This is a genomic window from Erwinia sp. S43, assembly GCF_016624745.1.
In the GTDB taxonomy this organism is placed as follows: Bacteria; Pseudomonadota; Gammaproteobacteria; order Enterobacterales; family Enterobacteriaceae; genus Erwinia; species Erwinia coffeiphila.
In genome coordinates, this window is record NZ_JACVTX010000036.1 from 1 (window position 1) to 41,863 (window position 41,863).

At 47.0% G+C, this 41,863-nt stretch carries 37 protein-coding genes and 6 pseudogenes; 16 read left to right on the plus strand and 27 right to left on the minus strand.

Annotated elements, in window-relative coordinates; all coding sequences use genetic code 11:
- Positions 1 to 46: 46 nt before the first annotated feature.
- Entirely contained in the window at positions 47 to 1,141 is a 1,095-nt protein-coding gene (locus IBT47_RS24790; RefSeq protein WP_234472094.1) for an amidohydrolase family protein, read from the minus strand.
- Positions 1,142 to 1,401: 260 nt separating this feature from the next.
- Positions 1,402 to 2,436, minus strand: coding sequence for an FAD-binding oxidoreductase (locus tag IBT47_RS24795; RefSeq protein WP_200563735.1), 1,035 nt, complete (start codon positions 2,434 to 2,436; stop codon positions 1,402 to 1,404).
- Positions 2,437 to 2,805: 369 nt separating this feature from the next.
- On the opposite strand from IBT47_RS24795, the gene IBT47_RS24800 reads away from it, so the two are divergent.
- Positions 2,806 to 3,363: a GNAT family N-acetyltransferase gene (locus tag IBT47_RS24800; RefSeq protein ID WP_200563737.1), complete on the plus strand. Its 558-nt coding sequence runs from the start codon at positions 2,806 to 2,808 to the stop codon at positions 3,361 to 3,363.
- A gap of 117 nt (positions 3,364 to 3,480) precedes the next feature.
- On the opposite strand, the gene IBT47_RS24805 is transcribed toward IBT47_RS24800, so the two are convergent.
- From IBT47_RS24805 to IBT47_RS24840, 8 genes and pseudogenes are all read right to left on the minus strand, one after another.
- The gene (locus IBT47_RS24805; protein ID WP_200563738.1) at positions 3,481 to 4,008 is read right to left on the minus strand and encodes a rhodanese family protein; all 528 of its coding nucleotides are present in this window, start codon (positions 4,006 to 4,008) and stop codon (positions 3,481 to 3,483) included.
- A complete protein-coding gene (locus IBT47_RS24810) occupies positions 4,005 to 4,322 on the minus strand; it encodes a helix-turn-helix transcriptional regulator (protein ID WP_013512837.1) in 318 nt (105 codons plus the stop codon). Before IBT47_RS24810 ends, IBT47_RS24805 begins: the two co-directional genes overlap by 4 nt.
- A gap of 263 nt (positions 4,323 to 4,585) precedes the next feature.
- Positions 4,586 to 5,095, minus strand: a complete 510-nt coding sequence (locus IBT47_RS24815; protein ID WP_200563740.1) for a hypothetical protein — start codon at positions 5,093 to 5,095, stop codon at positions 4,586 to 4,588.
- 3 nt (positions 5,096 to 5,098) lie between these two features.
- Positions 5,099 to 8,203, minus strand: a complete 3,105-nt coding sequence (locus tag IBT47_RS24820; protein WP_200563743.1) for an AAA family ATPase — start codon at positions 8,201 to 8,203, stop codon at positions 5,099 to 5,101.
- Positions 8,154 to 9,146, minus strand: coding sequence for a conjugal transfer protein TraG N-terminal domain-containing protein (locus IBT47_RS24825; protein WP_200563745.1), 993 nt, complete (start codon positions 9,144 to 9,146; stop codon positions 8,154 to 8,156). The genes IBT47_RS24820 and IBT47_RS24825 overlap by 50 nt, the downstream gene beginning before the upstream one ends.
- Complete coding sequence (locus IBT47_RS24830) at positions 9,146 to 9,382, minus strand: conjugal transfer protein TraH (RefSeq protein WP_200563747.1); 237 nt, start codon at positions 9,380 to 9,382, stop codon at positions 9,146 to 9,148. Before IBT47_RS24830 ends, IBT47_RS24825 begins: the two co-directional genes overlap by 1 nt.
- A pseudogene (locus IBT47_RS24835) lies at positions 9,363 to 9,848 on the minus strand (TraU family protein); the annotation flags it as partial. The gene IBT47_RS24830 and the pseudogene IBT47_RS24835, both read right to left, overlap by 20 nt.
- A gap of 1 nt (position 9,849) precedes the next feature.
- Complete coding sequence (locus tag IBT47_RS24840; RefSeq protein WP_200563749.1) at positions 9,850 to 10,044, minus strand: hypothetical protein; 195 nt, start codon at positions 10,042 to 10,044, stop codon at positions 9,850 to 9,852.
- A 93-nt stretch (positions 10,045 to 10,137) separates the two neighbouring features.
- On the opposite strand from IBT47_RS24840, the gene IBT47_RS24845 reads away from it, so the two are divergent.
- A complete protein-coding gene (locus tag IBT47_RS24845; RefSeq protein WP_200563751.1) occupies positions 10,138 to 11,184 on the plus strand; it encodes a hypothetical protein in 1,047 nt (348 codons plus the stop codon).
- A gap of 47 nt (positions 11,185 to 11,231) precedes the next feature.
- Here IBT47_RS24845 and IBT47_RS24850 read toward each other — a convergent pair whose 3' ends face one another.
- Positions 11,232 to 11,633 carry a hypothetical protein gene (locus IBT47_RS24850; RefSeq protein WP_200563753.1) on the minus strand — a complete coding sequence of 134 codons (402 nt, stop codon included), beginning with the start codon at positions 11,631 to 11,633 and terminating at the stop codon, positions 11,232 to 11,234.
- Positions 11,634 to 12,089: 456 nt separating this feature from the next.
- Here IBT47_RS24850 and IBT47_RS24855 point away from each other — a divergent pair, with 456 nt between their 5' ends.
- On the plus strand, positions 12,090 to 12,593 hold the full coding sequence (locus IBT47_RS24855) for a lytic transglycosylase domain-containing protein (protein ID WP_200563755.1): 504 nt from the start codon (positions 12,090 to 12,092) through the stop codon (positions 12,591 to 12,593).
- Between the two features lie 125 nt (positions 12,594 to 12,718).
- Here IBT47_RS24855 and IBT47_RS24860 read toward each other — a convergent pair whose 3' ends face one another.
- The 6 genes from IBT47_RS24860 to IBT47_RS24885 all read right to left on the minus strand — a co-directional run bounded on the left by IBT47_RS24860 (position 12,719) and on the right by IBT47_RS24885 (position 16,420).
- A complete protein-coding gene (locus IBT47_RS24860) occupies positions 12,719 to 13,570 on the minus strand; it encodes an LPD29 domain-containing protein (protein ID WP_200563757.1) in 852 nt (283 codons plus the stop codon).
- 54 nt (positions 13,571 to 13,624) lie between these two features.
- Positions 13,625 to 14,224: a hypothetical protein gene (locus IBT47_RS24865; protein WP_200563759.1), complete on the minus strand. Its 600-nt coding sequence runs from the start codon at positions 14,222 to 14,224 to the stop codon at positions 13,625 to 13,627.
- A gap of 599 nt (positions 14,225 to 14,823) precedes the next feature.
- Positions 14,824 to 15,132: a HigA family addiction module antitoxin gene (locus IBT47_RS24870; RefSeq protein WP_200563761.1), complete on the minus strand. Its 309-nt coding sequence runs from the start codon at positions 15,130 to 15,132 to the stop codon at positions 14,824 to 14,826.
- Entirely contained in the window at positions 15,132 to 15,413 is a 282-nt protein-coding gene (locus IBT47_RS24875; protein WP_200563763.1) for a type II toxin-antitoxin system RelE/ParE family toxin, read from the minus strand. Before IBT47_RS24875 ends, IBT47_RS24870 begins: the two co-directional genes overlap by 1 nt.
- Before the next feature lie 267 nt (positions 15,414 to 15,680).
- The gene (locus tag IBT47_RS24880) at positions 15,681 to 15,920 is read right to left on the minus strand and encodes a hypothetical protein (RefSeq protein ID WP_200563766.1); all 240 of its coding nucleotides are present in this window, start codon (positions 15,918 to 15,920) and stop codon (positions 15,681 to 15,683) included.
- Positions 15,921 to 16,048: 128 nt separating this feature from the next.
- Entirely contained in the window at positions 16,049 to 16,420 is a 372-nt protein-coding gene (locus tag IBT47_RS24885) for a helix-turn-helix domain-containing protein (RefSeq protein WP_200563768.1), read from the minus strand.
- Between the two features lie 83 nt (positions 16,421 to 16,503).
- On the opposite strand from IBT47_RS24885, the gene IBT47_RS24890 reads away from it, so the two are divergent.
- Positions 16,504 to 17,283 carry an NAD(P)H-dependent oxidoreductase gene (locus tag IBT47_RS24890; RefSeq protein ID WP_200563770.1) on the plus strand — a complete coding sequence of 260 codons (780 nt, stop codon included), beginning with the start codon at positions 16,504 to 16,506 and terminating at the stop codon, positions 17,281 to 17,283.
- 93 nt (positions 17,284 to 17,376) lie between these two features.
- Here the strand turns inward: IBT47_RS24890 and IBT47_RS24895 are convergent, their stop codons facing one another.
- The 4 genes and pseudogenes from IBT47_RS24895 to tnpA form a co-directional block, all read right to left on the minus strand.
- The gene (locus IBT47_RS24895; protein WP_370569950.1) at positions 17,377 to 18,312 is read right to left on the minus strand and encodes an ornithine carbamoyltransferase; all 936 of its coding nucleotides are present in this window, start codon (positions 18,310 to 18,312) and stop codon (positions 17,377 to 17,379) included.
- A 27-nt stretch (positions 18,313 to 18,339) separates the two neighbouring features.
- Positions 18,340 to 19,264, minus strand: a pseudogene (locus IBT47_RS24900) (IS66 family transposase); the annotation flags it as partial.
- Positions 19,265 to 19,308: 44 nt separating this feature from the next.
- Positions 19,309 to 19,539: pseudogene (tnpB, locus tag IBT47_RS24905) on the minus strand (IS66 family insertion sequence element accessory protein TnpB); the annotation flags it as partial.
- On the minus strand, positions 19,536 to 20,150 hold the full coding sequence (gene tnpA, locus IBT47_RS24910; protein ID WP_234472097.1) for an IS66-like element accessory protein TnpA: 615 nt from the start codon (positions 20,148 to 20,150) through the stop codon (positions 19,536 to 19,538). The gene tnpA and the pseudogene tnpB, both read right to left, overlap by 4 nt.
- Before the next feature lie 923 nt (positions 20,151 to 21,073).
- Between tnpA and IBT47_RS24915 the strand changes: the two genes are divergently transcribed.
- Positions 21,074 to 22,282: an AAA family ATPase gene (locus tag IBT47_RS24915; protein WP_200563776.1), complete on the plus strand. Its 1,209-nt coding sequence runs from the start codon at positions 21,074 to 21,076 to the stop codon at positions 22,280 to 22,282.
- Entirely contained in the window at positions 22,282 to 23,256 is a 975-nt protein-coding gene (locus IBT47_RS24920) for a ParB family protein (protein WP_200563777.1), read from the plus strand. Before IBT47_RS24915 ends, IBT47_RS24920 begins: the two co-directional genes overlap by 1 nt.
- Positions 23,257 to 23,930: 674 nt before the next feature.
- Here IBT47_RS24920 and IBT47_RS24925 read toward each other — a convergent pair.
- Both IBT47_RS24925 and IBT47_RS24930 read right to left on the minus strand, forming a co-directional pair.
- Positions 23,931 to 24,185, minus strand: a complete 255-nt coding sequence (locus IBT47_RS24925; RefSeq protein ID WP_200563779.1) for a hypothetical protein — start codon at positions 24,183 to 24,185, stop codon at positions 23,931 to 23,933.
- Positions 24,186 to 24,847: 662 nt separating this feature from the next.
- A pseudogene (locus IBT47_RS24930) lies at positions 24,848 to 25,249 on the minus strand (VOC family protein).
- 589 nt (positions 25,250 to 25,838) lie between these two features.
- Between IBT47_RS24930 and IBT47_RS24935 the strand changes: the two are divergent.
- Positions 25,839 to 26,267, plus strand: a complete 429-nt coding sequence (locus tag IBT47_RS24935; protein WP_200563781.1) for a GFA family protein — start codon at positions 25,839 to 25,841, stop codon at positions 26,265 to 26,267.
- Positions 26,268 to 26,367: 100 nt separating this feature from the next.
- On the opposite strand, the pseudogene IBT47_RS24940 reads toward IBT47_RS24935, so the two are convergent.
- A pseudogene (locus IBT47_RS24940) lies at positions 26,368 to 27,371 on the minus strand (IS3 family transposase).
- Positions 27,372 to 28,057: 686 nt separating this feature from the next.
- On the opposite strand from IBT47_RS24940, the gene IBT47_RS24945 reads away from it, so the two are divergent.
- The 4 genes from IBT47_RS24945 to IBT47_RS24960 all read left to right on the plus strand — a co-directional run bounded on the left by IBT47_RS24945 (position 28,058) and on the right by IBT47_RS24960 (position 34,409).
- On the plus strand, positions 28,058 to 29,269 hold the full coding sequence (locus IBT47_RS24945) for a diguanylate phosphodiesterase (RefSeq protein WP_200563783.1): 1,212 nt from the start codon (positions 28,058 to 28,060) through the stop codon (positions 29,267 to 29,269).
- A gap of 1,389 nt (positions 29,270 to 30,658) precedes the next feature.
- Entirely contained in the window at positions 30,659 to 31,642 is a 984-nt protein-coding gene (locus IBT47_RS24950; protein WP_370569951.1) for a RepB family plasmid replication initiator protein, read from the plus strand.
- Between the two features lie 1,676 nt (positions 31,643 to 33,318).
- The gene (locus tag IBT47_RS24955; RefSeq protein WP_105594530.1) at positions 33,319 to 33,765 is read left to right on the plus strand and encodes a DUF3290 domain-containing protein; all 447 of its coding nucleotides are present in this window, start codon (positions 33,319 to 33,321) and stop codon (positions 33,763 to 33,765) included.
- Between the two features lie 8 nt (positions 33,766 to 33,773).
- Positions 33,774 to 34,409, plus strand: coding sequence for a DUF421 domain-containing protein (locus tag IBT47_RS24960; protein ID WP_200563787.1), 636 nt, complete (start codon positions 33,774 to 33,776; stop codon positions 34,407 to 34,409).
- Between the two features lie 689 nt (positions 34,410 to 35,098).
- On the opposite strand, the gene IBT47_RS24965 is transcribed toward IBT47_RS24960, so the two are convergent.
- Positions 35,099 to 35,953, minus strand: coding sequence for a tyrosine-type recombinase/integrase (locus IBT47_RS24965; RefSeq protein ID WP_105594532.1), 855 nt, complete (start codon positions 35,951 to 35,953; stop codon positions 35,099 to 35,101).
- 1,852 nt (positions 35,954 to 37,805) lie between these two features.
- On the opposite strand from IBT47_RS24965, the gene yjbE reads away from it, so the two are divergent.
- Together yjbE and IBT47_RS24975 are read left to right on the plus strand one after the other, a co-directional pair.
- Positions 37,806 to 38,045, plus strand: coding sequence for an exopolysaccharide production protein YjbE (yjbE, locus tag IBT47_RS24970; RefSeq protein WP_105594534.1), 240 nt, complete (start codon positions 37,806 to 37,808; stop codon positions 38,043 to 38,045).
- A 569-nt stretch (positions 38,046 to 38,614) separates the two neighbouring features.
- Positions 38,615 to 38,926, plus strand: a complete 312-nt coding sequence (locus IBT47_RS24975) for a hypothetical protein (protein ID WP_200547666.1) — start codon at positions 38,615 to 38,617, stop codon at positions 38,924 to 38,926.
- Positions 38,927 to 38,998: 72 nt separating this feature from the next.
- Here IBT47_RS24975 and IBT47_RS24980 read toward each other — a convergent pair whose 3' ends face one another.
- Entirely contained in the window at positions 38,999 to 39,205 is a 207-nt protein-coding gene (locus IBT47_RS24980) for a hypothetical protein (protein ID WP_105594536.1), read from the minus strand.
- Positions 39,206 to 39,476: 271 nt separating this feature from the next.
- Here IBT47_RS24980 and ycgZ point away from each other — a divergent pair, with 271 nt between their 5' ends.
- The 3 genes from ycgZ (at position 39,477) to IBT47_RS24995 (ending at position 40,417) form a co-directional block, all read left to right on the plus strand.
- Entirely contained in the window at positions 39,477 to 39,725 is a 249-nt protein-coding gene (ycgZ, locus tag IBT47_RS24985) for a regulatory protein YcgZ (RefSeq protein WP_105594537.1), read from the plus strand.
- A gap of 88 nt (positions 39,726 to 39,813) precedes the next feature.
- Positions 39,814 to 40,092: a hypothetical protein gene (locus IBT47_RS24990; protein WP_105594538.1), complete on the plus strand. Its 279-nt coding sequence runs from the start codon at positions 39,814 to 39,816 to the stop codon at positions 40,090 to 40,092.
- Positions 40,093 to 40,165: 73 nt separating this feature from the next.
- The gene (locus IBT47_RS24995) at positions 40,166 to 40,417 is read left to right on the plus strand and encodes a biofilm development regulator YmgB/AriR family protein (protein WP_200547664.1); all 252 of its coding nucleotides are present in this window, start codon (positions 40,166 to 40,168) and stop codon (positions 40,415 to 40,417) included.
- 423 nt (positions 40,418 to 40,840) lie between these two features.
- Here the strand turns inward: IBT47_RS24995 and IBT47_RS27405 are convergent.
- Positions 40,841 to 41,704, minus strand: a pseudogene (locus IBT47_RS27405) (integrase core domain-containing protein); the annotation flags it as partial.
- Positions 41,705 to 41,863 lie beyond the last annotated feature (159 nt).

A 41,863-nucleotide genomic window follows, 5' to 3' on the forward strand; every position in this document is an offset into this window, starting at 1 on the left:
AGAAACCGGAAATCTCAAAAAGTGTGTGGAACTAAAACGGGTGTACTTACACCCCCAGCCCTATCGATTCAGCAGAGCGACGCGTTGCTAACGTCAGAAGCTGGCGCGCGTCTGGAAGCGTTTCATCCTTTGCTTTACCACTTTCAGTAAGCGCGGCTGTGCGAAGCGTTTCAAACATGTTAGCCCCGCCAGACAATGCATTACCATCTATGCCCAGCCCCTGTCTTTCAACAACCTCAAAGTGATTAAGCATGGTCAGTCCATAACCAACGCGTTGCTCACTGACCGGTGTTAATACCAGCCCGCCACCCGATTTCTGCAGAGCATTTAACTGCTGCGGGAGCGCATCGCTTGCGTGTATCACCGTCAGCGATGGCGATAAATATTGACGGTCTATAAGTGCATCGAACATTGCACGGGCATCGCCGCTGACATGCACCTGAATCGGCAAATTGTGCTGAACAGCAAACCTGTATTCTTTATCCCGCATTACCCAGTTCTGCTGGCTGGATAAATCCCTAGGGATTCGCCAGCCCAGCCCGAGTTGAACACGACCGGTTGACTGCTTTTTGAGTTCAGCCAGGTGCTTTAAATCAATCATGTTTTTCGTGGTTTTATCAGGACCACCGTAATACATGATGGCGCGAATGCCGCTTTTTTCCAGCGCCCTGAAGCCAGCATCGCCCCAGGCAGGACCACGAATATTATCAAAGAAGTCGCCAGTCGTAGTGACGCCTGACTGTAACAGTTCGAGCGAACCAGAATATATTGCCTGCCAGATGTCATCCGGCTGCATCCCCTTTGCTAACTTGTTACTGACAGGGAAAAACTTTCCCTGTTTATTTCTGAACTGGCCACGCATGGTGGTGACCCATAAATGATTATGCGCATCGACGAACCCCGGCATTACATATTTACCCCGGGCGTCAATTATCTTTGCGTCGGCGGCGACAAGATTTTTGCCGATCTGTACTATCTGGTTATTGCGGATGAGGATGTCGGTCGAGGGTTGATCCTGTCCTTTATCTGTCATGGGTAACAGATAACCCTGACGGATGAGTAGAGTATTCTGAGGCGCGGCGCTAACTGAAGCAGAGAAACAACAGGCGGTAAATAGTACTGCTCGAAGTTTACAGGACATACCTACTCCTCCGTAAATCAATAGGGTTAACTCAGAGTATACACATTGTCATTGCGCTGATAAGACAGCTGTTGACCTGCTCCCCTTTAATTCACACGGAATGCTGTTGGCAACGTCCGAAGATCGCTCAAAGCAGCCTGTCACGCCTGCTTTAAAAACAGACTTAATGTGTTGAATTGGCTCCCAATTTAAATCCCAGAGGTTAATTAAAATATTGTAGAAGATTGATTTACAGATGTTTTTTATAAAATGAAAAATATTCATATGAAACGAGATGGGCGGTAATGTTGAGAGATTTCATCGTTCTGCCCGTCGCGTAATTCTTCCGAAACGAGCCTGCCAATTGTCGCGGCACAAGTAACCGCAGGGTGCATAGATGCAACGTAAATGCACTTGCTCTCATCAGTAAAACCAAGAACTGGATAACCATCCTGCGGGACAGGGCGTTCTCCTACTGAGTACTTGATGATAACGGCCGACTCTGCACCCGCGAGCCTGCTACTTACCGCGAGTTGTGCAGAAACCGCCGTTTCTCTTACGTTTCCACCTGCAGGGTAATCTTCTGCGGCTAACAAATCCCCGTTGCTTGCATGCCGAACCTCAATATCATCACCCGAGATTAGCGTCCTGACCACGCGCTGGGGGACGGCAAAGCGTAGTAATATTGCCGGTGATGGCAAAATCGGAACTGGAGAACCTGTACGCTCAGTCAGGGCTGGAATCCCGGTACCACAGGTCAGTACAACACAATCTGCATCCAGTTTACCCCGAGAAGTCAGGACTCCCGTCACCTTACCTTTAGTCATGCAAAAACCCGAAACGGTTGTTTGGGTCTGCAGCACAGCGCCTTTCTCACAGGCTTTGTCCACTAAGATACGTGTCGCCTCAGGAGCATCGATAGCGCCGTCTTTTACAGCATAGCGGGCTTGTTTGGGGGGATTGACTAACGCAGGCTCAAGTTGAGCTATTTCAGCATTATGAAGGAGGCTTTCATCCTTCATGAAGAACCCGTATGCCTCGCCGTACTTCAACGAACCACTCCAGTTAATCTGAAGTTCCGGTATTTTTTCTTCCAGCCTGTGCCAGTCTGCAATTGCGGCGCGCCGTAGAAGCACATCAGGCGCATCATCTTTCACCACACCGGTCAGCCAGCCAAACGCACTACCGGTGGCACCTGAAGCAGGCATATCTTGTTCAACAATGGTGACCTCAAATTCAAGGTGGGCAAGATGCCATGCGATTGATGCGCCAGTAATCCCGGCACCGACAACGACGATCCTTTTTTTTCGGCTCACTGTGCCAACTCCTTTTGGGAAACATGTTCATAACATGATGCAAAAGTAAGCGCTTAAAGACAACTTCTTAGAATTACAAAATTCGTTGCCACAACTCTTTATGACACCAGCTTTAGAGGATTGTATAACGCTCTAGGCTGGCTGTCAGAGTGTGACACGCAGTCACTGAGTAACAGACCGCTTCGTGCCAGGAGCGGACCTTGTTAAACACCCATGGATTAACGTTTTAAGTAATACTTTTAGCTGTGCATTGCTCCCATTGGTCATTGTGTAATCCATTTTTTAAGGGCATGAGCTATATAAAATGGATGCATTTTTTTTCGGTGTGTGTTAATTAAATAAAAAGTCTATATAGATGGAACAATAAAGATGCGCATTGATGAAATTCCTGCTTGTTTATTGCAACACGTCCGTTTTTATCTGACGACTCCAGACCTGAGTCGCTCAGAAGAAATGCAACGTAAACTCAATGAATTTAGTCCGTTTCATCATGAATTTTTGCTCTGGTCTCCAGGCTTTCATTCTCTTTCTTCAGTCAGGAATAATATACTGGATGCAGCAGACAATTTCCTAAATGACAAAGAAGAGTATAAGCTTTTAATTATTGACAGTACGTCAGAGGAACTACTGGGTTGTATTAGCTTATTCATAAGGAATCGGGCTATTCCTTATTTCGAGATCGGTTACTGGCTTGCCACGGATGCGATGGGAAAAGGCATAATGACTGAAGCATGCAAGATGGCTACAAAAATAGCCTCGGAATTTTTTAACGCTAAAAGAATCGAAATTCGTACTGCAAGACGTAACGTGCGCAGTCAGTCTGTTGCATTAAAGTGTGGGTTCAAACTAGAAGCCATATTAGCTTCTGATCGACTGGACAGCGCTGGAGTGATTGACGATACCTTTATTTATAAATACAGCAGCTGAGCGTACCGTGCCCTGAAGCTACAACGTGCGCTTTTTGATACAGTCCGATATTGGACAATAACGGCCCGCTCCGTGCCAGGCGCGGACATAGCTGCTATCAAAAAATTCAATTTACATCTACTTATCAGGTCTGTTCCATGGCATTTTTAACAATACACTTGCCATCCCACATAAACCGCTTACTCCTGCGAAGAGTAAGCCTGCTCCTACAAAGCCTGGCAGTAAAAAGAACCAGCTATCCGTGGTGTATCCTAATACAACGCCGACAAGAATCAGTGTGCCCGCAACAATTTGAACTTGTCTCATGGTCGGCAACGGTTGTTTCCTGTCTTCAATAGTCGGGAGGTTGGCGCTCTTCCAGGCGTTAATGCCGCCAGTCATCAGTAATACCGGCAAAGGGCTTGCTGCTTTCATGAGCTCGTTGGCATTTTGAGCCGTGCGCATGCCTGACAGACAATGGAAAATGACAGGCAAGCGATCTGTACCTTCCAACTTTTTACCTGCCCTAATATCGGTAAGAGGTAGTGAGTGCGCGTTCGGTATGTGCTCACGCAAGTATTCAGTGCAGTCTCTTATATCAACAAGAACAGCACCTTGATCAATAAGCCTTTTTGCTTCTTGTGGTGATACTGATTCTAAAGTCATTTGAAATCCTCGGGACAATAAATGTCTTTTAGCGTGGATATAACCTTTTTCACCGCGTCGTTTTTGATGAAATACTTCACTTTTTGCGCCACCCTTTCAGACTCAATTAAACCGTCTTCTTTCATTTTTGCTAAGTGCTGGGAGGTTGCTGAAGGAGTTAAGCCGGTCAAATGCCCCAAATCACCTGAAGAGGTGCCAGGTTTGTCGATCAGAATACAGAGGATCAACAGTCGATTGCTGTTGCTCATCGACTTAAGAAGCGTTGTTGCCAGCAAAGCGCTTTGCTGTAACTGAAACAGATGAGTCTCGTTCATTTTTTACTTTAGCATTTTCTAAATTTAGTAAAATCTAAATTAAATTTTACTCACACGCAATCAAGCAATTTTAAGGGCAGCAGTATGTCGGCAGTTCGCTCATAGCTGCCTGTGATGCTCATAGGTAACTCCTGAGTTGTTTGAGGGTATAACAAACTGCTGCTGTCGGAACGGCGCTGATGGCCAGCGCCGCCCTCAGAGTTTCAGCATTCAGGGAAAAACATTGAGATGGGGTAATCTTCGTGCTGGCAGAAAGTGTTTTCTCAGTCACCTTTTCCCGTTAAAAGCAGATTCAAGAGGCTGGTATCCGACATGCACTGCCTGACCAGATTTGCTCCGGCTGCGAAAGCAGCAATATTAATGACAGACCCCAGCCACATCACCGGGTGCTCCACTGCCATCCCGGTGACTGGCGGGAATATCAGCGCGATCGTTACCAGCGCACCGATAAGCATGTTCTGCCTGCCGCTCCTGACAAACCGCCGCCCTTCCCGCCGTACCAGATACGGATGCAGGAGCAACGTCACCGGCATCATGGCCGGTCGGGTACGCATATTCTGCAGCAGCCTGGACTCGCTTTCCGTTAACCCGTGTTCGCGGATAAATCGCGAAAGGTGTTCCGTTGTGATGCTGTCAGTCACATTCCCGGCCGCGCCGGAGGTGTCGCGGCTCCAGCGCCTGAGAAGGCAGCCTCTGCCACTCAGCTCAGGCAGCATGACGTAGAGAACCAGCAGGGCCACCGCTGAGGTGACAATAACGAGAAATCCGCTCATCGATTACTCCAGTGTTTTCTGTGGTGCAGGTTTAGGCTCCGGCTCGGTGTGAACTCGTTCGTGTCGCACGATATTCACTTCATCGCTGCGGAAATCACGGTCATGCAGAACGTCATCCGTTTTATCCTGCCCGTACCGTGCCAGCAGGCTGTCTTCCAGCTCACGCTCCGCGTTGTCTGCCAGTCCGTGGCGGTCTTTCTCCCCACCGTTGCTGTCCTTCAGCCCGGTGTATTCTTCGGCACCTCGCTGTTCACCCTGCTCCTCTTTTTCTTCTGTACCCAGGGTATTGCGGATAGCCCTCTCCAGCGCTTCTTCATCCTTCACCTGCAGCTCCTCGCCCGCGGATGCGCCTGCTGTCTCTGGCGAACGGGTTTCGCTCTCCTCTGTGCGACCGGCGGACAGGATCACCGGGCTGTCGGGATTTTTATCCATCAGCGTCAGCGCCTGCCTGATATCTTCGGCCTGCAGTATTTCACCGTGTTTTTCACCGCGCTGCAGTACGATCCGGTTACCGTCTCCGGCTCCCTCATAATGCGCCTGACTGAAGTCAACCTGTCCGGTTGCCGGCGATACCGGGACATGCCAGTTACCGCGCTGTCTGCCATTTTCGTTAATGACTGGCCAGATGATTTCCGGCGTCTTCCCAGACAGAAACCGTGCGTCCGCCATCAGGTCACTGTCGGTGCGCTGCGCCAGCCGGGTGTCCGCCACCGGCTGGCTTTTATCCCACAGCCTGACTTCGCGTTCAGCGAGGTTATCTTCCGCCCGCATCACCACGTCATGCCCCGTTTCCCGTTTCCCGCTGTTACTCTCAACCTGCTTTGTCCATCTCTGCAGATTTTGCGCGTAAACCTGCACGTGTTCTTTCGTCCTCGACAGCTGCACATAGGCGTTGTCCAGTGTCGCCATCCTGCCGGTTGACGCCAGTGCAATGACATAGTCCACAGAGGCACCCTGGGAGCTGTAGTTCGTGACCGCGTAGCCATAGTCCATATGCTGATCCGCGAGTGACCGGTTGGGATTGAGGGTAAGCGTCCGGCCGCCGGTATCGAGGGTTATCTGTCCGTCCTTTGTCACCCCCGTGACGGTGCCCTTATCACTCGACATAATTCCCCGCTCACGGTCAGTGGCCGTCAGACGTATTTTTTCACCGGTGCTTATCTCTGCGGTCCTGGACGTGTACACGGCCACGCTCTCTTTACGCAGTTCCGGAGGGGAAAGCCAGCGGTCATCAGCACCTTCCAGACCGTGCATGCGGACAATACCGCTGTCCTGGTCAGACTCTCCCACTTTGTAATACTTTTCCCCGATCCTGACCGTGTTATCCCGGTTAGTCGTCCAGAATGAACGGCGCCCGAGATCGGCATTGCTGTTACCCACCCGGATAAGCTGATTCACCACAGTGCTTTCGTCCCTGTCCAGCACGCGCTGTTCAATCAGCTTTTCATGTACCTTCTCATTCAGCCTCTGGCGGTCACTGTTCAGCGGCGTGATTATCAGTGTGTTATCCCGCGCTTCCGGTGTCCTGCCGGCATAGTCATCAGCGACAAGGGAGTAAATGTCGATGCGGGGAACATCGATCTCTTTTTCCGACAGCCCCATTTTCGCGCCTTCTTCGATCGCCTGTTTTTCAGCGGCAACCTGAAGTGCATGCACGTCAACAACACTGCTTTCAGGGACAACCGCCTCACGCTGCCTAGCCACCACCTCCGGGCTGACATGCTCTGCCACGGAAAGGGCTTCTTTGACATTACCGGCGATGATCGCTTCAACAGCCGGTCTCAGTGCCGGCGTCTGACGCACAATCTCTTTCATGACGGCCACATCTGCCGCGCTGCGATCCAGTGTCAGCGCGAACGGTGCACCGGACTCCAGCGATTTGAGCTGATCCTTGTCGCCACTCAGTACCGCCCGGCCTCCTCCTTCCGCGATAACCGTCAGCAGAGAGGCCATCTGTGCGTTGCCGTTCATGGAAGATTCATCGATAACAAACAGCGTGTTGCTGTAATCGCGTGCTTCCCCTGCCTCCTGCCACTGGCTGTTTTCACTGAGGAAGCTGGCAATGGTCTGCGCCGGGATACCGGCACCGTTCAGTTCACTCACCGCCCGGTGAGTGGGTGCCAGACCGGCAATAACCGGCGGATTGTCCATTTCGCTGACCGCAGTGGCCACCGTTCGGAACTGTGTGGTTTTCCCCACACCGGCGTAGCCCTGAATGCCGATGATCCGGTCACGGGAGGTGAGAATAAGATCGGCGGCCTGACGCTGACCGTCGGTCAGCCTGCCTGACTGCTCTGCGGTCAGGCCACCGGCGATAAGCGGGCTGACCGCATTTTTCCCTTCCGCCACATGCCGCAGGATGGTCAGCTCATTGTCGAAATTGTCGCGTGAAATAAACAAACCGGCCGCACCCTGTTCCGGACTCAGCGGGATGATTTCTCCCCGCTTCTGCAGCAGACTCATATGCAGCGAAAGGTTCTCCGCCAGAATCACGTTATCAGTGGCAATCTCCGCCCGGACGGCCGTTTCACTGAAGGTCACGCTGGTGCCTGTCACCTTCTCAATGGCCAGCCGGACCTCACGTTCATTGAGTGACATTTTCCGCGCGCCCAGTGCCCGCAGCGCATCCGTCAGGTCGTTCTGGCCGCTCAGGGATTTCAGACTGCCGGTGATGGTCACCAGTGGTTTGTTTTCCTCCAGACGTTTTGTCAGGGAGTGTTCATCAAGACTGGTGAAAGCAGTGACGTTGTCACCACTTCGCTTCAGCATGTTGATGGTGGCGTCACTGACATCCCGCCCGCTCAGCACGGCGATGACACTCCCCTCCTCGCGGCGTGTTGCCCCGAATGATTCTGTGTACCCGTAGTCGGCATACAGCGGCGCGTCAGGATTTACATGTACCTTCTCTCCGCGACTGTTGCTCATGACCAGCTTGTCCTTAAACAGCCATTTCCCCTGCTTCAGACCGGTGACCGTCAGCATTTCGCCAGCACCGGCCCTGACGTGGATACCGGCTGAGGCCCGCAGCTGCTCCCCTTCACGCAGTTCCAGCGTTTTTTCACGGTAAAGCCGGTAATGGCTGTCGATGGCGCTGATTTTCAGTCCCACGGTCTGGCCTTTTTCGTTTGTCAGCGTTATCCACCATCGAGGCGGTGTCGTTCATTCCCTTAACGTAGCTGTTCATCCCTCTCCTCAGTCCGGCTACTGCGATGTTCTGCAGCATGATGGACTGCGCGGATTTACTGCTGTCAAAAAAGTAATTATAGGAACCGGCCAGCTGGTCTGCATAGACGGTCTGAGGCGCGGTACTGCCGGGCAGCATTTTTGCCGCATGAGTCAGGAACGTTCTGCCGGTGGCATTACTCTGTGCCTGCAGCAGCGTTTTCAGTCTTGGTGCCGCATCACGGCAGTACATGAAGTTAGCGCCTGAAGTATCTCGCCACATTATTCCGCGCAGCGGGCTGGGTTTACTGAAAATAACCGACTGGACGTCAGCAGATTCCATTACGTCCTGATAGGTGTATTTCTGGTTCAGCATGATATCGGGAACCACACATTGTTTCGTGTATTCCACCAGGTTATAGGACAGAACCGGATCGCGGCTTTCGATGGTAAAGCTGTCCTGCATCAGTTTGGAGGCGAACAGCATCCCGGTTTTGGTGTAGGCCCGCTCGTCCGGGAAATGGAACGTATCTTCATACAACGTGGCCAGCGTGTAGCCGGTCCCGGTGACCAGATACAACGGTATGGCGAGTCCAATCGGCACGTTATCGACCCGACCAATCGTCTGCGGCGCGGTCAGGTCATTAACCACCACGGTCGTTTTGGGCGTCAGCAGCAGCGTGGTGACCAGCACAAACGTCAGCCCCCACATGAACATCACTTTCAGATCGTGGGTTTTAAGCCAGGTCAGGATACAGAAGATGATGCCCAGCAGTTCCGCTATCCACACCAGCGTTTTCCAGCCGTCATTCTGCATGACGGTAGCCACTGCGTTCAGCCCCATTGTGATCATGCCGCCACCGCTGGCGACCCACATTTCAAGCGCCATTAGTTACCCCCGAACTGGTAGTTGGACAGGATATTGTCAGACACGGAGGAAGAGAGCTGCTGGCGTGTTTCGGCCAGACTGCGATCGTATTCCGCCAGTCCACTCTGCTGCACCTGAATGCGGGCCACGCGCGCGCTCAGTTCATTGCGGACCTGCCGCAGGTTTTCACGAAAATGTTTGTTCTCTTCATCGGTATCGAGTGAACCGGCGGCACTGGTAACCGATATCGTACTCACCGCCCTGCATGCACATCGTGGATGTGATGATGTTGAGCCAGGAGATAAGCGGGTATTTGTACCAGTGAACGTTGTAGAACGTGCCCGGGTGTTCATTCGCGGTTTTGGTCCCTGTTCCGGTCGGCGCGCCGGGGATCGGGATGGTGAAACCGCCCATATTGACCATGCAGCCCGGCGCCCGGGTGACATCGGTCATGGCGAACGGCTCCCAGAAGCCAATCGCAATACCCGGCCGTTCAAATACCGGTGGCGGCACAGGACAGAACTGGATCGGCGATGACGGATTCGGTGTGTCCGGCAGTTTACCTGACGAGACTTTCACGTTACCGATACTCATGGGAAACAGACATTCCCAGCACACATCGGTAATGGGATTCACCCAGCGGCCATCACAGGTGGGGTCTTTCGCCTGGGCCGGAAGGCTGAACCACAGGACCATGATCAGACTGACTGCGCGCCACCCCATATCAGTTCCCCCTGGCTTTGTCGTACGCCGCCTGCAGGGTACTCAGCTCAGCGGCTCCGCCGATAAACGAGACATTACCGGCATTTGCTCCCTGCACCGGCATGACGATAAAGGCCGGTGTACCCTGGATTTGCAGGCGTTTTGCCAGTGCCTGATTCGCTGCCAGCCCGCTGCCATCGGCAATGTTCTCAGGCACATTCTTCACACCGGCTTTCGCTGCTGCAGCACGGATATCGTCAGTGCCGGAACCGCCCTGTCAGAATCCTTTTATAATCGGGTCATCGGAACGGTGAAACTTTCGGCGGGTTCGGCTGAACCTGAAATATGGATCGCCGTCAGTGCTGACTGGTTCTTTCCGTTCCCGGTTGCCGTCGTTAATGCCGCCGAAGCCAGAAAACTTCAGAGAAGAAATGAACAGGCTTTCCTGATTGAAGTGGTTGAAGAAGAAATTGTCCCTGAAATAAAATCAGCAAACGGCGGCGCAGCTGCGGAAAAGAAAAAGAATTCCGCATCCGGTATTCAGAAAGAGAAAATAATGGAGCGTTTCTATCAGGGCTGGTCTGTAAATGAGATTGCGGCTGACCAGTCATGCTCCGCATCATCTGTTTATAAAACCGTATTCAGTAAAACGGGTGTTTCCGCGATGGAATACCGCTACAGAAGGTGGCAGCTGATATATGACCTCTACTGTGCAACGCCCAGACGGTCAATGAAAGAGATTAGTGAAATCTGTAGTGTCAGTCATTCACAGATCTATCACGCCGTAAAGAAAGTGGCAGAGAAAGAAAACAGAGAACTCCCGAAAGAAAAGAGAGACAGAAAACTCTCTGAAAAGGATGTTGAAGAAATTCGGTTGAAACTGTCACAGGGAGTGCTCAGAAAAGAGATCCTCGAACAGTACGATATTACAACCATGGCGCTGATTAAATATGTCGGTAAAGACCCGTCACAGAATATCATTCCAAAGGCATTTAAGGAAAAAGTCATCAGGCTGAGGATGATGGGTAAAACAATTGAGGAGACGGCTGACAAGCTTGAAGTCAGCGTTCAGTATGTTAAAAAAGCCTGGAAAGAGGCAAAAGAAAAGCCTGATACTGAAAGGCGGAGATTAAAATATGACAACCGGAATCCTCTTTCAAAACGCGACAGAGATCAGGCAGTCAATGCTGTTCTGATCGGTGGTCATACCAGAAAGCAGATATATACGCAGTACGGCATTAATGCACTGACACTGCGCAGGTATATTCGCAAAGCGCTTGAAAAAGAAACTGACGAGCTAAGAAAGGGAAATGAAATTGCTGATAGTCAGGCCAGTATAAAAGACAAATCCCAATAGATATTAATAAAGATAATTTGTGGTGGCAGGTTAACCTGTCATCATAATCAGGGAAAGAATTTTTTTAGTCTGCCAGCGACCTGCTCGTTCATTGTTGCTAACCATTCAGGATCGAGAAGAGAAGCATTTTTTATGACTCTGGACTGGTCAATAGTTTCTTTTTGCACACCGAAAATGGCATCTACAACGTATCCTGTAACGATCGCATTTTTAGCGATAAGCTCAAGTTTATCATCAAGAGTCTTTTCATCCGGCCCCTTTTTCTTTGAATTTTCATGCACGCGCAATCCAAGTTTGAACATTTCCATTACGAACGCAGAACGGTTCGCTGTTTCCCTGCTTTCTCCATCTTCCAGTCTGGCCTGTACATGCTGATCGACCTTTTCCAGGAATGAGTAGGGTATAGTGAGATTCACACGGTTTCGTTTATTTTCTGAATCTTGAGACATCGTATTTTCCCTCGAAAAATAATTTAAGCCATCAGCTGTTAAGGATACTCCCATACCATTCTCTAACCTGCAATCCTTTGAAAGGCAAAAACAGGTTACCACAAGGTAACCACGTGGTCACCATGCGGTAACCACAAGAAAAATATCACCTTGAAAATGCTGTTATCATGGTAACCACGTGGTAACCATGTAGTTACCACGTGGTTCGATTTTTTCTTATGTATATGATTTTAACCAAAAGCACTTCGTGGTAACCATTGGGTAACTCCGTGGTGCCTATTCAGACACCGCGTGGTAACCTTCAATTGTACGCTTTTCAACCTGCTTTGCATTATAACTATGATTTTAAAGGAGTTAACAGGCAAAATTTATTTTGCGAGTGGTGTGTCAAAATATTTACATCGTGATATTATAGTTTTGTATCTCGTCCCTTTCCCTTTAAAAACCGGTGGCCTTATGCGATCTATTATTATTGCAATCGCCCTGCTGGCGTCAGGACTCAATATATCAAAATCTATTGCTGACTGTTTTATTCAGGCTGGCCAGTGGTACTCAATCGATCCCGACTATCTGCGCGCTATCGCCTGGCAGGAATCCCGCTACAATCCGAAGGCCATCAATTATAATCGGGACGCGAAAGGTAAAATAACCAGTACCGATTACGGCATCATGCAAATCAATGACGCCACGCTCAAAAACTTCAGGAAAGAATACCCGGCACTCACCCCGGAAAAAATGCGGGCCGATCCCTGCCTCAACATTTATGTCGGTGCAATGGTGCTGAGAAGAAATTTCAATCAGTATGGAGCCGGGTGGCTTGCTGTCGGAATGTATAATGCAGGTGTTAAGAACAGGGAGATTACCATCAGGAATCGTTACCGCTATGCGATGCTCATCGATGGCCACTACAAAGATATCAGGGCTGGAAAAATTCCGCGAAAGGTCATTGAGAGAAACTGACTGTCTGAATGGTTTAGTTTTCTTCTGACAGCTCTGCGATCTCTGGAACCGTTTCTGCTTTTATCCGGTTCGATGCCGGATAAAAACAGAAGGCGATAAAGGAGCCTTGCGGCTCCTTTTATAAATCACTCCGTAACCTTCATAACTCGTCTTATCTCGCCGTCAAAACCCTGACTGTGCCAGAAAAGCGCCTGCCCCGTTCTGTACAGTGCGCCTGATTTGTAATTCTTTTTATCAATTTTAACCCCTTCAAATTCTGTACCGTATTTCTTATGAATCCCCGACAGTGCTTTATCGAGAATTGCATCGGTAAACTCCCTTTTCAGAGAAATATACCCCACGCCGCCGTAAACCACATTGAAAGCAGAACGACAGGAGACGGACATATCCTGTGACGAATCAAAAAAGCTGTCCCTGTATTTTTCAGTAACGGATTTAACGTTTTCCTCAGTGGGCCCGTCAGTCCAGGAAACCGTTATGCTGTCATAATGATTTTTACGCACTGAAAATTTCACGCCGGGGAACTGTGATTTAAGTTCTTTTCTGATGTTTTTTGTAACCTGATTCGCGCCGGACTGTTCCTGTGTAAGATGACTGTATCGTTTATCTGTTTTCAGCTGAATACAAAGGTTTTCAAAAATCACCTTAGCTCTGTCAATCTGCTTACGCTTATTGTCTTCTACCTGAAGGCAGTGTGATACCAGATTGTCCAGTTCATCCCCGGATATGACCTCATCTGTCACCGACCACTGCACACCGTGAAGAATGCTTTCAGGGAGACTTCGGGAAATGCTGCCATTAAAGAATGCAATATCAAATTTAGCATTTCCGCCACGCGTCATTATTCCTTTGACGGAAACGACTGTTTCCGGTTTTTGTTCCCCATCAATCGCGAAAACAGCCCCACGGCCTTTATTATAGAGATTCGTACTGACAACCTGGCCGACTACCAGAGGCTTTTGCTGAGTATTTTTCATTATTAATGCCCTCCTTTAATTTTAATAAAACGGCCCGACCGGGCCGTCTGTTATTCAGAACGGAATATCACAGTCTTTCGGGTGCGCTGATGTGTCATAAAAATTGCGGTCCGGATGCAGAGCCTTTTCCAGTGGGATGTGGCCCTTTGCAACCGACGATGCGACATACAGATCCAGCCCGGCCGCCAGTGCTTCGTGCAGTTTTTCCATGAACACGGTGTTATTCCTGGTAAGGATCTCGAGCACCAGTCGCCGGTGAATGGCTGCCGCAGTAAAGAGGTTACCCAGCCGTTTATGGATGGTGCCGCTGCGGCTGATGATGTAACGCTCAGGCGAATTTATCCCGGTATCGTAAAGCGCCGATTCACTGCCTGCGCTTGACGTTATGCGTTTGAGTGAGGTTAGATTCAGGGACATCAGCTCAGAGACTTCAGCCCGATCAAAAACCAGAAAATCACGCCCCCATTCACCATTTCGCGTCGGATAATAGAATCCTTCCCCTCTCATAAGTGAATCAGCCGAAACCTGTAATTCCTCATCCAGACTGGTGGCATTCACACAAATTTTTTCCACCCATGTTTTGGAAGATTCAGAAGCGGCGGTGTTAACGTTGTGTGTGTTCATGCTGGTTTTCCTCTCAGTGGTTATCTTCATGTTTCGGTGAGTTCGTCGCGGCAGAGGGCAAAGGAGCAACGCCGGGCGGGTGCTACGACCAGCCCTCCGCGCCGGACTGGCCGGAACATGGCCACGGCAGCGGAGATGAGCAGGAACACACCTGCACGCCACAGCGTGCCCCTCAGCGGCCACGTCTTTTTGTGGCCAGTGAAACGCGCTGGCGCCAGCCAGCTGCAGAGCCCTGGACGTTCGCCATCAGACCCCAGCCGGCAGGCCCGAAACCCGTTTACGGGGTTCGGCGGAGCTTACCGGCTCTGCCGGTTAGCGCAGTAGGGCTGACGACCCGGCAACGCCGGGGAGCCGGAGGGGGCCATGCTGAGGTTTACGGTTCTGAAGGACGTTCAGTTGCAGCAGCTGCATGACGGGAGAAAGGAGATAAACAGCAGGAGAGGAAGAGGAAGTAAAAGCAGTACAGTAAAGATGATGCAGTCACACAGAAATAATCTCACGCGAACGGAGCAGAGCTGCGCGTCAGCGCAGCCTTTATCCGGTGACGGAACGGCATGCGGCAGTTTTCAGCCGGACGTAAACCCGCCCAGACCAGGCGGGGATAAACGAAATCCTTTAAAGGCCCGGCATCAGACTTTAGCGGCCAGATCCGGTCCCTGCCCCGGATGAAGCACAACATGGGATACATCCGTGACTTCCCGCGCTTTATTAAGATCACAGGCTGCCTGCATCGCCAGCCAGAGCCTCGCTGAAATACCCAGACCGGCCTCCAGGCGTACCGCCATCTCCGCGCTGACAGACGTCTTTCCTGCCGCCAGTTTACTTAACGCAGCGGGTGAAACACCGAGACTTTTCGCCAGAGAACGCAGCGAGACATTGTAGTCTTCCAGGTATTCTGTAATCAGCCCGCCCGGATGCGGGGGATTAAACATTGCCATCAGTGATAGTCCTCCAGATTGAGTATCCAGGCATCGCCATCCGTAAATTCAAATGTGATACGCCAGTTTGCCCGGACGGTGATCGAATAGATATTTTTCCTGTCACCCTTGAGTGGATGAAACCGGAAACCAGGATAGAGACGAAAATCATCGATCGACACGGCCTCATCGATCGCCAGCAGGCGCAGCCGGATACGATCCACGTCCTGAGCCTGAACGCCGCTGGCGTCGCCTTTCTCAAACAGTTTCTGAAGCCCTTTATGCTTCCAGCTTTTTATCACGTACTGCCTCCTGTTTCCTTCTGAGGAACATTATACCATACGTTTCTCAACGGGAAACGCTTTCAATGGGTATGCCATTTCCCGGATATCAGGCAGGTAGCTGTATTGCATACCTGCCCGCACAGAGTCAGGGATGGTAGTACCCCACAATGAGGTCCGCGCGCAGAGACTTCTCGATACGATCCCACTCAGCCTCTCCTCCTTCTTCAAACGCAGAGGTCACCATTTTTTTGGCCAGAAGCCAGGCAGCTACAACAGCGGACGGAATTAACGGATGTGGTACTGACCAGTCAGTGACTGAATCGCACACAGGTCAGCGATGTGAAGTGCGGCACCGTCAATCAGTTCCAGTCGTTCAATGTGTAACATGCGTTCTTCTTTATCACAGAGTGACGCCAGAAAACGCATTTCTTCTGCCAGCCGAGGGGAAAGGTTACGGATGTTGATCTGTCCCACCCATGTTTTGGAAGATTCAGAAGCGGCGGTGTTGACGTTATGTGTGTTCATGCGTAAGCGTCTCATTTAGACCGTCTGTGCAGTTGGCTCCGATTCCTGGATAATAGTGTCCACATTCTTTCAATTGTCATTGTCGAAGCTGACTTGCATGAGATTCATATCAGACTCCTCATACGTAATTAATCATCATCTTTTTCCAGATCGTATCTGATCCTTGCGGCGTCAAGTTCAGGGAAATTTATCTCGGCCCAGCGATCAAGAGCTTTAAGTGTGCTGACGAGTGAGTCTGCCACTCCTGTCAGGCTGTATTCTACGCAGGCAGGTTTTTCTTCGTGGTCAAATCTGGACACCAGGCCATGTCGTTCAAGTTGCCGCAGAGTCTGGGTAAGAACCTTTTGTGAAATTCCCTCGATTTTTCTCATCAGTTCGCCATTGCGCATGGGACCTTCAGCGAGAGCAGGAAGGATAAGCATTACCCATTTTCCTGATATAAGCGCAAGGGCATCACGTGCTGAACATTTATCAGAGTAAACGTTTCCTGGGTATGGCATGAGTAGTTACCTCAAAGTGCGTAATTGATTGCATAACAAAAAGAAAACACTATGACAGTTAAAAGTCATTAGGGAGGTCCAATATGAATGTACTGATTATCACCGCTCACCCTGAGGCGGATTCGTTTAACTCATATCTGGCTGCCACAGCCGCACGAGTATTTGAAAAGCAAGGCTCAGTGGTTAACTCAGTCAATTTATACAGTGAAAACTTCGAACCTGTTGAGGGTAAAATCTTTTACCCGGACAGACAGGATTCAGTGAGGTTTGATGCCCTGAGGGAACAGCGCCACCACTGGGAAAAGAAAATTCTGCCCGATGATGTTTCGAGACACATTCAGTTATTGATCAACTCTGACCTGTTGCTTCTGCATTTTCCTTTCTGGTGGTTTGGCATGCCCGCCATCCTGAAAGGATGGATGGATCGGGTGTTTGTTTATGGTGGGATCTATGACAGCAGGCACCGACATGAGAATGGCGTGATGAAAGGTAAGCGTGCGTTACTCTCCGTTACTGCCGGTGCGCCTGAAAATGCCTGTGGCTATAATGGACGTCATGGCGACATGCGATTGATGTTATGGTCACCCATACATGCGCTTCATTATATAGGTTACAACATGCTGGAACCTTATCTTATACATGGGGTGCGTGGCGGCCTCGATGGAATAGCAAAAATAGAGCAGCAGAAGTTACTGGATGAAAAAGTGGAAGACTTTGAAAACAGACTAACCAATATACATGAATGGCCCATCATCCCCTTCAATACAGAAGATGATTTCAACGAAGACAAAACATTGAAGCCTGAAGCTCCGGAATACAGTCCGTTTGTGCGACATGATCCAGATAGCTGGAAAAATTCTTAATTTCAGGCTCATGCAGGCCTCAATGACTTTCAAACAGAGTTAATATGCAAGTCTCATAAAAACCGTGTCGACAACCAAACAGCATGACTATGCTTAATTCCGTGTTGGAGTTGATGCTGGACTGAGAAGGCTTTGGTACATGAACTCCATAGCCGAATTTTGTACATGTAACAGATAGTCTTTGGCTTCTTTTACATGACAGCGTTTGTCCAGCATTGCTTCAGATGAAACCTCCTTGCCACGAGTTACAGGGGGGCAGGGTATAAACACAGTATCGGCGTCGCAGGTCGAAAGTAATTGTCTGTCAACCTGATACCTCTCCAGTTTACTTCTAAGTTCAGTGGTAACACGGTCTGGCCAGCAGTCAGTAATGATCACGTCAGCACTTTCTATGACATATTTATCATGAGTAGTATGAAAGTTTTTAATTCTGCCACCATGAGCAATCAGTAACTCTGGCGGCGCTATCTGAGTCACCGTTATAGGCAATACAGATGCAGCTTCGATCCATGAGCTTAATATGTTTGCATCAGGCCCGAGAACGACAACGTGGATATTGTTCCACCCTCCCTTTAAATGCCTTATGTATGTCAAATCTCCCAGAATCTCACAGGGATGATTACTGTGAGTTCGCAGGTTTATGACTGACATTTTGGTTGCTGCAGAAAATTGTTCAAGCTTATCAAGAGAAGGTGTCCGGATGGCAATAATGTCAAACCAGTTTTCAAGGAAGGACGCCAGGTCCTCCACAGACTCACTACCTTCAAGTCTGGCATTCAGGTGGGTGACAGTTGCACCCATGGCGGCACCTCCAAGACTAATCGCTGCCGGATTGCGCCAGCCCGGCAACTCCTCAATTAATCCCACTCTTGCATGGCAAAGCGTTTCAGGCATTTGTCGCCTCTGCCAGCAAGAAGACAGTTCGATAGCTCTTATGGATACTTTTTCTATGGTATCTGGATCCATCGCATCGATCCTTATCAGACTGGCTGGATTCATCTCTTGTCCTTTTCTGTTAAGAGCAAACATTATATATCTTAACCGCGAGCCGTTTTCCTAGTCACAGGTCACTCCGGTATTCCACGGCAGCAGATCGCGCAGCCGGTTCACCGGCCAGTCCTGGATATGCCCCAGCACATAGCGCAGCCACGCCTCCGGCTCCACGCCGTTCAGCCTGCAGGTGCCGATCAACGAGTACAAAACGGCGGCACGCTCCCCTCCCGCATCAGAACCGGTGAACAGCCAGTTTTTCCGGCCCAGTGCGACGCCACGCAGCGCGTTCTCTGCGATGTTGTTATCTATTTCGGCCCAGCCGTTGCGGCAGTACAGGTTCAGCGCGTCCCACTGTTTCAGCAGGTACGCGAACGCCTTCGCCGTATCCGAGTGGCGCGACAGGACCTTCATCTGCGACTGTATCCAGTCGTACAGCGACTGCATCAGCGGGACGGTTCTGGCTTTTCTGTCCGCCAGCCGTTTGTCTGCCGGGCTGCCGCGTATCTCTGCCTCGATGGCATACAGCCCACCGATACGCTTCAGCGCTTCGGTAGTGATATCTGTTGGCGTACGGACGTGAACGTCGTGGATTTTTCGCCGGGCATGGGCCATGCAGGCCGCTTCGGTTATGCGACCGTCTTCGTACAGCGCGTTATAGCCACCGTAGGCATCTGCCTGCAGGATACCGCTGTACCCGGCAAGGTGCTGCTGCGGATGTATTCCCTTACGGTCCGGTGAGTACGCGAACCAGACCGCGGGCGGAAGCTGTGACCCCGCGTTGCGGTCATCCCGCACGTACACCCACAGCCGGGCCGTGCGCGTTCTGCCGCTGCCCGGATCGTGAACCGGCACAGGGATATCGTCGGTGTGCACCTTACCCGGCATCAGTACATACTGGCGCAGCAGGTCATACAGCGGCTCCAGCAGCTCGCTCAACGCCCTGACGGCGGTATATTTCCGACTGGCGGTAGAGAGGCGTGTGCCCAGCTGCGCCGGCGTCAGATGGACTTTACCGTCGCGGGTTACCGGCCAGACGAAGCGCCCCCGCTCCAGCCGTTTGGTGAACAGGCACAGACCGTCGCGGTCAGCCCACTGCATCTTTATCATGTTGCCCCGTCGCCCGCGAAAGATAAACAGGTGCCCGCTGAACGGGTCCGTACGCAGCGTGTTCTGCACTTTCGCTGCCAGCCCGTTAAAGCTGCAGCGCATATCCGTCACGCCGGCGACCAGCCAGATGCGTGAGCCAGCCGGAAAGTTAATCATGCCTCACCCTCCCTGAGTTCACTGACCAGTACGTGCAGCAGCTCTGGCGTCAGTGGCCCGGTCAGGCTCAGGCTGCCGCCCGGTAGCGTCAGCTTGCAACTGATGACCGGGGGAGAGTCTGATGATACTGCCCCGTTGTGCCTGGGTGGCGAAAGAGGCTCCACGGTAACCGGGATGAGAGAGGCCCTGCTGGCAGGATCCAGCAGTCCCTGACGATGCAGATTACGCCAGTTGAAGAGCAGGTTATCGTTGATGCCATGCTCACGTGCAATTTGTGCCACACAGGCGCCCTGCTGCAGGGTTAAATTTGCAAGGCGGATTTTGAACTCCAGAGGCCAGTCCGGACGGCGTTTTTTAACCGGCAGATTTGTCTCAAGATTGAAGGCGTAAAGCTCTTCTTCCAGACGCTCAGGCGTGTATTCCTCCGGCAGTGGCCAGTTAATGCCGGTGCGGCGAAAACGCGTAAACATTTTATGTATAGCGGAATTACTGATGTTGAGTTGCTCTGCGATTTCACGGTAAGTCAGGGCGTCGTTAAACCGCAGGCTTAGTGCAGTGAAAATCCAGGGTCTTCTGATGTAAGGCGTGTTTTTGTCCACGGTAGTGTCCATGTTCGCGAAAGTGTCCATGGTAGAAAACGCGGAAAAAAATAAAAGACGGTCTGGATAAGACGCTTACGTTCATGCTGGTTTTCCTCTCAGTGGTTATCTTCATGTTTCGGTGAGTTCGTCGCGGCAAAGGGCAAAGGAGCAACGCCGGGCGGGTGCTACGACCAGCCCTCCGCGCCGGACTGGCCGGAACATGGCCACGGCAGCGGAGATGAGCAGGAACACACCTGCACGCCACAGCGTGCCCCTCAGCGGCCACGTTCTTTTGTGGCCAGTGAAGGCGCTGGCGTCAGCCAGCTGCACGCCCTGGACCTTCGCCATCAGACCCCAGCCGCAAGGCCCGAAACCCGCAGGGGTTCGGCGGAGCTTACCGGCAGGGCCGGTTAGCGCAGTGGGGCTGACGACCCGGCAACGCCGGGAAGCCGGAGGTGGATTTAGTTTAGTTAGGACGGCAAGAAAAAATCTATTGATATCCCGGGAGGTTTTCTTGATCTTCTACACCCATAGCAGTTGGATGAAAAAGCACTGAAGAATCATTTTAGATTTTCTTTGAGCAGTAACCTTTGCAGAATATCTTGTAGCTGTCATGTGGAAAAGAAACCAATCCACATGGGAATTTCAACATGAAATTTAAGATAAAAACATAGTTAAATCATAAAAATAGAAAGAATTTAACATGGGTAAAACCGTCATTTTTTCACTATGTAGTTAATGAGATTATTATTGATAATACTTATTATTCAGCCATATGCCTCCACTTAACTGAAAATTCAACCATTATGCAGGCCAGTGATTTCACACATGCTTAGCACCTCTTTCAAAGTATCAAATCAAAATAGTACAATATTTTATAAAAAAACAAAAAAAATTGCACAAGGCAAAAATTAATGTACCATCGAGATATTATTTGCTAACGGAGTGGTGTGATGAAAAGTAATTACGGTGGAGTAGATGAAACAGCACGTAGAGCAAATGCGATGCTGCGCAGCATGAGTGCTGACATCATTGGCAAGCGTGCAGAGTTTGGTCTTGATCAGTATTACCAGACGTTCACCCGCAACTCCGTGGCAAATCTACCTAAACTTAGCCGCCGGGCCGTTGAACAGGCCATTGAGGAAATGGAGTCAAACGGCCACATATTTGGAAAAAAAGATGCAGGAAACGCGAAACATTATGCGCTGACCGTCCAGGATGTTACGGATATCTATGCGCATCGCAAGGTGCCTAAGTATCGCGAGCTGCATAAAGGGGATGGGCCTTTTGTAATTTTCGTGGTGAACCTCAAAGGTGGGGTATCAAAAACGGTAAGCACCGTAACCCTTGCCCATGGTCTGCGCGTGCACCCCGACCTGCTGCAGTACGACCTGCGTAATCTTGTTATTGATCTCGATCCTCAGGCATCCAGCACTATGTTTCTGAACCACGCCAACAGTATCGGCTCAATTATGGAAACAGCCGCTCAGGCGATGTTGAACGACCTCGATTCAGAACAGCTGCATCGGGACATTATCCAGCCGACAATCATTCCAGGCGTTGATATTATCCCTGCATCCATCGATGACGGATTTGTCGCCAGCCAGTGGAACGAACTGGTACGCGAGCATCTTCCCGGCGTGCTTCCGTCTGACGTTCTGCGCCGGAATATTATCGATCGCGTTGGGAAAGACTACGACTTTATATTTATCGATACAGGACCGCACCTTGATGCCTTTATGCTGAACGCGATTGCGGCCAGCGACCTGCTCCTGACTCCAACACCACCTGCACAGGTAGATTTCCACTCCACATTAAAATATCTGACGCGCCTGCCAGAGATGCTTGAACAGTTAGAAGAGGAAGGGATTGATCCGAAGATTAAAGGGAATATCGGTTTCATGTCGAAAATGACTTCTAAACGTGATCATGAGATGACACTGGGAATGGCAAGGGACGTATTCACCTCGTATATCCTTGACGCAACCCTGCCGCGACTGGACGGCTTTGAGCGCTGCGGCGAAACCTTTGACACTATTGTCAGCGCAGACCCTCAGTCTTATGCCGGCAGCGCAGAGGCACTGAAAAATGCCAAACGCGAGGCAGAGCGCTTTGTGCAGGCCGTATTTAAAAGAATTGAATTCGTAAGGAGCACCTGCTGATGAAAGAAATGAAAAAAATGGGCCGAACGCTTGGTAACTCAAGCTTCTCCAAGATGCTTAACGACAGCAGTAATGAACGAGTTTTTACGCTGAAATCAGGTGTGGAAGCACGTTTCGTTCTTAAGCGCGTACTGCATGATGAAATCGATAAAAGAACATATGTAGATTCTACGATTAATGGTCGTGACCAGGCATTTATAACTCCCGAATCGGTCAGCGACATTTCTCGGACGATTAATCTGCAGCAGTTTTTTCCAGCAATTGGCAGGGAGGTTAATGGCCGTATTGAGGTACTTGACGGTTCGCGACGGCGCGCCGCATGCCTTTATAGTAATGCTGCTTTTGAGGTGCTCGTCACAAGTGATGACCTTACATTGTCCGATGCCCGACAGCTGGCTACTGACATTCAAACAGCCCGCGAGCACACGCTTCGCGAGCTTGGAAAACGCCTGAAGGTGATGTACCCGGCTGGCACCAGCCAGGCAGATATTGCTCATGCTGAGGGACTTTCAGCCGCGAAGGTGACTCGTGCGTTTCAGGCGGCCGAAGTGCCTGATGATATGATCGCCGTGTTTCCGGTGCTCGAAGATCTGTCGATTTCAGACTATCAGACACTCCTGGATATTGCGGAAAAAACGAAAGCCCGGGGAGCCAGTCTCGACGACTTGATTGAAGCAGTACTTGAGCGTATCGAGAAAGATACTGCAGATGAACAGGATGGGGTTACTGCCAAGGTTAAAATTATTGGATACTTTCGCGCAGAAAATGCAGAAGTGAAAGCAAAGCCAGTTAAAAATATACTTACGGAGAAGCTCGCCAGCTTCAAAGATAAGAAGCAATTTGCACGTAAGAAGTCCGATTCGGTTAAGCGGCTGGTGACCTATGAATTTTCTCGTCTGCCTGCTTCCTATCAGGCAGAACTGGATGCTGCTATCCGGACAATAATGCATAAAATGCAGGAAGAATCTGAATAAAAAATGATATCAATTGAACAATTTCAACTGAAAAAGTATCAGCTGACCAATCATTGAACGCCCAAAAAAGACCACAAAAAAGCCAAATTAAGATGATGATTAGTATAGGTTTTTAATAAAATTTTCAATGTGAAATTCCCACATATTAATCATCATCTGTAGTGAGTCTCTGGGCAGAAACTGCCTAAGACATAACAGGGTTTTAGCTTATGTTTCTACCATCTAATATAATGATGAAGTTGCCCTGTTCAGAATAATACCAGGTCCGCGCACATATCAGTTCCAGCATTTGAAATGAAAAATATCAATTCCCGGTGATTTAAACAACAGAAAGTCGCTTATACTTTGATGTTCAAAATACAGGTTCCTGCATTTTCTGCACGCTTTACCGTCGGTCAGTCAAGCATTTACGCAAGCCAGCTACAAATACGGCCAGAGTAAATGGCTCCTGCTACGGTGTTTCCCGCCCCCAAAGCAGCAGCATAAAATTATGCACTTCATATGAGGCGCATAAACGCAATTGACATCCTTTTTCATGATTCCTACAGGATGTCACGTTAATAATGTAAAAGTGCTATCTCGCTCTTGAAATCAGGCTAGTAAAAATTTCCGTCACCACGTCCGTTAACTCAATATACAACCGAGATGAGTACATCTCTCCATAACCAGACTTATTACATTCGCATTGACGCAGCTCCCGAAAATTCATGCACCAGGCTAACATCAAACAGCTCATCATGCCCAGCAAGTAGGAGTGTTGCTGGAGCAGAGACCTCTTCAGGTTGACCTGAGTGATTACAAGGAATATGGATATCAGCCATACTACCACTGTATTTGTTAACAAAGTCCGGCCTCAAATTAATGACTTTCCACGATAAATCGCTCCAGGCTCGCGCAGGATGATCATTAAAAAACTGCAGTAATTGCATTGACACTTAAGATCAAATAGTTGTAAGGATACAAAGGGAGAGGAAAATCGTAGTTAAGAGACGGAGGCGAAAAACGACCTAATAATGTAGCTAACAAAATCAGGATCTCAAAAATCCGCGACAAAGAGTATTGCGTGAAGTCATTTCTCAGCTTGCCGCCTATGGAGTGGCCAGGCAAGTGAACCCTTGCATCAGTGAGGGGTGCAAGTACACAATCAATCACTATATCAACTTCTCGCAAAATCTGAGCCGGGCTTGAGGTTTGTTACCTGAGCCTAACAGAACCACTATACCCATGAATTCGCGAGACAAACATAATGGGGAAAGTCTTAACTCAACTGTTTTGCAGGAATGTCGTAGCCGGCGTCAGACATATTTCCGACACCATGGTAGCCAATCAGAACCTCGTCAACAGCGCCTATTGGCTTTTATAGACTGAATAGAAATCATTGAGCCATTCGGTGATGCTTTAGGGTGGGGATAACGAGGTATTTTATTACTTACAGCTCGCAATTAAACATAAATTATGTCAGTTGAAAATGAACGCCATAATAATCACCCCATGGATTTGTGGCATGAAGCAAGAACAATACCCTGTATTTACAAGGTGATTTTGAAATAAGAGTCCGGCCATGCACCTAAAGTGCGCTGCCTCAGAGCAATCAGGGCTGCGCGTTCTGGTAAAGATCCCAGCGGTTGCCATAGATGTCCTCAAACACAACTACCATCCCGTACTCCTCCTTTCGAGGTTCCTGACAGAAATGGACGCCCTTTTCCTTCATTGAGTTGTAGTCATGCCAGAAGTTGTCGGTCTGCAGAGACAGGAATACGCGTTCGCCACACTGATTGCCGATAAAGCCTTCCTGCTGCGAGTTTGAAGCTCGGGCCAGGAGAAGATTACAGTCGCTTTCCGGATTGGGCGTCACAACAACCCATCGCTTGCCTGGCTGCGGCGTGTCCTCAATCAAGGTAAAGCCAAGCTTGTCGGTGTATTACTCAATAGCGCGGTCGTAGTCATCGGTCACAATCGCTACGTATCCCATGCCTCTTTTTTGCGTTTTCATTCCTACACCGTCAGGTTTCAGGCACTATAGCCAGTAAAATCTATTTTGCCATAAAAGAGCTATAGCGCCCTAGCTATGCGGACTCAGCACGTTTCAGCGCCTTTGGCATATCCCACATATTTCACGGTCCTAAACACCCTAAAACGCCACGGATTATGTCGGTGCACCCAGTGAATATGTAGTGAGAACTCCACCCAATGATATGTTCAATCATACACCAGAAGCATCTGCTTTCGGCTATCGCTGATGTGCTGATGACACTCAGATAACAGCTTTGCTAGCGCTATCTTTGACCAAAATGAACGCGTCTTTTTTTCACCACCATCTCACTCATTTCAAGATATGAAACCTGAATGGTAGAGAAAAATCATGCCTGATGTCGCTGTATAAACACTTAAACCGCTACATGAGCCCATTGTGATGTTACTCCAATTTAAAGGTTAGTATAACTTTTGAGCTGTAACTGTCGGCAAGGAGTGAAGGGCGAACATTTACCAGAGTTACAGATGGATTTAAAATGACGGGAGAATAATCATATCAGGTATTAAATATCGTTAATTACATCAAATCGAGGATGGAAAGGTTTTAAATGAATGGATCTTGTTTGTGTAAAACTGTGGAATTCAAACTCTGTTATAGACCATCACTCTTTTATCGATGTCATTGCTCGCTTTGTAGAAAGCAAACTGGTGTGGGGTACAATCTCGCCACGTTAGTAAAAGAGAATGAGTTTCGCTGGATACAGGGAGAAAACAGCATAATCTCATGGTCTAAGCCAACGGGCTATCGTACTGACTTTTGCAGAGTATGTGGCTCAACTGTGCCTAACATTTTGCGGGACATGCCTTATGTCTGGGTTCCAGTTGGTTTACTGGATGAAAGCCTTGTAATGGAATGTGTCGGAGACTTTTGCACTGACGATGCTATGCCATGGGACGATATTCGTTCAGACACACCTCATTCTGAATCTGTTCAATCGCTGGCATACCTGTTAGATCTCCTGAAACTCACTACATAAAGGTCTGTCTTGAGCGATGATCAGATCTATGCAACCTGGAATCGGGTTATGGTAGTAGGATCAACTGGAGTGACCCCACGCCCGTAGACAAACTCTGTCCTCACAGCAAGGCCTTTTCGGAGTCCTCCGGACTGACACCGCCGAGATGACTGTGGCACCGTGCCCGGTTGTAGAACACTTCAATGTAATCAAAGATATTAGCACGGGCCATGTCCCGGATTTTGTATATTCTCTTTCTGATCTGTTCTTTTTCAGCGAACTGAAGAACGATTCGGCCACCGCATTATCCCAGCAGTTGCCAGGCCGGCTCATGCCCGAGGGCAGGTTATTAGCCCGGCAGAAGCGCATCCAGTGCCAGTTCGCGTGAGAGAGTCGGTTTCATTGACCAGCCCACCACGTTACGGGCGAAGAGCTCGATAACTACCGCCAGATACAACCAGCCCTGCCACGTGCGGATATAAGTGATGACGGTGACCCAGACCTGATTGGGCCGGACAACAGTAAACTGCCGCTCCACGTGATTAGGGGCAACCACCGAGGGTCTGCCAGCGATGCGGCGTGGCGCTTTATAGCCGCGCACAGCTTTAACCCGGTTCAGTTGCATGAAACGGCTCACCCGGTTTTTGCCGCAGGTTTCACCGATTTCGTTCAGGTCGCCATGAACCCGTCGGTAACCGTAAACGCCCCCGCTCAGTGAGTATGAGTCACGGATAAGCATCAGCAGGCGCTCGTTATCTTTATCTCGCGCCGAGACAGGGTTATGCAACTACGCATAGAACCCGGCCCGGGCGACATTCAGCACCCCACACATCGTCATCACACCCCATACAGTGAGGTACTCATTGATAAAGCGGTACTTCAGTCGGGCTCCCTTGTAAAGTACCGCGCGGCCTTGTTCAGAATGTCCCGTTCTTGCTCAGAGCGCTTCAGTTGGGCCCTGAGCTTCAGGATCTCGCTTTTCGCTTCCAGTAAATTACGGGCATGCTATTCGCTGTTATCAGGTTTGATAGCCCGTAGCCACTTGTAGAGGCTGTATGCAGAAACCCCAGCCGGTCAGATACATACTTCGGCAACAGAATAACCGCGCTCCGTTATCTGACGGATGGTTTATTCCTTAAATTCAGGTGTAAATAGTGGTGTGCCCATACGCTCCTCCAATGCTCAAACTATAGGGCACCGGGGTGGGGTCAGACCAAACTATAGGGCAGGATCGTCTATCAGAGCGGGCTCAGTCCAGATTTCTAACCACCAAAGTCAAAATAAGTTATCCTGACCACTACGTTCAGGGTGAAGATGTAATTATAAATTTCTCTGATGATTAATCAGCAGTTCTTTAGGGCTCATGAGATACTTTTTCAAGAAGTTTCTTAATACAGGTGTAACTGATAAAAATGTAAAAATTACCAACAATTGATTTGGACCTGGTTACGCCTGCAGAGACTGCCAAAGGAGCATCAAAATCAGTGGTATATCGCCATATTTCAGCTATCGGACACGATCTTAGCAAAATCCTGGAACTGGTTTTAATATCTAACTAAGCAATAAAAAAACTTGTCAGGCTAACTGAAAATTGTTAATCAATCAGGAATAGTTGCGCAGGAATTATTTTTAAATTTAATCGAAAAATATATATTTGACAAAGGTTTGATTTGAGAAATAAGATATGAGTAACTTAAAAAATTTATAACTAAATTATTATAATCGTTTTAGAAACATTGCTGCCTCAGAAAATTTGAAATGCGCTGTTTTTAATATATCAATTTGGGTTAAATCATGAGTGGAGTTAATGTATGCTGACCACATTGATATACCGTAGTAGGGTGAGTCCTGAGACAGGAAAGGAAAATGTGCACAAACTTGTCCAGCATGCTCTTGACAAAAATAGGGCTAGCAGTATTACGGGGATTTTACTATTTGATGGTACTGAATTTTTTCAGGTACTTGAGGGAGAGGAAGCTGTTGTCAATGCACTCTTCAATCGAATAGCAACTGACCAGCGGCATAGCTCTGTAGTATTACTTATGCAGGATTACTCCGCTTACAGACGATTTCAGGATACGGGAATGCGTCTGTTCGATGTTTCAAGTCATACTGAAGAGTCTATAATCGAGGACATACTCAACCTCAGTCATTTTAAAGGAAACTATCTTCAGGATGACAGAATAATGAGGCTTACGAGAAAATTTCTTGGCGGGATTGGGTTACATATAACTTCGCCAGAGTTTAATCCATCTTCCTGGTATCTTGAAGGCAGAGAAAACTTTGAAATATCCTCATGGCCTGCTCCTGTCCCGGAACAACCCTGTCAGTTTGCCCTGCAACCTATCATCGATGCACTCACTGGAAAGGTTTCTTCCTATGAAGCTCTTATCAGAAGCCCTTCAGGAGGATCGCCATTTGAAATGTTTCAGTCTATACCCGCTGACAGGCTTTATCTTTTCGATATTGAAACAAAATTCTATGCATTTAAACTGGCAAAACAGCTGCTGAAACATAATGAGAAATTATCAGTGAATTTGCTACCCGGAGTACTTTATTCGATCCCGGGGGCTGTAAATATTCTTATTCAACAAATCAGCGATGCAGGACTCAGACCAGAACAGATCATAGTTGAAGTCACTGAGACCGAGGCAATTACTGATCAGGATGTTTTTCATCAGGCATTGAAAGAACTTCGGGTTGCCGGTATTGGCCTTGCCATTGATGATTTTGGCGCCGGTTTTTCAGGACTTGCACTCCTTACAAAGTTCCAGCCAGACAAAATTAAGATAGACAGAGCTTTGATTGAGGACATACATCTGAGCGGAGTAAAACAAGCAATCGTGCGATCGATTGCTCAATGTTGTGATGAACTCGGGATAACGCTTGTCGCCGAGGGGGTCGAGCTGATGGAGGAATGGTACTGGCTTGAATCCACAGGTATCCATCTTTTTCAGGGATTCTTGTTTTCCCGTCCAAGCCTCAATGACACTGGCATCATACGCTGGCCACTCATGCGATGACCTGATTAAGATCCAGACGTAATAAAAAAAGAAAGCAAAATACCCCGATTGACAGGATAGAGGAGTGCTTATTTCAGGGCTTTAATCCTGCCAGAAGGCATTAATTATCTTACGGGTATGAAGAATATCTCTGAACCAGTGATCACTCAGGGATTCATCCCGAATTAACCTGTCGAAACTCACAGTAGATCTGCGCTGGCCGGCCAGGCTGGGTTAATTGCTACTAAACACCAGGATACGGTACATAAGCTGTGGTTAGCGTTAATGCCCCCCGGATGCAGGAGCTGCCATATACTGCCGTTAAAAAGTGACGGCATTCAGGTGCCAGCTGTGCGTAAGTTCCCTGCCTGGGCCGGATAACCGCAGGTTGAAAGGGAAAAAATGCCGGCAGGCACATCATAACTGGTAACCTGCGGCCTCACATGTGATTCCCATGGCTTCCTGCATCTGTTCTGTCTTCAGAACGTTCGGCAGAAGACACCTGAAGCCCCCCTCAACCGACATGATTTCAGTGAACGGCTTGCTGAGGCGGGCATTCCTGTCTTCTGACGGATTAAGCCAGTTTATTTCGGGTACTTCCAGGTCGCTAATCTTCTAGGCCAGGTGTAAAAGAAGCGTCAGGAATAGCATGTATGTGGCAGAGTTCCTGCCCGAAATAAGGATTCAGCTTTACGACGATTTAAACTGGTAAAAGTCTGCGTGAGCCGGTCAGTTGCATCATGCAACCATTGCAATGACTGGATCACCGCTTAGACATACATTTCAGGTATGCAGCAGAACCTGGAGATTGAAAGCCTCTGGATTACAGAATGAATGTACACATCTCCACGTGGCAGACAGAAGAGATATCACTTCAAAATTTCCCAGATACTCTCATAACGGAGAGGCGACGAATCCAGGAACAGAAGACTCATAATCAACTGCAGTCTGTAACGATCTTTAGCGGGAAAGAAGTAAAAAACTGTCGTTTTCGATAGTTATCCACTTATCAACAGAACAGATCCCAATAATTAAGATCCAGATGAGATCCTTAGAAGATCAAAAGAGATCCAGGATTCTCGCAAGCCGCGCTGCTACTGGCTTTGAAGCATGTGCGAATAAGCTACAGGCAGTAAAAAATAAACTGTAGGGAGTGAACGATAAACTGTAGAAAGTAACTCATAAGCTGTAGATGGCCAATCATATAAGCTATAGTGAGAGATTCAAGATGTTGAGCGTCTGGTTTGTGGATAAAAAACCTCTGAAAGTACAACTGGTTCGGTGCTTTCGTGACATGTTGTATTTCAGTCATCCACATCCCTGATTGCGATGATCAAAACGATAGTAACAACCTGACCTGGACTGCTGATGGATGAAAAAACGCTCAACCCGGACACCTTCTTTGAAGAAATTGACAAACGTACTGGTGAAATAGTCACACTGAAACCGAATGACAATAAAACGGTGCAGCCGGTTGCTCTGATGCGACTGGGGGTTTTCGTTCCAACTCTTAAATCCCTGAAAAACAGCACCAAAGATGCAACATCCAGAACAGATGCGACAGAGGAATTGTCTAAACTGACGCTTGCCAAGGCCGAAGGTTATACCAACATTGAGATCCTCGGGCCCCGGCTCGATATGGACAATGATTTCAAGACGTGGGTTGGCATCATCCATTCCTTTGCCAAGCATAAGGTCTCAGGGAACCGCGTAGAACTGTCTTTCGTGGAGTTCGCAAGACTTTGTGGTATTCCTTCCAGCCGCTCTTCCAGGAAGCTCAGAGAGCGTATAAGCCCCTCTCTGAAGCGTATTGCCGCGACGACTATTTCGTTCAGTAGTGAGAAAGGTGAAGACGCACGGGAGTACATAACGCACCTCGTACAGTCAGCGCTTTACGATACAAAGAAAGACATTGTGGTGCTGGAAGCCGACCCTAAGCTGTTTGAGCTGTATCAGTTTGATCACAAAGTATTGTTGCAGCTTAAGGCTATTAATGCCCTTAAACGGCGTGAATCGGCTCAGGCCTTATATACCTATATTGAAAGCCTGCCCCAGAACCCTGTGCCTATCTCACTCGCCCGGCTTCGCGCAAGGCTGAATCTTCGGTCACCGGTGTTCTCGCAAAACCAGACAGTCAGGCGTGCACTGGAACAGTTGAGGGAAATTGGCTATCTCGATTACACCGAATTCAAACGGGGTAACACGGTTTACATCCAAGTGAATTATCGCAGGCCAAAACTGAAAGCTCCAGGGAACGCCAGTACTGAGAATCCGAAGCCCGTGGTGAATAAAAACAGTGTCAATGCGACTCTTCAGGAAAAGAAGAAAATTCTCAGCAAACTGGGTATCACCATGGAGGACCTGGCAGCTCTCCTCAAAAACGGAGGAGAATAAGCTGTAGTGAGTCTGCGGTAGGATTTGCTGAAGTTTTGTGCTCACTGTAGTTTATGTTTTTTAAGTAATTTGCTGATACGTATATTATTTTTTTCTTATGGCATATCAGCGAGTGCTCACTGTAGCTTATATTGTAAGACAAACCAGCACCTGTCTCCGGAGTAACAGCATGTCTGTGCTTAATTCGGGCAGTCCTGTAATGAACAATCTGTAGCTTATGTAGTATGTCTATCTTATTGATTTTTAATTTTTTTATTATTAAGTAGCACTGTTTCTTTACGGTTATCAGTCATCTCTGATGGAACACCTTAACCCCCAACCGGCGCAGCATGGCACGTTAAGCAACAGTCCGTTTTTTTAGCTGATTCCCACAGGCCATAAAATTATAACCATTTGAAAAATGGGTTTAAATTATATTTTGAGTGCAAGTCATATCCAGAACAGAACTGGGATGGCCTGCATATGGGGAAATGAGAAATGTCAGACAACCCTACTTGATACAGCTTATTAAAAATGGTTATGTCTATGTTATTATTGATATATTTATTCAGTCAGCGCGCAAGAATAGCAGGGCGTCATTTTGCTTTCTATAGCTTATGTGAGAGTGCTGTTGCTCACTATAGCTTATGTAGCCTGACTATAATCATTGCTCTCTGCCAGCCCTCACACAAAGAGCTACGGGCAAACTGACAAAATCAGTGTTAGCAATATGTGGAGCCCGCATGACTGAATATCATGCAATTATCAATCTCAGTAATGTTAAATCATGCCGTAACGTAGAAGATGTGTGAGGGTAAGCCAGGCTCCCGGAAGAACGTCCAGGAGGAGATTTCCGTTCACGTAACGCAGAGTTACGGTTAGCCGTACTTACCAGGCTGAATGTCCGGTTAGAGCTCATAAAGGGATCATATCACCAGTATATGCCTTTACTTCACTGATATATGCACTGCCAGACATTACTGAAAAGTCTGGCTTTTCCGGTTCAGAAAACTGAATTACAGCGCATATTGTATTATTTTTGCCTCCGTTATCCCTTCCTCTGGACAAGGTTGAAATACCCTTTCTGTCTGCAGAGAATAAGAACAGACCACGATAGTGGACAGAAGACATTTATTCTTTGATGGGGTAATCAGAAAAAAATTATCTGCCTTAAATAATAATGACTTATCGATTTGGATCAAATCTGACATAACAGTAAAACTGAAAGGAAATGCACTGAATTTGGATTTTATTGTTTTTTTTCAATAAGATATTTGGGTTTTTGTGAGTCTGATTTCAGGGCAGCCAAAAGAGAAAGAATGTTTTTTAACCGGTTAAAAATTCTATAAAAGATCTGATGGGAATTGTAACCGGATGAAAAGTGAAATTAAATTTCTCTGCTAATTCACAGCTGAATACTTAAAACCTGTCAGTGTTGGAGGCTGCTCGGTATCACAAGGCAGTTCTTTACAGCTGAAGCAGTTTAAATTATCCGGAAGAACTGTATTCTGCATACGTTCCGGCGGTCAAATTTACTAAAATTAATCCCTGGGATTAATATAGATAATCAACATTTATTTAACTAAAAATTTTTTAGATGACAACTTACGGATAATGAATAATAATAGAACCGTGCTAAATCTGAATAGTTAACTATAATTGAAAAATGAATTGATTGAATAAGGACTAATCATTTTATGAAATTTTACGGGATTGAATATTTGCAAATGCAATCCAGCATCAATGACTACCTGAAATACATTCTTATTTTTAGCTCGCTTTTCGTTTTAATACTGGTTTTCAGTCTTTATATGCGTCACAGATTGCAAACAAAATACAGAGATTTAACAATCATTGCTCTCCTTTTTTTACTTCTCACATCCGGAATTCAGTACTCAGACTACACGAACAGCCAGAACGTACACTCACAATCATCTCAGATGGTAAATTTTGTAAAACTGTTATCTAAAGATAAGAATGCAAGTATTAATTCAATTTACTCCAGTTCGGTGCAGTTATCAGATGGTGTCATCATTAAAATCAATGATTCTTACTATCGTGTTAACTTAAGTGCAGACCAGAAGACTTACAGCCTGGATAAAACCTGGTTATTAACCACAGATATTTCAGTAACTGAAAAATAAGGATAACCATGATCATCTACACACCCATTTTCATTAAGCTTGGGCTTGGAATATTGTGTCTGATAGTACAGATTAATCTGATGGGAAAAGGAAACCTTGCACCGACATCAGCAATGGACCAGGTTCAGAACTATGTTCTTGGCGGTATCATAGGTGGTGTGATTTATAATGAGTCCATTACAGTTCTGCAGTTTGTTCTTGTATTGCTTATCTGGACCTTGCTTGTTTTCTTGCTTAAATTCATGAAGGAAAACAACAGATTAGTTAAAAGGGTCATAGATGGAAAACCTGTCACTCTCGTACATAATGGGATCGTAAATGTAAGAGAGTGCCTGAGAAACGGGGTTTCAGCCAACGATCTGATGTTCAAGTTAAGGTCTAACGGGATTTACGAAGTTGAACAGCTTAAACGTGTTGTTCTTGAACAGAATGGCCAACTTACCATTATCCAGATTGGAGATGAAAACATCCGTTATCCAATAATCGTGGATGGTTCTGCTAATCATGATCTGCTTGAAATAATTAATAAAGACAGAGAGTGGTTAGAAGAAAAAATAAAAGAGCAGGGTTTCGATAAAATAAGTGAGGTTTACCTTGGTGAATACCTGTCTGGAAAGATAAATCTGTATGGATATCCGGAATAAATACCGTTCCATACATCCGGCGTATCTGAACAACCACCTGATTTTATATCTGAACATGACGGTGGTTTTAATAACTGTATTCTGTAGTCAGAAAACATCTGTCATTTATAAATTAACATGAGTAAGATTGCTGAAATTTTTATTGTAATGTATCCACAGCGCTCGCCGCAGGGAATGACCGGGTACAGCCCGTGAATAAACGAGGAAGCGAAAATTCACCGGTACGGTCTCTTCCCGGGCCACAGACTGCTGAAAGTGTTCACTTAACACAGTGTTTCCTTGATCAGTTTATATATTTCAGGTTTTTCAGGTCACTGCTTCCTTTTTCTTTTGCAAAGCTGGAACAGATATGAGTATTAACCTGATGACAGTAAGATATTTCTGTAACCAGGTATTATTTCGACATAAATGACGAAGAGCGTTGCGGGAAAGATGAGATCATTGTGAGGCACCTGCTGATAATGATCGGCTCTGATTGCTTAAAATAAGGTGAAACTGACATCTGTACTGTGAGGTACCAAAAGACAGTCATTACAGCTTCATGTGTAAGACATCGCTGGCCTGTACAAGCCAGTGCCGGAGGCCTCACTCATGACCAGGTTCCGTTACTGAGCAGGACTTTAAGGGCTCTGATGGAAATATTCTTATCTTATTATCCAAATCTTTCACACGTTCCGGTACTTGCATAATCAGCGATGATCCAGAAGTGCACGGGCTTCAACTGCATCCATGGAGAACCGAACACCGAGCTGGCGGGTGACGTCCAGAGCAAACACACGCGTGTACCACTCGGTTGATTTGGCATCTTTATGCCCCATCAGCGTCTGAATGACTTTCTGTGGCACCTGATGCTGAACCAGATGCATCGCAAACGAGTCCCTGAACGTCTTTGGGGTCACCGGCCGGATGGAAAACGTCACACCGTCACGCGTAGCCGCGGCAACTGCCTGACTTATCCAGCTTCGCGCGGTGTCCTCGCTTTTTATATCCCACAACCGTGTCCCGGGTGCTGGCTGTACGGTCGCGAACCATTCCCGGAGTCGCTGTACATATCCGGTATCGGTCAGCGGCACCGCGCGCGGCGGATTATCACGGATCAGTGCTTCTGCCTCGCGCTCTGCCTGCTGTTCGTCTTTCGTCGGCCTGCCACGACGACGGCTGCGGTTCACAGAGGCCTCTTCCAGCCGGCGCTGCTTGAGGGTGCGCAGTACCACAAAAGGGGAACCCAGAGGTGAACCTGTGACAGGGGAATCCAGAACGAAGTCATCGCGGTTCAGTGGCAGGATCTCATTCAGCCGGCCACCCGTGTTCCACAGAGTGTCAATAAAAAGTCGTTTACGGAGATCGGTCACCTTTGACAGCAGCACGGCAACTTCAGGCGCCAGCAGGTAGCGCGGCATGTCGGTACCGTACGCGGCAGCGAGGTTTCTCAACGCCACGGCACTTTCGTAGTCAAAATAACGTGCGGCAACCGGCTTGGTCGAAATTTGCACACCGGTGTCGCTGTGTGAATTCTTTGCCGGCAGCAGGGGTAAAGTACTCAATTTTTCATTCTCCGTTGTCTGCGGTCATGGAACGTATTTTCCCCGGTTTGTCCAGAGAAAACCACTGCAATAAATCGATCCTCAGCAGATCCTCTCTTGATCTGTTTTTCGGCTTTTCCCCGTTATGGGGAGAATAACCTGGCAGGGAATAAATTAAAAGAAGGCCGTTCGCACGGGCAGGGCATATGAGAAGACATGTAATAAACTGTTTTATATGTAAAAAAATCCGGCTGGGCCGCAGGAGGGACCTTCCAGGCACTCTGGGGTGCATACCTGGATGATTAAAGATTTAAGAGAAAGTTGTTCTTTTATACATAGTGAGTGTGTGCATATACGATCCGAAGTGTGAACCGTCATCACACTGAGATGTCGGTAAAAGAACATACTCCCCGGTTTCAGGCTACAGCCTGTATGTGATCCAGATGGAGAAGGTGAAGAGATTTTTCCTGTAAAGCAAACCCGGACCTGGTGTCTGACGGTTTCAGCTCCAACCGGTTGGCTCGGGTGATGAGGATAAATCGAAAAAAATGTCAGCACATTATAAAAAAGCTGAACGTAATTTTTCGGGAAAAATTTCTTTGTCAGTACTGTCTGACTTCAGATTGATATAATAATGGAAGGGTAAAAATGACAATAAGTAATTTTTCATCCATTTCTGTCATATGGCTCAATAACGATAATTCGTATATTAATAAAAATCTATGTGAAGAAAAATTAACTGGATAAATCAAATTTATGTGAGGTAGATTAGCCTGCGAGGAGGGTTTAACTAATTGATTGCTCATGTTATTTTATAATAAAATCAATTTTACTTGTGTTTTTAAAATTGATAAATTGTGGTTGAAGTCCAGAACGAATCGATACAGTATTTTCGACAGGGGTTGATGTCAAGATTAATTTTTACAGACGGTAAAGTTGAAAATTATGAGCGTCCATACCATAATATTTACGTCCGTAATTTTATTTTTATAATCATATACTTGTTTAGGTATGAAGTTAGTAAAGATCTGGATTAATTTTTCCTCATGGTCGCATACTGAAGTAATTAAAAAAAATGATAAAGAAATTTTTTTTAAAAATAATCAACCATGATTTTTTTTCGTACAGTCAGGAGAATTTTACATGCGAAGGTCTCCACGCATTTAAAAAATCTTATCAAGAAAATCTAAAGATAGAGATTTTATGAAAAATGGACGCCCATGAATTTCCTTCTGAGCAACCCGGGTACACCCAGCAGACGCATCGGCTCATGAGCAGGATGAAAATTACTAAAGATATCGCATTTCCTATGTAAGTACTTAATAAATGTTGTAAAAAAATCAACCTGGCAGGAAGTGAATTTTGAATATTCAGCCGTTCGCAGGATATCTCATGGCTCGAATTACTCCTTTTTGTTACTTCACGGGCAACTCTGTGGCGAACTGACGTAGTGCAACAGAACTTTCACCATCAATAATGAATAAGAATTAGTTACCGGATTAAAGCGCCGTTAAACCTTAAAATATCAGATCACAGCATCCTTGCATGCATGAATTCACTGGATTGAAATAATCCGGATTGCTTTTTTTCACAGGTATTTGCTGATGTTCTGACAGCTGATATGCAGATGTCCTGCTTTGCAGAGAAGGACAGTTTGCAGGTGTTGAGCTTGGAAAAGTGTGAAAGATTGATTTAGTTGAGATTTTATCTGATGCTCGTCTGGTTAACTCAATGAATCAGAAGGTGTAAATTTTAAAACCAGAATTTATGAAAATTTTTAAAAATTAAACGATGTGTTTTTTATTACTTGTGCTAGATTTGATTTGCACTTTCCTGGATGGAATGTTTGGTTTTATTTAATGTGAGGTCAATCATGAAGGCAAAATTTGCAGTTTTACTGGTACTGTCTTCACTAATTGCTGGAGTACATGCTGCTCCTGGTGATGGTGTGACGGCGGGCGCTGATGCAGCAGCCATTTCAAAAGGTGCAACTGATGCGATCGGTGTGGGAGCTGTGGCTGCTTTAGCAGGAATTGCCATTGCTTCTGCTGGCGGTGGTAATGGTTCTAATACCGGGACCACAACTACCACTACAACCTCGACATCCCGTTAACAAACCGGTCCGGAGATAATTCCGCGACTGTGTTTATAATAAAAAAGTTTTATTTATTAGCCAGCCCGGTAGGGCTGGTTTTTTTTGTAAAAAAAATAAAAAAAGCCCGATATTCTCGGGCAAAATATATAATGAGCAGGGTGCTCGCAGGAGAGAGTAACAGGGACACACATATCAACAATAGTAAATAAACATAAATTATCAAGGTGCCCTGAGAAAATATAAATTTTTTATTTCAGGTGAGTCTCATTGACAGGTTTAATGATTTCAATCAGTAAAATAAACTATCAAATTAATGAGTTTCAGCGGAGTTATGAGAGAATTTGAAGAAATTTTTCAGCTATACACTGAGAAAATAACTCCTTTTTTCTGGATTTATCAATATAATTCATTGGCTTACCCCTCCTGAACGTCAATATTCATTTACTTAACTTGTAAAAAGCCACAAAACTGTCCGGTACACTGTTAAATGGTAATAACTGATATTAAATAAACTATTGATATCTTAGCTGTTATCGGTATATGCTATATTTTAGTGGAATCAAACTTTCACCATTGAGGAGGCTCAGTTGAACATTACAGATGAAGACAAACAAGCCAGACTGCTTGGTGAGGCTGCAATGAACTTAATCCTTAAAAGGCAAAAGGTCAGTGTTGACAGTCTGATTCAGGAACTGAATTTACAGGCCACTGATGTCAAAGATCCTGACCGTGAACTACTTATTAATGATACCTGCCGCTGGCTGAGAGATTATAAAAGACCAGGAGCCTCATCGAGTACCAGATTCAGAACATCACAGGAGCTTGAACAGAGTAATGTCTCTGATGCTCAGTTGATTGTCATCAGTTCTGATACTTCGAAGTCAGAAACGGAGTTTTAATTTGGTTCACTCCGGTAAATTTTTCGGGCCATGCCAGTAATGGCCCGACGCTCTTTCTTTTAGAAATCAGATTCAGCTAGTTTTCAGATGCTTTAAAATCAAACATTTTGCTTCTTCACAACGTGTCTTCAGATTCTGATCACTGCTGACCATGCTCATCAGTTGTATCATATTTATGATATTTTCAGCTTCCGGACTCTCGCCGATTTTTAACAGACGGGTTATGGCATTTCCGATGACTGTCTCAACGTCATCAATTTGTACAATATCATGTTTCAATTAGCTTTCCAGCAGGTATCCATAGGGTCACTATAACAGCTTCTGAGCAGAATTCACCGTGTTGCAGATGGGTTTTTTTAGGCAATTTCCCCCTGTACAACTTTCGGAAGCACGCATCAATGACTTGTTTTTAACTTGTTGAAATAAATGATTTATTAGGGGTATTAGTTAAAATGCTTCTGGTAGGATTATTATTTTCTGTACAGAAATTGTTTTTTTGTATAACTTGTAGAGGTGTAAACCTATAACCTTATCATCCTGGAGTATCTTGATGCGCCATCGCGAACGCAATTCCAAAGCTGCAGAACAGATTTCTCAGTATTTTAAAAACGCCACGATGCCATCCCAGCAGGAGACACTTGGCAGGATTGTTACCGAGATTCTGGTTTCTGGTAAGACGCTGAGCCGTAAGGCAATCTGTACCTCACTGTTATCAAAGCTTGAAACAGTTACCAGCAGTGATGAAGAAAATCATTATCATCAACTGATTGCTCTGCTTTTCGGCCGTGATTGTGACTGAATTTACCTTAAGTATTTTTTTTATTATCTATATGAATTAATTGTTTTTTTGTATTTTAGTTACGTCGTTAAGCAGCAAGAGATTTAATATGTACAGTAATAAAGAAGAAATGCTTGTAGACACCGTGCTCGGGGAGGCTATAGTTAAACTGATTAGCAGTGATTCCCGGATATCCATAAGCACAGTTCTGGATACGTTGAACATTATGTCAGGGACTGAACCTGATCCGGAACGTCAGCATGCTATCCACCGTGCAATCGAAGACGTGAAGAACAGTACTTCAGTGGCCAGACAGAACGTAAAAAAATCACACAGCACATTTTCTGATTCGTATTCAGGGCAGGAGCCCGAAGATAAAAAACATTGAATCATGAAATTGAACACGCAACTCAATTTCACTTAAATCAGAACATTTAACTCTATATTATCCGGGAGATTACATGCATCATACCGAACATAGCGCCTTCCTCGAATTATTTGGTTCTTCTACTGTAAAATTTGAAGATGAACGTAAAATCATCGGGGCAATAATCAGAGAACAGATCACCCTCAATGGTAGCGTTACCAATAAAGCCATAATAATAAAATTAATCAACATGTTAGATACTTCAAACGACGCTGTTGAGCAGGATATACTGCGTAATGCGCTGGAACTGATTTTGTGCCGTACAGACGACGATATCGGATTTTGATGTTCGATGAATCTTAAGTAACGATAGTTGTTGTCTTGAAATGAATGTTTCACCAAAATCCTGAACACCTCCGAATTGGAGATTTGTAAAAATCTCATTAATATGAACACCCGTGTACTGTCCCGGGTGTTCATACTAGAAAATTATCAGGTGTCCATCATATTATCTGCTCATCTGTCAGTAATAACCCCCGCCAAATAAACGTGACCTCTTAAGAACTTTCAATACTCATATGTCAGCCTGTATTAACTACTGATGTCATTTTTCTATTTTCATTGCAATTCAGCTACCTGCAATTTTTGTCACCGATTACAGGCTGATGGCCGGATTCTCCTTACCTGCCCGCAGGATCAGATACAATGCTTACTTAGTAATGTCGGATCCTTTACTATCCGAATCACCCTTTCCCCAGCCCGCCCCAGATTAACATCGCGTCTTATAATGTAGCGTGGAATGCGGGGACAGTCGCTTCACACCTGACGCCATTCACAAATGGTATTTCTGGCATGACTGATATCAATGAACCAGTGTTCATTCAGGCATTCATCGTGAAAGCGGCCGTAAGAGAATCAATAAGTTCGTTTTGTTTCGGTTTGCCGGGCTGGATAAGCAGCAGCTCCTCGCTCCACGTCATGCTAAAAGGCCTGTTGATATAGCGCATGGCAGGTAAACTCCGGGCCCTGATCGGTTCTTATCCTTGCCGGACAGCACGAAGCAGTGCAATGCTGTCCAGATTACACGTGGCTTGCACGCCTGAATTCCTGAAGGCAATAGTGAACGTCAGGCACTCCTTTGCAAAATCATCGATGCAGATGAGGCATTTGATCCTGTGTCCTGTAGCCAGAGCATCCATGACGAAATCCATCGGTATGCCATATTTGTCGCCGACTTGCTCAGCAGACGCAGACATATTGTTGCCAGCTTTCTATGGCGTCGTCATCGTTTAACACCAGACACGTTCAGATGATTGAAGCAGCAAACGAGTTGTGATTAGCATGATACCATGCACGGCGCTGTGACTGCCCTGTACGGCCGTTGCCAGAAAGTCTGTACACTACATCCAGCTGAGTGATGCGTCCTGATTTAAGCGCACCAGCCGCCGCATGATGAGAGTTATAGCAGCAGACCGACAGGGATTAACCTGTAAATCTGCAGTCAGGACGATGCGACAGACTGTCGCATCCGATATCAACATCACGTTTCGCGCTTCTGATCTGTCGTGAGTGCTTTCGCCCAATAGTCACCTGAAAGCAAGGCTTCGGACAGCACCTTCGTGAGCCGTGCATGCAGGCCTGGTGAACAACAGAAAAAATCCGCAGCCGGTGAATAGCGAGTTTCTACCAAGACAATGTCCGTTAAGGGGCGTTTATCATGGCGTAATTTTGTTTCTCTACTTGTAAGTACACCCGTTTTAGTTCCACACACTTTTTGAGATTTCCGGTTTCT

Coding starts and splice junctions, on each gene's coding strand:
- IBT47_RS24855 (WP_200563755.1), top strand. CDS start 12,090: ATGCGATCTATTATTATTGCAATCGCCCTGCTGGCGTCAGGACTCAAT.
- IBT47_RS24935 (WP_200563781.1), top strand. CDS start 25,839: ATGAATGGATCTTGTTTGTGTAAAACTGTGGAATTCAAACTCTGTTAT.
- IBT47_RS24895 (WP_370569950.1), bottom strand. CDS start 18,312: ATGTTTGCTCTTAACAGAAAAGGACAAGAGATGAATCCAGCCAGTCTG.
- IBT47_RS24925 (WP_200563779.1), bottom strand. CDS start 24,185: ATGCAATTACTGCAGTTTTTTAATGATCATCCTGCGCGAGCCTGGAGC.
- IBT47_RS24815 (WP_200563740.1), bottom strand. CDS start 5,095: ATGAGCGGATTTCTCGTTATTGTCACCTCAGCGGTGGCCCTGCTGGTT.
- IBT47_RS24810 (WP_013512837.1), bottom strand. CDS start 4,322: ATGAACGAGACTCATCTGTTTCAGTTACAGCAAAGCGCTTTGCTGGCA.
- ycgZ (WP_105594537.1), top strand. CDS start 39,477: ATGCGCCATCGCGAACGCAATTCCAAAGCTGCAGAACAGATTTCTCAG.
- IBT47_RS24945 (WP_200563783.1), top strand. CDS start 28,058: ATGCTGACCACATTGATATACCGTAGTAGGGTGAGTCCTGAGACAGGA.
- IBT47_RS24960 (WP_200563787.1), top strand. CDS start 33,774: ATGATCATCTACACACCCATTTTCATTAAGCTTGGGCTTGGAATATTG.
- IBT47_RS24850 (WP_200563753.1), bottom strand. CDS start 11,633: ATGTCTCAAGATTCAGAAAATAAACGAAACCGTGTGAATCTCACTATA.
- IBT47_RS24790 (WP_234472094.1), bottom strand. CDS start 1,141: ATGTCCTGTAAACTTCGAGCAGTACTATTTACCGCCTGTTGTTTCTCT.
- IBT47_RS24800 (WP_200563737.1), top strand. CDS start 2,806: ATGCGCATTGATGAAATTCCTGCTTGTTTATTGCAACACGTCCGTTTT.
- IBT47_RS24870 (WP_200563761.1), bottom strand. CDS start 15,132: ATGGCAATGTTTAATCCCCCGCATCCGGGCGGGCTGATTACAGAATAC.
- IBT47_RS24915 (WP_200563776.1), top strand. CDS start 21,074: ATGAAAAGTAATTACGGTGGAGTAGATGAAACAGCACGTAGAGCAAAT.
- IBT47_RS24865 (WP_200563759.1), bottom strand. CDS start 14,224: ATGAAGATAACCACTGAGAGGAAAACCAGCATGAACACACACAACGTT.
- IBT47_RS24885 (WP_200563768.1), bottom strand. CDS start 16,420: ATGCCATACCCAGGAAACGTTTACTCTGATAAATGTTCAGCACGTGAT.
- IBT47_RS24920 (WP_200563777.1), top strand. CDS start 22,282: ATGAAAGAAATGAAAAAAATGGGCCGAACGCTTGGTAACTCAAGCTTC.
- IBT47_RS24955 (WP_105594530.1), top strand. CDS start 33,319: ATGAAATTTTACGGGATTGAATATTTGCAAATGCAATCCAGCATCAAT.
- yjbE (WP_105594534.1), top strand. CDS start 37,806: ATGAAGGCAAAATTTGCAGTTTTACTGGTACTGTCTTCACTAATTGCT.
- IBT47_RS24995 (WP_200547664.1), top strand. CDS start 40,166: ATGCATCATACCGAACATAGCGCCTTCCTCGAATTATTTGGTTCTTCT.
- IBT47_RS24860 (WP_200563757.1), bottom strand. CDS start 13,570: ATGAAAAATACTCAGCAAAAGCCTCTGGTAGTCGGCCAGGTTGTCAGT.
- IBT47_RS24880 (WP_200563766.1), bottom strand. CDS start 15,920: ATGAACACACATAACGTCAACACCGCCGCTTCTGAATCTTCCAAAACA.
- IBT47_RS24805 (WP_200563738.1), bottom strand. CDS start 4,008: ATGACTTTAGAATCAGTATCACCACAAGAAGCAAAAAGGCTTATTGAT.
- tnpA (WP_234472097.1), bottom strand. CDS start 20,150: ATGGACACTACCGTGGACAAAAACACGCCTTACATCAGAAGACCCTGG.
- IBT47_RS24990 (WP_105594538.1), top strand. CDS start 39,814: ATGTACAGTAATAAAGAAGAAATGCTTGTAGACACCGTGCTCGGGGAG.
- IBT47_RS24890 (WP_200563770.1), top strand. CDS start 16,504: ATGAATGTACTGATTATCACCGCTCACCCTGAGGCGGATTCGTTTAAC.
- IBT47_RS24825 (WP_200563745.1), bottom strand. CDS start 9,146: ATGGCGCTTGAAATGTGGGTCGCCAGCGGTGGCGGCATGATCACAATG.